The organism is Lachnobacterium bovis DSM 14045 (genome assembly GCF_900107245.1).
GTDB lineage: Bacteria > Bacillota > Clostridia > Lachnospirales > Lachnospiraceae > Roseburia > Roseburia bovis.
In genome coordinates this window covers 1-57,671 of the sequence record NZ_FNPG01000016.1, presented here as the reverse complement: position 1 = coordinate 57,671, position 57,671 = coordinate 1, and the positions used below count along the sequence as shown (strand labels likewise).

Annotated in this window: 45 protein-coding genes (1 of these 45 running past the window's edge); 6 read left to right on the top strand and 39 right to left on the bottom strand. The window is 31.5% G+C overall.

Annotation, left to right across the window (positions count from 1 at the left end):
- The 11 genes from BLV79_RS07255 to BLV79_RS07215 all read right to left on the bottom strand — a co-directional run.
- Nucleotides 1-620, bottom strand: partial view of a replication-associated recombination protein A gene (locus BLV79_RS07255; RefSeq protein WP_074717567.1) — the 5' end (the start) only. Its footprint begins 694 nt before the window's first position; 620 of the gene's 1,314 nt are visible here — the first part of the coding sequence; its start codon is at nucleotides 618-620; its stop codon lies beyond the left edge, outside the window.
- Between the two features lie 461 nt (nucleotides 621-1,081).
- Complete coding sequence (gene clpB / locus BLV79_RS07250; protein ID WP_074717565.1) at nucleotides 1,082-3,664, bottom strand: ATP-dependent chaperone ClpB; 2,583 nt, start codon at nucleotides 3,662-3,664, stop codon at nucleotides 1,082-1,084.
- A 262-nt stretch (nucleotides 3,665-3,926) separates the two neighbouring features.
- Nucleotides 3,927-4,082 carry a hypothetical protein gene (locus tag BLV79_RS12745; protein WP_159429334.1) on the bottom strand — a complete coding sequence of 52 codons (156 nt, stop codon included), beginning with the start codon at nucleotides 4,080-4,082 and terminating at the stop codon, nucleotides 3,927-3,929.
- Between the two features lie 4 nt (nucleotides 4,083-4,086).
- Complete coding sequence (locus BLV79_RS07245) at nucleotides 4,087-4,746, bottom strand: ABC transporter ATP-binding protein (protein ID WP_022749885.1); 660 nt, start codon at nucleotides 4,744-4,746, stop codon at nucleotides 4,087-4,089.
- Entirely contained in the window at nucleotides 4,743-5,819 is a 1,077-nt protein-coding gene (locus BLV79_RS07240) for a peptide ABC transporter permease (RefSeq protein ID WP_143470230.1), read from the bottom strand. The genes BLV79_RS07245 and BLV79_RS07240 overlap by 4 nt, the downstream gene beginning before the upstream one ends.
- A 133-nt stretch (nucleotides 5,820-5,952) precedes the next feature.
- The gene (locus BLV79_RS07235; RefSeq protein WP_074717561.1) at nucleotides 5,953-6,414 is read right to left on the bottom strand and encodes a hypothetical protein; all 462 of its coding nucleotides are present in this window, start codon (nucleotides 6,412-6,414) and stop codon (nucleotides 5,953-5,955) included.
- Nucleotides 6,415-6,650: 236 nt separating this feature from the next.
- Nucleotides 6,651-8,099, bottom strand: a complete 1,449-nt coding sequence (locus tag BLV79_RS07230; protein WP_074717559.1) for a tetratricopeptide repeat protein — start codon at nucleotides 8,097-8,099, stop codon at nucleotides 6,651-6,653.
- Between the two features lie 18 nt (nucleotides 8,100-8,117).
- Nucleotides 8,118-8,261 carry a hypothetical protein gene (locus BLV79_RS12885; RefSeq protein ID WP_173334742.1) on the bottom strand — a complete coding sequence of 48 codons (144 nt, stop codon included), beginning with the start codon at nucleotides 8,259-8,261 and terminating at the stop codon, nucleotides 8,118-8,120.
- A gap of 245 nt (nucleotides 8,262-8,506) precedes the next feature.
- Entirely contained in the window at nucleotides 8,507-9,907 is a 1,401-nt protein-coding gene (locus BLV79_RS07225; protein WP_074717557.1) for a FapA family protein, read from the bottom strand.
- A 204-nt stretch (nucleotides 9,908-10,111) separates the two neighbouring features.
- Complete coding sequence (locus BLV79_RS07220; protein WP_074717554.1) at nucleotides 10,112-12,760, bottom strand: valine--tRNA ligase; 2,649 nt, start codon at nucleotides 12,758-12,760, stop codon at nucleotides 10,112-10,114.
- Between the two features lie 502 nt (nucleotides 12,761-13,262).
- The gene (locus tag BLV79_RS07215; RefSeq protein ID WP_083354496.1) at nucleotides 13,263-14,879 is read right to left on the bottom strand and encodes a L,D-transpeptidase family protein; all 1,617 of its coding nucleotides are present in this window, start codon (nucleotides 14,877-14,879) and stop codon (nucleotides 13,263-13,265) included.
- Nucleotides 14,880-15,198: 319 nt separating this feature from the next.
- Between BLV79_RS07215 and BLV79_RS07210 the strand changes: the two genes are divergently transcribed.
- Entirely contained in the window at nucleotides 15,199-15,867 is a 669-nt protein-coding gene (locus BLV79_RS07210; RefSeq protein WP_083354495.1) for a phosphatase PAP2 family protein, read from the top strand.
- A 143-nt stretch (nucleotides 15,868-16,010) separates the two neighbouring features.
- Here BLV79_RS07210 and BLV79_RS07205 read toward each other — a convergent pair whose 3' ends face one another.
- The 5 genes from BLV79_RS07205 to BLV79_RS07185 all read right to left on the bottom strand — a co-directional run bounded on the left by BLV79_RS07205 (nucleotide 16,011) and on the right by BLV79_RS07185 (nucleotide 22,643).
- Nucleotides 16,011-16,955 (bottom strand): alpha/beta fold hydrolase, encoded by a 945-nt coding sequence (locus BLV79_RS07205; protein ID WP_083354494.1) that lies wholly within the window; start codon nucleotides 16,953-16,955, stop codon nucleotides 16,011-16,013.
- Nucleotides 16,956-16,976: 21 nt separating this feature from the next.
- Complete coding sequence (locus BLV79_RS07200; RefSeq protein WP_074717550.1) at nucleotides 16,977-17,927, bottom strand: hypothetical protein; 951 nt, start codon at nucleotides 17,925-17,927, stop codon at nucleotides 16,977-16,979.
- 88 nt (nucleotides 17,928-18,015) lie between these two features.
- Nucleotides 18,016-19,785 (bottom strand): single-stranded-DNA-specific exonuclease RecJ, encoded by a 1,770-nt coding sequence (recJ, locus tag BLV79_RS07195; RefSeq protein WP_074717548.1) that lies wholly within the window; start codon nucleotides 19,783-19,785, stop codon nucleotides 18,016-18,018.
- Nucleotides 19,786-19,858: 73 nt separating this feature from the next.
- Entirely contained in the window at nucleotides 19,859-21,049 is a 1,191-nt protein-coding gene (locus tag BLV79_RS07190; RefSeq protein ID WP_074717546.1) for a pyridoxal phosphate-dependent aminotransferase, read from the bottom strand.
- Between the two features lie 163 nt (nucleotides 21,050-21,212).
- Nucleotides 21,213-22,643: an MATE family efflux transporter gene (locus BLV79_RS07185; RefSeq protein ID WP_200795888.1), complete on the bottom strand. Its 1,431-nt coding sequence runs from the start codon at nucleotides 22,641-22,643 to the stop codon at nucleotides 21,213-21,215.
- A 149-nt stretch (nucleotides 22,644-22,792) separates the two neighbouring features.
- Here BLV79_RS07185 and BLV79_RS07180 point away from each other — a divergent pair, with 149 nt between their 5' ends.
- Nucleotides 22,793-23,302, top strand: coding sequence for a flavin reductase family protein (locus BLV79_RS07180; RefSeq protein ID WP_074717544.1), 510 nt, complete (start codon nucleotides 22,793-22,795; stop codon nucleotides 23,300-23,302).
- A 163-nt stretch (nucleotides 23,303-23,465) separates the two neighbouring features.
- On the opposite strand, the gene ilvN is transcribed toward BLV79_RS07180, so the two are convergent.
- From ilvN to thyA, 4 genes are all read right to left on the bottom strand, one after another.
- Nucleotides 23,466-23,987 carry an acetolactate synthase small subunit gene (gene ilvN, locus BLV79_RS07175; protein WP_074717542.1) on the bottom strand — a complete coding sequence of 174 codons (522 nt, stop codon included), beginning with the start codon at nucleotides 23,985-23,987 and terminating at the stop codon, nucleotides 23,466-23,468.
- A gap of 53 nt (nucleotides 23,988-24,040) precedes the next feature.
- Nucleotides 24,041-25,762 carry a biosynthetic-type acetolactate synthase large subunit gene (gene ilvB / locus BLV79_RS07170; protein ID WP_074717540.1) on the bottom strand — a complete coding sequence of 574 codons (1,722 nt, stop codon included), beginning with the start codon at nucleotides 25,760-25,762 and terminating at the stop codon, nucleotides 24,041-24,043.
- A gap of 282 nt (nucleotides 25,763-26,044) precedes the next feature.
- On the bottom strand, nucleotides 26,045-26,533 hold the full coding sequence (locus BLV79_RS07165) for a dihydrofolate reductase (protein WP_074717538.1): 489 nt from the start codon (nucleotides 26,531-26,533) through the stop codon (nucleotides 26,045-26,047).
- Between the two features lie 137 nt (nucleotides 26,534-26,670).
- Nucleotides 26,671-27,519: a thymidylate synthase gene (thyA, locus tag BLV79_RS07160; RefSeq protein ID WP_074717536.1), complete on the bottom strand. Its 849-nt coding sequence runs from the start codon at nucleotides 27,517-27,519 to the stop codon at nucleotides 26,671-26,673.
- A gap of 203 nt (nucleotides 27,520-27,722) precedes the next feature.
- Between thyA and BLV79_RS07155 the strand changes: the two genes are divergently transcribed.
- Nucleotides 27,723-27,974 (top strand): hypothetical protein, encoded by a 252-nt coding sequence (locus tag BLV79_RS07155; RefSeq protein WP_074717534.1) that lies wholly within the window; start codon nucleotides 27,723-27,725, stop codon nucleotides 27,972-27,974.
- Nucleotides 27,975-28,084: 110 nt separating this feature from the next.
- Here BLV79_RS07155 and BLV79_RS07150 read toward each other — a convergent pair whose 3' ends face one another.
- The 4 genes from BLV79_RS07150 to BLV79_RS07135 all read right to left on the bottom strand — a co-directional run bounded on the left by BLV79_RS07150 (nucleotide 28,085) and on the right by BLV79_RS07135 (nucleotide 32,381).
- Complete coding sequence (locus tag BLV79_RS07150) at nucleotides 28,085-28,315, bottom strand: hypothetical protein (RefSeq protein ID WP_074717532.1); 231 nt, start codon at nucleotides 28,313-28,315, stop codon at nucleotides 28,085-28,087.
- A gap of 76 nt (nucleotides 28,316-28,391) precedes the next feature.
- Nucleotides 28,392-29,111, bottom strand: coding sequence for a tRNA threonylcarbamoyladenosine dehydratase (locus BLV79_RS07145; protein WP_074717530.1), 720 nt, complete (start codon nucleotides 29,109-29,111; stop codon nucleotides 28,392-28,394).
- A gap of 137 nt (nucleotides 29,112-29,248) precedes the next feature.
- The gene (nrdD, locus tag BLV79_RS07140) at nucleotides 29,249-31,435 is read right to left on the bottom strand and encodes an anaerobic ribonucleoside-triphosphate reductase (protein WP_074717528.1); all 2,187 of its coding nucleotides are present in this window, start codon (nucleotides 31,433-31,435) and stop codon (nucleotides 29,249-29,251) included.
- 424 nt (nucleotides 31,436-31,859) lie between these two features.
- The gene (locus tag BLV79_RS07135; protein ID WP_074717527.1) at nucleotides 31,860-32,381 is read right to left on the bottom strand and encodes a MarR family winged helix-turn-helix transcriptional regulator; all 522 of its coding nucleotides are present in this window, start codon (nucleotides 32,379-32,381) and stop codon (nucleotides 31,860-31,862) included.
- 262 nt (nucleotides 32,382-32,643) lie between these two features.
- Here BLV79_RS07135 and BLV79_RS07130 point away from each other — a divergent pair, with 262 nt between their 5' ends.
- Together BLV79_RS07130 and BLV79_RS07125 are read left to right on the top strand one after the other, a co-directional pair.
- Complete coding sequence (locus BLV79_RS07130) at nucleotides 32,644-34,392, top strand: ABC transporter ATP-binding protein (protein ID WP_074717525.1); 1,749 nt, start codon at nucleotides 32,644-32,646, stop codon at nucleotides 34,390-34,392.
- Nucleotides 34,392-36,281, top strand: a complete 1,890-nt coding sequence (locus BLV79_RS07125; RefSeq protein WP_074717523.1) for an ABC transporter ATP-binding protein — start codon at nucleotides 34,392-34,394, stop codon at nucleotides 36,279-36,281. The genes BLV79_RS07130 and BLV79_RS07125 overlap by 1 nt, the downstream gene beginning before the upstream one ends.
- A gap of 206 nt (nucleotides 36,282-36,487) precedes the next feature.
- On the opposite strand, the gene BLV79_RS07120 is transcribed toward BLV79_RS07125, so the two are convergent.
- The 14 genes from BLV79_RS07120 to BLV79_RS07055 all read right to left on the bottom strand — a co-directional run bounded on the left by BLV79_RS07120 (nucleotide 36,488) and on the right by BLV79_RS07055 (nucleotide 56,280).
- Nucleotides 36,488-38,221: an ABC transporter ATP-binding protein gene (locus BLV79_RS07120; RefSeq protein ID WP_074717521.1), complete on the bottom strand. Its 1,734-nt coding sequence runs from the start codon at nucleotides 38,219-38,221 to the stop codon at nucleotides 36,488-36,490.
- Nucleotides 38,218-40,002, bottom strand: a complete 1,785-nt coding sequence (locus tag BLV79_RS07115; RefSeq protein WP_074717519.1) for an ABC transporter ATP-binding protein — start codon at nucleotides 40,000-40,002, stop codon at nucleotides 38,218-38,220. Before BLV79_RS07115 ends, BLV79_RS07120 begins: the two co-directional genes overlap by 4 nt.
- A gap of 177 nt (nucleotides 40,003-40,179) precedes the next feature.
- Nucleotides 40,180-41,475, bottom strand: a complete 1,296-nt coding sequence (gene eno, locus BLV79_RS07110; RefSeq protein WP_074717596.1) for a phosphopyruvate hydratase — start codon at nucleotides 41,473-41,475, stop codon at nucleotides 40,180-40,182.
- A gap of 181 nt (nucleotides 41,476-41,656) precedes the next feature.
- Nucleotides 41,657-46,240, bottom strand: a complete 4,584-nt coding sequence (gene essC / locus BLV79_RS07105) for a type VII secretion protein EssC (protein WP_074717517.1) — start codon at nucleotides 46,238-46,240, stop codon at nucleotides 41,657-41,659.
- A 62-nt stretch (nucleotides 46,241-46,302) separates the two neighbouring features.
- Entirely contained in the window at nucleotides 46,303-46,527 is a 225-nt protein-coding gene (locus tag BLV79_RS07100; protein WP_022747760.1) for a hypothetical protein, read from the bottom strand.
- Nucleotides 46,508-47,740 carry a type VII secretion protein EssB/YukC gene (locus BLV79_RS07095; RefSeq protein WP_074717515.1) on the bottom strand — a complete coding sequence of 411 codons (1,233 nt, stop codon included), beginning with the start codon at nucleotides 47,738-47,740 and terminating at the stop codon, nucleotides 46,508-46,510. Before BLV79_RS07095 ends, BLV79_RS07100 begins: the two co-directional genes overlap by 20 nt.
- Entirely contained in the window at nucleotides 47,725-48,165 is a 441-nt protein-coding gene (essA, locus tag BLV79_RS07090; protein ID WP_029067495.1) for a type VII secretion protein EssA, read from the bottom strand. Before essA ends, BLV79_RS07095 begins: the two co-directional genes overlap by 16 nt.
- Nucleotides 48,166-48,342: 177 nt before the next feature.
- Entirely contained in the window at nucleotides 48,343-50,643 is a 2,301-nt protein-coding gene (locus BLV79_RS07085) for a YhgE/Pip domain-containing protein (RefSeq protein WP_074717513.1), read from the bottom strand.
- 117 nt (nucleotides 50,644-50,760) lie between these two features.
- A complete protein-coding gene (locus BLV79_RS07080) occupies nucleotides 50,761-52,077 on the bottom strand; it encodes a hypothetical protein (protein WP_074717511.1) in 1,317 nt (438 codons plus the stop codon).
- Nucleotides 52,074-52,646 (bottom strand): hypothetical protein, encoded by a 573-nt coding sequence (locus tag BLV79_RS07075; protein WP_074717509.1) that lies wholly within the window; start codon nucleotides 52,644-52,646, stop codon nucleotides 52,074-52,076. Before BLV79_RS07075 ends, BLV79_RS07080 begins: the two co-directional genes overlap by 4 nt.
- Before the next feature lie 17 nt (nucleotides 52,647-52,663).
- A complete protein-coding gene (locus tag BLV79_RS07070) occupies nucleotides 52,664-54,994 on the bottom strand; it encodes a hypothetical protein (RefSeq protein WP_074717507.1) in 2,331 nt (776 codons plus the stop codon).
- Nucleotides 54,995-55,012: 18 nt separating this feature from the next.
- The gene (locus BLV79_RS07065; RefSeq protein ID WP_074717505.1) at nucleotides 55,013-55,288 is read right to left on the bottom strand and encodes a TIGR04197 family type VII secretion effector; all 276 of its coding nucleotides are present in this window, start codon (nucleotides 55,286-55,288) and stop codon (nucleotides 55,013-55,015) included.
- Nucleotides 55,289-55,304: 16 nt separating this feature from the next.
- Complete coding sequence (locus BLV79_RS07060) at nucleotides 55,305-55,688, bottom strand: hypothetical protein (protein WP_074717503.1); 384 nt, start codon at nucleotides 55,686-55,688, stop codon at nucleotides 55,305-55,307.
- A gap of 301 nt (nucleotides 55,689-55,989) precedes the next feature.
- Nucleotides 55,990-56,280 (bottom strand): WXG100 family type VII secretion target, encoded by a 291-nt coding sequence (locus BLV79_RS07055; protein WP_074717501.1) that lies wholly within the window; start codon nucleotides 56,278-56,280, stop codon nucleotides 55,990-55,992.
- 584 nt (nucleotides 56,281-56,864) lie between these two features.
- Between BLV79_RS07055 and BLV79_RS07050 the strand changes: the two genes are divergently transcribed.
- A complete protein-coding gene (locus BLV79_RS07050; protein ID WP_074717499.1) occupies nucleotides 56,865-57,422 on the top strand; it encodes a helix-turn-helix domain-containing protein in 558 nt (185 codons plus the stop codon).
- Here BLV79_RS07050 and BLV79_RS07045 read toward each other — a convergent pair.
- Nucleotides 57,405-57,671, bottom strand: a 267-nt coding sequence (locus BLV79_RS07045) for an integrase core domain-containing protein (protein WP_143470229.1), incomplete at its 5' end; no start/stop codon positions are given. The genes BLV79_RS07050 and BLV79_RS07045 overlap by 18 nt on opposite strands.

Sequence of the window (57,671 nt, the reverse complement as noted above, 5' to 3'; positions counted from 1 at the left end):
GATACACCTGAAAGGAATTCTAGAGCGTCATCATCAATCTTAGCATTGAATGCTCCTAATCCTTTTTCTTTGTCTGTTATTGCCCTTTTAAGTAAAATTTTAATATCTTCTGTTCCTAGTTTTTTTAGTTCGAAGATACTAGAACGTGATAACAAAGCTCTATTCACCTCAAAATAAGGATTCTCAGTTGTAGCTCCAATCAAAACAACTGTCCCATCTTCCACAAAAGGAAGCAAATAATCTTGTTGTGCTTTGTTAAAACGATGAATCTCGTCTATAAACAAAATTGTTTTTTTACCATACATTCCAAGATTATCTTTAGCCTTTTTTACGACATCTTCCATATCTTTCTTACCGGAAGATGTTGCATTAATCTGCATAAACTCAGCACTAGTTGTATTAGCTATAACTTTTGCCAAGGTTGTTTTACCAGTTCCTGGAGGGCCATATAAAATAATTGAGCTTAATTTATCAGCTTTAATAGCTCTATATAACAATTTATCACGGCCAATTATATGCTCTTGACCCACCACCTCATCTAAAGTCGTAGGACGTAATCTAGCTGCAAGCGGTACTTCTGTTTTACCATTCTGCTCACGCATGTAATCAAATAAATCCATATAAACTCATTCTTCTCCTTTTTAAGATAACTTCATAATTGTATAACAATTGTTTATGAATTATTTATGAATTATTCAGAATTCATTCTTGCATTTTACAATGCATTTTAAGCATATAACCATATATCAGCTAAATTTTTGACGGATTTAAACCGTAAAAATTCATTCCTGAATATAGCATACCCTATTTTGCTATACTTTACAATACTAAAGTTATCATTTCTACATAGTGTACTAAAAATCTAATATTTTTCTGACTATTAGTGTGCATTTTGATATATATCTTTCTTATAAGTATTATTAAATAATGTTATATCAAATTCATAATATAAAATCAAAATTTTAAATACCTACTAATAAAGAATTATAACACAAAAGGATGTATCTCCTACAAAAAAGATACATCCTTTATACTTTTGTTACATATATACTTTTGTTACATTCATGCCCTTGTTACATTACTAAACCCTGCCACAAAGTTCTCCATTTTCATCAACATCAATTATTATCTTATCTTGTGGTTTAACTTTATCTGCTAAAATAAGTTTGGCTGAAATTGTCTCAACATACTTCAAAATATATCTCTTAAGTGGACGTGCTCCATACATCGGATCATAACCGCCTTCTACGATATTGTTTCTTGCAGCTTGTGTCAATTCAACCGAGATTTCTTTAGAATACAATCTCTTATTTAAATCAGCCATAAGTAAATCAATAATATTATTGATATTTGCTTTAGAAAGTGGTTTAAACATAATAATTTCGTCAAGCCTATTCAAAAACTCTGGTCTAAAATGCATTCTTAATTCTTCTTTTACCTGCTTTTTGACGTCAGGAGTTATCTTGCCGTCTTCATCAATACCCGCAAGTATTTCCTGCGAACCAAGGTTACTTGTCATAATAATGATTGTATTTTTAAAATCAACCGTTCTGCCCTGAGAATCTGTAATTCTTCCGTCATCAAGCACCTGTAATAAGATGTTAAACACATCTGGGTGCGCCTTCTCTACTTCATCAAAAAGTACAACTGAATATGGTTTACGTCTAACAGCTTCTGTTAACTGACCTCCTTCATCATATCCTACGTATCCTGGAGGTGCTCCAATAAGTCTAGACACTGAATACTTCTCCATGTATTCACTCATATCTAGTCGTATCATGTTTTGTTCATCATCAAATAAAGCCTCTGCTAACGCTTTTGCAAGTTCTGTTTTACCTACACCTGTTGGTCCTAAGAAGAAAAATGAACCAATTGGTTTAGTAGGATCTTTGATTCCAGCTTTTGAACGAATTATCGCTTCTGTAACTTTCGTTACTCCTTCATCCTGACCAATTACTCTTTCATGTAAAACTTTATCTAAATGTAGTGTTTTGTTTCTTTCACTCTCTGTTAATTTTTCAACAGGAATATTTGTCCATCTAGAAATAATCTTTGCTATTTCTTCATCACTTACACTTTCATGAACTAATGATAAGTCTTTATTCTTTAACTTTTCTTCTTCTTCATCTAATTCTTTTTGAAGTTGTGGCAAAACACCATACTGTAATTCTGCAGCTTTATTCAAATCATAGTTTTGCTGTGCATTTGTGATTTCCTTTTTAGTACTCTCAAGTTTTTCTCTTAATTTATGAACTTTTTCTAATGAATTCTTTTCATTATACCACTGAGCCTTTTTTACATTAAACTGGTCTAGCAACTCTGCTAATTCCTTCTGCAAATTTGCTAATCTGTTAATGCTCAAACTGTCTTTTTCTTTTTTTAGAGCAGTTTCTTCAATTTGCAACTGCATAACTTTTCTATTAAGTTCATCTAACTCAGCTGGCATTGAATCTATCTCTGTTTTAATTAGAGCACAAGCTTCATCAACTAAATCAATTGCCTTATCTGGTAAAAATCTATCACTTATGTATCTGTTTGACAAAACTGCTGCAGATACCAAAGCTGAATCTGTTATTTTTACACCATGGAAAACTTCATATCTTTCTTTCAATCCACGCAAAATAGAAATCGTATCTTCCACAGTTGGCTCTGAAACCATTACAGGTTGGAAACGTCTTTCAAGAGCTGCATCTTTCTCAATGTATTCTCTATATTCATCTAAAGTTGTAGCACCAATACAGTGTAATTCACCTCTAGCAAGCATTGGTTTTAACAACTGGCCTGCATCCATCGCTCCATCCGTCTTACCTGCTCCAACTATTGTATGTAACTCATCTATGAAAAGTATAATCTCGCCTTCCGATGATTTTACATCTTCAAGTACAGCCTTTAGCCTTTCTTCAAACTCACCTCTGTATTTGGCACCAGCAATTAAAGAACCCATATCAAGTGAAAAAAGCTTTTTATTCTTAAGTCCTTCTGGTACATCACCTCTTGCAATTCTTTGTGCTAAGCCTTCGACTACTGCCGTCTTACCTACACCTGGTTCACCTATTAAAACAGGATTGTTTTTTGTTTTTCTGGAAAGAATTCTGATTACATTTCTAATCTCTGAATCTCTACCAATAACTGGATCTAACTTCTGGTCTTTGGCTCTTTCAACCATATCATATCCATATTTATCTAAAGTATCATATGTTGCCTCTGGGTTATCTGTTGTCACTCTATGGTTACCTCTTACACTCTCTAATGCTTTTAAAAATTTATCCTTAGTTATTTGATATTCTCTAAATATCTCTTTGATTGTACGGCTAGGTTTCTTAAGCATTGATAAAAACAAATGCTCTACAGAAACATACTCGTCCCCCATTCTCTTGGCTTCATCTTCTGCACTTATAAGTACCTTATTAAGATATTGTCCCATATAAACGTTGCCGCCCGAAACTTTAACTCTCTTTGATAAAGCATCCTTTGCTGCCTGTAAAAATGAGTCTTTATCTATTTCCATTTTTTCGATTAGCCTAGGGATGATTCCGTCATTTTGTTGCACTAGAGCAACAAGTAAATGCTCTTGTTCTATCTCTTGGTTACCATATTCATAAGCTAACTTCTCACAATCATTAATTGCTTCTACCGACTTTTGTGTAAACTTTTGAATATTCATAAAGCACCTTGCCTCCTAACTTAAAAACTAATCATAAAAAAATATTTCCTTTTCTTATTATTAATGTAGCACTATCTGTTAGCACTGTCAAGTGGTGAGTGCTAATTTGTTCAGATTATTTATTTTATATATCATTTTCTATTTAAGTGAAAAAATGGATGCAAGCTGTACAATAATACAACTTAGCATCCATCTATTTAAGACAATTTGAAAATATGTATTTATGTTACTGTTAACATACCTTTTCATTCTTAAAACTTCATTATTTTGGTAAAGCCAAAACAACTGCCGCTAAAACAAATAATCCACCTACTGCTATTAACGCTTTAGACCACTTTGTTTTTTTGATATTATTGGCTCCAAAACTAATAGCAAAAATTCCTAATAATAGTGAACCTATCATAACCCAAAATCCCATTTCATTATCTCCTTTCTAACTTAATGATTCTGTCATGGCGTTTAGCCACTTCTAAATCATGAGTAACTGTAATTATTGTAGTATTATACTTTTTATTCATTTTGAAAAGTAATTCTACTATTCTTTCTTTATTATCTTCATCCAAAGATGCTGTTGGCTCATCTGCTAAAATAATTTTTGGTTTCATAATCAGCCCTCTAGCAAGTACTGCTCTAGCTCTTTCTCCTCCAGAACAACCTAAAGGCTTCTTCTTTAGAATATTCTCTATTCTTATTGCTTTTGTGATTTTTTCAAAATCCTGTAACGTAAACTGTTTTTGCTCGTTATCAGCATAACACAATGGAAGTTTTATGTTTTCTTCAATTGACAATGTATCTATCAGCGCTGACTCTTGAAGCACAAAACCAATTTTATTATTTCTGAAACTCGCTAACTCTTTATCACACATTTCTTTACGTGATAAACCAAATATATTATATTCTCCACTAAAATCACCATCTAATAATCCAATGATGTTAAGCAAAGTACTTTTCCCAACACCTGATTCTCCAATAATTGCAATTTTTTCACCTTCATTAACCTCAAGTTTAAAATTTTCTAAACTCGATAATGATTCATTTTTAAATTTTTTTTCTTTAATCTCTAATTCTATTACTCTACTCATTGCATTACTCCCAACGATATAGGAATCTTTTTGATTCTTTTAACTATACACTCCACTATAATAACTCCAATTAAACTATCTACTAAAATCATTGCTAACACTCCTAGCCACTCATTACTAGCTAAGCCTAGAAAGCCATATGACACTACCAATGCATTCTTGCTTTTCCAAGCAATAACTCTACACATTGCCGAGTGAACCGAAACAACCAAGATATTCAATGTGAAAATTATAGCAAATGATTTATACAAAATCTTTTTCAATTCTTTATAACTCATTCCTACTAATAAATTAATTGTAAAATCTTTTTTCATTAATCTTACACACACTACTGCATTCCATATTGAAACTCCAATAATAATAGCAAGAAAAATAATTGTCAAAATTACAATCAATCTCATTCTATATAAATAATAGTCTTCAAAAAATTCGTTATTTTCCTTTTGACTATAGAAATTAACTTTTATCTTCCATTCATCATGAATTTCCTTGCTTAAATTAGAAACACTCTCCTTAGAACCATTAATAATTATGGTTTCAAGTATAGTATCAACTTTAAATGCTGAATTAGCTTTCATAAAGAATTCTTTATTAATAGGAATAATTATTGAGTAATTATAATAACTCATTGAATTAAGTGCATAATAATTTGCATGACACTCATTCTTTTTCAATATTCCCTGCACTTTAAGTGTAACTTTACGACCTAACGCTGGAATTTCAGTTTTTATCTCCGCACCTATCGGATAATTCTTACTAAGACCTGCACCAACAAAAACAGGTATTTTATCACTCTTTAATCTATAATCAAAATAAAGCTTTTTACCAACTTTTGACTTTAAACCATTTAAATCATAATATTCTTTATTCATATACACTAACGGAACATCCATTGATTTATCATTTGGGATAGTTATTAAATCCCCTTCATTATGCAATGCATATTTGAAATTTTTATCTATATAATCATAGACTCCATTTACTCTCTTTGGTTCAACTGATGTTACATCAACCCCCGCACTACTAGGATCAAGATTGGAGACAAAAATTCCATTCTTATTTAACCTACTCATTTCATCATAGCCACCCCTTGTTAAAAATAAAGAACGAACTGCTGTAAAAATCAAAAAATTTGCTGATAACAAGAAAAATATCAACGTTAGACTTAAAATCCACCTCTTTAAAAAGATCTTTTTTATAAAAAAACTAAAATTTTTCATATCTATGCACCTGACTTAAACTTATTAAAATGAATAACATGAAAAGACACAACAAATAATAACTTCCTCTCAAATCTAGCATAAAAACAAACTTCACCAAAACACAAACTAGAAATGTGCTTCCTAATATTCTCATACAGTCTTTCAAGTACCGTACAGTCATTTCTCTCATTGTATCTCCTACTAAAATTCTACAAAATATCTCAGTTTTTTTTCTAACCAAAAACTGATAATGAAACACTACTACCAAAAGAGAAAGAAGTAACTCTATCAATACCTTATGTGATATAATCTGCTCTGCAATTTCTCTCTGCGCTAGATTTAAATGTAAATTTTTCATATAGCAAATGAAAGTTTCAGTAAAAAAAACTGCTATATATGCACACCCTAATTCAACTATATCAACTTTTCGAAATAAAGATTTAGTTACTTCTTTTTTATTCTTCATATTCTTTTTTTTAAACCCTTCATAACTATTACCTCCTAATATAGTTTTCCTTTATTTTTCCCTACACTTTAGATTTTAATCATTTATATTAGAAAGTCAATATTTTAGTTTGAATTTTTTATACATTCCCCAACTCTTGACAAAGAGCTTATAAAAAAGGACTTCTTTGACTAGCGCCAAACAAAGTCCTTCATTTCAATAATATACTTTTATATAAATATCTATAAATCACAAACCTATTGTGTTACAGGTTGTTGTTGCTGTGCGTTTGGATCCGCTTGCTGTTGCTGTGCATTTGGATCTGCTGCTGGCTGTGGAGCCGCTGGATGAGTCATAAGGAAGTTCTTAGCAGTTGTAGCTTTCTTAGTTGCTGGGAATGAATCTACAATATACTGATAATATTTTTGTGCAGATGCAATATCTCCTGCTTTTGCATAAGCTTGTGCAAGATAAAATGCTGCATCTCCTGCTTTATATGCCTGATCCTTATTTACTACTTTTAATAAACTTGTAATTGCTCCCTGATAATCACTCTTCTTGTATGAAGCAGTTCCTTGTGCAAAAAGTGTATTCATATAAGAGTCACTAATCTGAGCATTTATTGTATTATATGTATTTACGGCGTTTTCTGACAAATATTTAGTATCAATTGATGCTAATAAATCACCCGAACCCACATAATCTTTTCCTATATACATAACATATGCATTTAATAATGCCTCGTATGTGTTCTTTGTGTTCTGCATCTGATCAGCAGTCGAACCATCTGTTTTTAACTTGCCTTCTAACTCTTTTACTTTAGCTTTTAAAGAAGTTATTTCCCCTTCTTTCATCGAAACCGTCTCATTTGATGATTTTAATTTCTGATTAGCCTCTGTATTAGCATTTTTTTGCGCATTTGGTAAAAGTAAAAATGCTGCTGCTAATGTTCCAATAAATAATCCCATAATTAAATATAATATAGAACTACCTACTGAATAATACTGAAATCTCTTTGGACGAATGATTTCATCATTTCCTTCCATGTAAGAAATTGTATCATTTGATTGTTTCTTAACTCTAGGTCTTTTCTTAAGTTCTTTAATAACTAATTTAATATATCTTGATATTAAAGGATTATCTGTATCGATTTTTTGAGCCTCACGTAAAACTTTCTTAGCTTGATCGAATTTTCCTTCCTTGATATATACAAGCGCAAGTAACTGGAATGACTTTATCATCTTATAATCCATTGTAATTAGCTTTTTAAGCTGAATGGCAGCCATATCATAATTACCTTCCACGCATAAACTGTAAGCCTGATTATATTTTTTAATTGTGTGATTGATTGTCTCTAATCTACCTTGATTCTCTTGAATTTCTTCTAAATATTTATTGGCAAGGTTATCTTCGCTCTGATAATTCTTACTGATTACCCATTCACATAAAGCATCTACAAACTCACCTAATTCAAAATAAACCAAGCCCAACAAATTTCTAGCATTAATATTATATTTGTTAAATTTCAAACTATTTCTTAAACTTACAACTGCTCCAGATAAATCTCTTGCGTTTGCCTTTTCTAAAGCATCGTTGTAGTAGACATTTGATAAATTCTTTACTTTATAAAAAATCTTAAGATCTGCACCGCAATTTGGACAAACCTTTGCATTTTCGACTTCTTTTCTGCATTTATAACAAATCATGTCTTTACCTCTTTTTCTTTATTTATTATCTTTGGCTTCCAACAAAATATCTGTAATAATGTCAGCAACATCTGTTAAATCATGATTCTGTATTGCATCCTCAACTTCATCTACTTCTAAGCTTGGTTGAAAGTTTTTTAATTCTTCTTCTAATTTAATCATTTTATCCTCCGAATATTCTATGATAGTATCAAAAACCACCTGATTTATATTTAAAAATATATTCTTTTATGAGTCTATTTATATTAAGTAATTCTTAAATTACAACACACAAATAATGGCTCAAAAAAAAGCCACTATATTTATTATAATATAGTGGCGCAATTATTCCAAATATTTTTTTATGAAATTTTAAGATTTCATACAAATTCTTAGATATATCCAAATTGAGTAAAAATGTTTTATCTCTACAACGGATACATAACTAGATTGTTCTCTTCATTTATCACAAAATTAACTCCGTTTTGTTCATCTTTTACAACAATCACCAGACTATCTATTGAAACTGTTGAACCAGGATAAACTTTTTTAGTGATTTTAATATCCGCTCCTTTTGCTTTTTCGAGGAGTTTGTGAACGTATTCTACTTTTTCTTTAGAGACATTTAAATCAGCAGTTTTAGCGATTTTTGCTCTTACTAAAGCTACTCGACGTTCATCTTTTTTTACATCTATATTTTTTTCTTTACCAAGTTCATCAAATTGTTTTATTCCTTCGGTAAGCTTGTCAACTATTGACTGAACTTCTTGCAATTCATTCTCTGCATTATTAACTCGCTTTAGCAATTCGATTCCCATACCAACTTGCACAGCTGTCTTTTTATAACTGTCATTTCCTAGACAGTTGGCTGTTATTCCTTTAATAGCTTCTATTCTTCCGCCTATTATACTTCCTTTCTTTCCATTAAGTTTAATCTCATCTTCACAATATACATTGCAATCTAAAAAAGAATCCGCTTCTATAAATCCACAAGCTTCTACATTGACATACTCAAAAAATTTAGCATATATGCAACCTTTAGCCATTACTTTTCCTCTTTTTTTCCCGAGTACACCACCTCTTAAAACAATATCCGTATTAGCTTCTATCGAACTTGCTTCAACTACACCATCGACTGTAACACTTCCCTGTGCCTTAATACTGACACCTGTTGTTACGTTTCCATGAACTATAACATCACCATTAAAATCTATATTTCCTGTAGATAAATCTGCATTTCCATACACCTCATACACTGGAACAATATTTATTCTTCCATTCTTCATGTCTATCTTTCCATCCATCTGTGAAGTGTATACTAAATTATCTTCCGATCTGTTAAATCCTTTTCCTTTAAGTGGAGGTAATGGTCTTCCTCTTTTTGCTTTTCTTAATTTACCTTTTACAGACATGCCGTTACTGCCCTGGATTGGTTCATGATACATTGCAACTACCTGGCCTTCTTCTACTATTTCTACTAGATGAATACTCCAATAATCAACGGAACCATCCGGTCTAATAGTTGGGCGTCTATTCAAATCTGTATTAAAATTATATTCAAAATAACCGTCAATACCATCGACGGCTTCTTCACCTTCTGCTATAAGATGTTCATAACCACAGGATTGATCTTTTACAATCTGTTCTAACAAATCTGTTTTTAAACCACTTTTCACACCTGCTCTATCTATTGCTGCATATATTTCTTCTAAGGTATATGGTTCGTCATCTTCTTCAAGCATTGGAAGCATCATAAAAGCTTCCATTTCATTATATGAAACTCTTATTACTGGTTTTTTTCTATCTTTTTTTGCTTTTACATCTGCCATATGCTTTTTTGCTCCCCACTATCTATTGGTTATCAGTTGCTTTAAGTATATCCACAGCACCTTACTTATTTTTTCGGACAAAATTATAGAATAGTAAAGCTTAATTCATAAACTCAATAAAAAAGACGGAGACAATCATTTTTTAAGATTTATCATCTATGATTAATTATCTCCGTCTTAAAATTATTTATTTTTTACAAATACTTATTTCATCTGTGAAAGACGTTCTTCAACCTGGGCCATCATCTGCTCATATTTAGCTAATTTGTCTCTTTCCTCTTGAACTTTCTCAGGTTTTGCATTGTTAACAAATTTTTCATTTGAAAGCATACCTTTTGAACGTTTAAGCTCTTTAGCTAATTTTTCTTTTTCTTTATTAAGTCTTTCTTTTTCTTTTTCAAAATCAACTAAATCTTCAAGTGGTAAGTATACTGTAGCATCTGGAATAACAACTGATACCGCATCTTCTGCAACACCTTCTTTGTTGTTTTGAACTACGATTTCACTTGCAAATGCAAGATTAACGTATACTTCTTTATTATCTTCGAAGATTTTTTCTACAGCTTCATTTTCAGAAACAACAATGATTTTTGCCTTTCTTGATGGTGGAACTTCCATCTGAGTTCTTACATTTCTAATTCCTTTTACAAGATCTTTGCAACGTTCGATTGCTTCTTCTTCAGCAGGGAAATTATACTCTTCATTGTATTCAGGCCATTTTGAAAGCATGATTGTTTCTTCTTCCGACTGAATTGTACAGAATATTTCTTCTGTAATAAATGGCATATATGGATGTAATAATTTAAGTGAATCAATTAATACTTTCTTTAATGTCCATAATGCAGCATTTGCAGATACTTTGTCTTCATCTTTTTTGTATGTACGAACTTTTGCAATTTCGATATACCAATCACAGAATTCTTCCCAAATAAAGTCATGTACTTTCTGAACTGCGATACCTAATTCAAATTTATCTAAGTTCTCTGTAACGTCCTTAGCTAATGTATTGAATTTAGATAAAATCCATTTGTCAGCACTTCTTAAATCTTCTTTCTTAGGAGTTGTAATTTCAAATCCATCAAGGTTCATCATAATAAATCTTGATGCATTCCAAACTTTATTAGCAAAGTTTCTTGAAGCTTCAACTCTTTCCCAATAGAATCTCATATCATTTCCAGGAGCATTTCCTGTAATTAATGTAAGTCTAAGAGCATCTGCACCATACTTGCTAATTACTTCAAGAGGATCAATACCGTTTCCTAAAGACTTAGACATCTTTCTACCTTGAGAATCTCTTACTAAGCCGTGGAATAAAACAGTCTTAAATGGCGCTTCTTTCATCTGTGCATATCCAGAGAAAATCATTCTGATTACCCAGAAGAAAATAATATCATAACCTGTTACTAATACATCGTTTGGATAGAAGTAATCTAAATCTTCTGTATTATCTGGCCAACCTAATGTTGAGAATGGCCATAATGCAGATGAGAACCAAGTATCTAGTGTATCTGGATCTTGTACCATATGTTTCTTTCCACATTTTGGACAAACTGTAACTTCTTCTTCAGATACAACCATCTCTCCACAATCTTCACAGTAATATGCTGGAATCTGATGTCCCCACCATAACTGTCTTGAAATACACCAATCTCTGATATTATCTGTCCAGTTGAAATATGTTTTATCCATACGTTTTGGAAGTAAATCTATTTCTCCGTTTTTTACACCTTCAACTGCTGGTTTAATTAATTCATCCATTTTAACAAACCACTGTTTTTTAATCATTGGCTCTACTGTAGTACCACATCTATCATGTGTTCCTACGTTATGTGAATGTGGAACAACTTTAACAAGTAATCCCATTTCTTCTAAATCTTTTACTAATGCTTTTCTACATTCGTAACGATCCATTCCTGCATATTTGCCTGCTTTAGCATTCATTGTAGCATCGTCATTAATTACAACGATTTCTTCTAAGTTATGACGTTTACCAACTTCGAAATCGTTAGGGTCATGAGCTGGTGTAATCTTAACGCAACCTGTTCCAAACTCTTTATCTACGTATGAATCTGCGATAACTGGAATTTCTCTATCTGTACATGGGAGCTGTAATGTTTTACCAATGATATCTTTATATCTTTCATCATTAGGATTTACTGCAACTGCTGTATCACCAAAAAGTGTCTCTGGACGAGTTGTAGCGATTTCTACGAATCTTCCTTCTTCACCTACTACAGGATAATTAATGTGCCAGAAAAATCCATCTTGTTCTTCATGTTCAACTTCTGCATCAGAAATAGATGTTTTACAAACTGGACACCAGTTAACGATTCTTGATCCTTTGTAAATATATCCGTTTTCAAATAATTTAACGAAAACATGTTTAACGGCTTTAGAACAACCTTCGTCCATTGTGAAACGTTCTCTTTCCCAATCTGCTGAAGAGCCCATTTTCTTAAGCTGTTTAATGATTCTTCCGCCGTATTCTTTTCGCCATTCCCAACATTTTTCAAGGAATTCTTCTCTTGTTAAATCGTTTTTATCAATGCCTTGATCTTTTAATGCCTTGATAACTTTAACTTCTGTTGCAATTGAAGCGTGATCAGTTCCTGGTTGCCATAATGCATTGTAACCTTGCATTCTTTTATATCTAATTAAAATATCCTGCATAGTGTTATCAAGTGCGTGACCCATATGCAACTGTCCTGTAATATTTGGTGGGGGCATAACAATTGTAAATGGTTTCTTGCTTCTATCTACTTCTGCATGGAAATATCCATTATCTTCCCACTTTTTGTAAAGACGATCCTCAATATCATTTGGATCATATGTCTTGTTAAGTTCTTTACTCATATCGTTCCTCTCTTTCGTATTGTAAAAATATATGAATTATCTTAAGAATAATAATAAAAAAAGCCCTCTATACAATTTCTCGTATAAAGGGCGAATTATCGCGGTACCACCTTTGTTACATCAAATATCAAATTTAAAAAAACTACAAAATAGATTTCAAAAAAATCAAAATCATTTATTTGATGCATCTCTTAATCTTATAACGTAGATCACTCGTAAAATCTTACTATCAATTCAGATTCTCGGTTCAAAAGCTACCTTCCATAAGCTATACTTAAGCATCTCTCAGCCGGTGAATGCTATTCTCTATAAAGTCATCACTTATGTACTCCTCTTTATCATTACCTTTTATATATTCGTCATTTTTAATATCGTTAATTTATATGTTACCGTTGTAATTGATTTTTGTCAACTAATTTTTATTATTTGGTTGAATTAATACACTGGCCTGTTTTGCAGATTATTCTTCAGCATATTATGTTCATAACAACATAATCTCAAATTAGTGTGGTTGTTTTAAGCCAGCTAATGTGGTCTCAGCTGCCTGTAATGTAGCATAATTAGTTACTGATCCTTTTGCCTGTGCTGGTAAAGCTTCGTATTTAGCTCTTGCAGCTACAATTGCTGGTTCTGACTGCAATGTAACTTGTCCAATCGCATTAATTGAATTAATTACATCATTTACTTTTGCCTGATCTGCTGCTGATAAACCTCTTTCAGTTCCAGGAAGTTCATATACTAAAACAGGAAATCCTTTTGAAACATATCCAAACACTGTTTGTGCTGAACTTAAAGGTAAGTTAACACATCCGTGCGAACCACTTGTTTTATAAATAACTCCACCGAACTTATTTCTCCATGTAGCATCATGCATACCGATATTACCATTAAATGGCATCCAATAGTTTACGTGAGATTCATAGTTATCACCTTTTAAAACAGCATCTCGTGTAGCATATGTAACACCGAATACACCTGCTGGTGTGCCATTTCCTTTTGAAATGTTACCAGTTACAATATCTGACTCAAATACTTTTGCACCATCTTTTATTACAAACAATCTCTGAGCAGTTAAATTAATCTCAACATAAGAATTACCATAATCATTTCCATCATGGCTTGCTGCCTTTACCGAATATGTTAAATCTCTTGTTACATTTTTTCCTGATAAAATATCTTCTTTTAACTGTTTTAGCTCTGCAGTTTTATCAACTTTCCAACCATAATGACTGTTACCAATTGTAACTGTTGGACCATATGAAGTTCTAAGCTGTTTTGCTTTTCCAAAAGTAGTGTATTTCTTGTAAAGTTCGTTAACATAATTAGTTAACTTTGTATTATCTACTGATGGATTTTCATCTTCATCTACTGTAAGCCAATCTTTAAAAACATTTAAATCAATAACCTCTTCCTGACTTCCTGATTTTAATGTAACCTTAGATTTAGCACATTTGTTTAATTTTTCGACAGAAGTTTTTAATTTTTTGTCTTCTTTTCTGATTTTTGGTTCTTTGTAAACCTTTGCTTTTTCTAGGTCAATTGAATCTGCTGTTTTCTTAACTGTTTCTTCAACTTCTTTTAAAAGCTTATCACTTTCAATAGTGTTACCATTTTCTTCTGCTAATACTGTAAATCCTTTTCCTGGTACGTACTCAGAAATTCTGGCATCTACTGGTTCTTTTTGGTTTTCTTTTTTCATACAAACCAAAGACTCTAATGATTTTTCTAGCTTGTCTTTATCATAACTTATTAAAGTTGCTGTAGATAACTTATCTCCTGTAAACAACTTAGCGACCCATGTAAAACCATTTTGTTTTTCAAGCAATTTTTTAACGCCGTCATCCCAATCCTGTTTTAAATCAAATTGTTTACCCTTGATTTTTTCTTCCTTTTTTTCACGAGTAACTAATGTTAATTCATAGTTGTCAATATTTGACATCATCATTTTTTTAACTTTTTCTTCTGAATAGCCCGCAACATTCCTTCCGTTAATGGTTGTTCCTGGGCAAAAATGTTTTGAAAAATAAATTCCACCGCCTATATAAACAATCAATAGAAACGCGATTCCACCGATTAAACTATATAGGATTTTTTTGTTTTCCTTAATTTTGTTAAACATACAAATCCTCTCTTTTCCTGTTCGCTATTTATTGTTATTTTTTTAATTTCATGTTAAACACAAGCAATTTCTATTATACAAATAGGAATTTAAAAGTCAAGAAATGTAAAAATATTACATTTCTTTTACATTTTCCATTTCTATATTGAAAATATTGGAAAATTTTAGTAATATTTTTGTTTTGTGAAGAATAAAAATTATAATAATTTTATTTTTTTTTATATTTTTTTTATATAAAAAAAATATTGTTTATTTAAAGAGTTTTTATGTTATAATAATATGAAACTATATAAAATATAATTTTATGAAGGATGATTCAATGACAACAGTTAAACATTATGCACAAATTGGATATGCTAAAGTTAAACATTTATTGATTTTACTTTATTTTATACCATATTTGGTATGTTTTAATTTTATTGAAGCCAATATAACTACCCACTTTCACATCATTCATACACCTATTGATGATATGATTCCATTTTGCGAATATTTCGTAATTCCATATATTTTATGGTTTTTTTATGTTGGATGGGGAGTTACTTTTTTTGCGCTTACCGATAAAAAAATACATTATAATCTTTGCGGATTTTTATTTACTGGCATGACTATTTTTTTGATTTGCTCTGTGATTTATCCGAACGGACAGTTTTTAAGACCTGTTTATTTCGCTCATCATAATATTTTTACAGCATTATGCCAAGCGATTTACTCGTCTGATACACCAACCAATATTTTACCAAGTATTCACGTTTACAATACAATTGGTATACATTTTGCTATAATCAGAAGTGATAAATTTAAAAATAAACGAATGTTTTGTTTTTGTTCAGGATTACTTGCAACAAGTATCATTCTTTCAACAATGTTTATAAAACAGCATTCAACAATAGATGTATTTCTAGCTTGTTTGCTTGCTTATGTTGTTAATAGATTTACATTTAAAATCACTTCAAGTGAGTTGTTTTATTATAGGAAAAGACTATAAGCATCATAGAAAAATAAAAAAACTACAAGAATAAATGACATCTCACATAGAGAAGTTCCAAAACGTCATAGGGAAAATACAAAACCCTATGACGTTTTTAGTAAATAGCATTCCGAGATGGAACTAGAAAGACTTATAAATACTTAATTATTAATACGTGCCTGTATCCAATTTAAAATATCTTTGTAAACGACATCTTTATCTGTTTCTTTTAAAATTTCATGACGATCATTTTTATATAATTTCATTGTTACATCTTTATGATTTGTCAAATTAAACATATCATATATTTTTCGAACACCTTTTCCAAAATCACCAACCGGATCGTCTTCTCCTGAAACAAAGAAAAATGGAATATTCTTTGGAACTCTATCTACATTTTCAAGCTTACAACTAAATAAAACAGCTTCAAATAAGCCTAAGTATCCGTTCGCTGTAAATTTGAAAGTACATAATGGATCTGAATAATATTTTTTTACAACTTCTTCATCTTTTGTTAACCAACTATTTGAAAGATCCACGCCAGTTTTATCAAATTTTTGATAAGGCTTTCCGAAAGACATTTTTTCAAGCATCTTACTTCTATGATGACTTCCTTTGAATTTTTCAATAACCTTTGTAAGTTTAATGCCAGAAAGTGTCGTCCTAGGTGCAACAAAACCTGTTCCCATTATTATTACTCCGTCAACGTTTCTATTGTACAAGGCAATATATTTTCTTAACATGTAAGATCCCATACTATGACCTAGCATAAAATATGGAACATTTTTATATTCTTCCTGAATTTTATTTCTTAAATTATGGATATCTGCAATCAAAACATTACTTGGACGTTCTTCATCAAAAAAACCATATTCTTTTTCAGAATCGACTGATTTTCCATGTCCAAGCTGATCATGTCCAACTACAATGAATCCGTTTTGTGTCAAAAACTCCGCGAATTCACTATATCTATCAATATACTCTAGCATTCCGTGTATTAATTGGATAACCCCGATATATCTACCATCTTCCGGTTTCCAAACCACACAATTTATTTTTGTTTTTCCATTATTAGATAATAATGTGAATTCATTTCTAATACTCACTTCTAAAACCCTCACTTAATACTAATTTTCGTCATCTTCATATGAGTTATATTCTGCATTAAAAAAAGGTTTCACTACGTCAAACAATTCATCTGATGAATTTTTTTGGTATATAACCTCAAAATTAATGTCCTCCATTTGAATCAGACTTCTCTCTTGAGTTTTTACAATTTCCTCATCATTTTTTTTATTGATGCTTAACGCTTCTTTTAACGATGCTAAATATTCTATAATCTCATTAAACTTGATGCTTTCTAAACGCTGAGTTGCGTATACATTATTAAGCGCAACTTCTTTGGCATCCTCTCCACTTTCAGTAACATTTTTAACAGTCTTTTGAAGTAATTTTTCAATGCTATCAAGTTTATTATTTATCTCTTCAAGCATAGTCTTAACCTGACTTGCCGAATCAGCATATTTTAAAGATAATTGACGAACTTTTTCAACATTATCTAAGATATTCTCACCTAATTTACCATTACGTCTAGCTGAAATTGCAAGACTTAGAGTTTCTACCTCCATCTCTTTTCCCACATTTATCATGTGATTTAATTCTTCAATGCAAATCTGATTATCTTCCTCAATATCATAGTTTTTTGCTGAAAAAACATCAGATACATCTTTATAACTATCGCTATATTTTGCAATCTTTTCGCAACTATATCCTTGCTTCTTCATTGCATCCACCAACTCATTAATTCTCATGCGCTCGTATTTGATTGCACCTGTAAAATCATCTATTTTTTTGATATTTTTCTGATGACTTTCTATGTTAGTGTTTGCCTTATCTATATTATCTTTAGAATTATTTTTTATCTGTAAAATATCTGCACTCATCTGTTCTCTAGATAACTGCATTTCTTCCATGTTGGCACCCCATGTATCTCGTGCTTCAACTAAATTTGTAATTGCATTATAATACTTGCTTGCTTCTTCTTGTGATAATTTTTTCCCCTCTTTACCTCCAAACATTAAATCATACCTCCATTAATTATTTTCAAAATTGTGCTAATTATCTTACGCAATACGAACTTTTGTCAACAAGTAATTATATCTAGAATTAATGAAAATACTGCATCTGAAATTGTAAACTCTCACTATTATTATAAACGTTTATTGTCGGATAATAAACCATTGAAATCAGAATTTTGTTATTTTTTCCAAAAAAAGCATTATTTACTTCTTCCTCACCAAATTTGTCTATTAAAAATTCCTGGAATTCATTTATGTCCCCAAAGTAAATCGTTGTGATTTCTTTTCCACTTTCGGAAATCAAAAATAGTTTTAGTACATTTTTATTTTTTCCCATAATTATCATACGTTTGATTCTAAGATTCTTATCAACAAACATTGGCTTTTCGTTAGCTTTTCCAAAAGGAGCTAATACATCTAGTTGTCTTACCAAATCCATAGTAACGTAGTCTACAGGCATATAAAAATCTACATGAACTTTTTCGGTTAATTTTTCTTTTTCTAAAGGGGAAATCTCATTTATTTTTTTTCTAAATTCTTCAATTTTTGATTCTTCCATTGACAAACCCGCTGCCATAGGGTGTCCACCAAATTTTGTAAATAGTTCGCGACATTTACACATTTCATCAAACATCGAATATTCCTCAATTGAACGGCCTGAACCTTTAGCAAATTCTTCTCCTTTAGTTAACACAAAAACTGGTTTATATTGACTTTCTCTGACTCTTCCAGCAATGATTCCAACAATACTTTCCGGAACATTTGGCAAATATAACACAAGTACTGTATCATTTTCATATTCTTTAGAACTTGCTATTTCTAAGGCTTCTTCTGTTCCCTTGACAGTAAGTTCTTTTCTTTCTTCGTTTAAAGCCACTAATTCTTCCGCAATTGTTTTTGCTTGCAAGGCATTATCCGATAAAAACAATTCAAGTGCACGAATCGCTGTTTCTAAACGCCCACTAGCATTTATACATGGTCCTAATACAAATCCAAAATGAAATGCATTAATTTGCTCTATATCTATACCGCAGGCTGCAATAAGTGCCTTCATTCCAATATTCTTTGTGTTTTTAATTCGCTTTAGGCCTTCTTTTACAATTATTCTATTTTCACCTATCAAATCCATTACATCTCCGACAGTTGCAAAAGCTGCCATTTCAATCAACTCATCTGATTCTTCTTTTGACAATCCCATTTTTTCATATAAAACACAAATCACTTTCCATGCTACTGCTGCACCACATAGCTTTTTGTTAGGATACTTGCAATCTTCTTGATGTGGATTAACTATAGCATCAGCTTCACTTCGTAAACTTATTTTCTGATTATCTTCTATTTTGTAAGGAATCTCATGATGATCTGTTACAAGTACCGTCATTTTTAACTCTTTTGCATGAGCAATTTCGTCAATAGCTGCAATTCCATTATCACAAGTAATAATAGTATCTACACCGTCTTCATACGCACTATTAATCAAATTCATATTCAAACCATATCCATCTTTTTTTCTATCTGGAATTCTAACTGAAACCTTATTTGAAAATTTCCCAAGACCTACTTTTAAAATATAAGATGACATAACACCATCAATATCATAATCACCGATTATTCTAATTGTCTTATTTTCTTTAAATTTTTCAATCAATATATCCGTCAGCTTTTCAACATCCTTTAATAAATGAGGATCATAAAAATCGCTACTATCACCTGTTAAATATTTTCTAATTTCTTCATCACCAATAACTTCTCTGTTACGCATAACTCTGATAATTACCGGATCTACATTAAATTTTTTTGCCAATCCAAAAAAATCAGCTTTTTTGTTATATACAAACCATTGACTATTTGCTTTCATTTATTATTATTTCTCCTATAAAATTTCCTAAGGCTAACGAAACTCGGCAACAAGTTACCGAGCTTCGTGGTTTTTATTTATATGATTCAATTAATTTCTTAAAAGCAGTAAAGGATCTACTTATCATGTCTTCATCAACGCAATAAGAAACTCTAACCCAACCTGGGCAGCCAAATCCAGTTGCACCAACTACTAATAAATTTAAATCTTTTGCTCTTCTACAAAATTCTTCTTCATCATCGCCTAAAATTTTCACGAAAAGATAAAATGCACCTTGTGGCTTATGGCATTTATAGCCCAATTCCATCAAACCTTGGTACAATAAATCTCTGTTTTTCTTGTAAATATTGATATCACCAGTATTACCAACGCACTTAGCTATTACTTTTTGGAACATACTTGGTGCGCATACAAATCCTAGTGATCTTCCTGCTCCGCAAATCGCAGCATATACCTTTTTACTTTCAACCACCTCATCTGGTACAAGAATGTAACCAATTCTTTCGCCAGGAAGAGATAATGATTTAGAATATGAATAACAAACAATTGTGTTATTATAATATTTTGTTACATATGGAACTTCAATTCCGTCATAAGCTATTTCACGATATGGTTCATCTGACAAAATAAAAATATCCGTTCCCAATTCATCTGATTTTATTTTTAATAATTCAGCTAGTCTTTTTATTGTTTCTTCTGTATAAACAGTTCCTGATGGATTGTTTGGCGAATTTATGATGATTCCTTTTGTATTTTTATTAATTTTCTTCTCTAATTCATCAAACTTAATCTGGAAGTGTTCTTCATCTGCTGAAACAACAACTAATTTAGCCCCTGCACCTTCTACAAAAACTTTATATTCTGGGAAAAAAGGTGCAATTACAATAAATTCATCATTTTCTGAAGCTGTTAATGCATTAAAACAAATGCTAAGCGAAGCAGCTGCTCCAACAGTCATATAAAAATTATCACTTTTAAAATTGGTCTGATATGTTTTATTAAGATAATCCGCTATAGCTTGACGTGTTTCCTCATCACCTTGTGCTGATGTATATCCGTGAAGTTCTATCGAACTTTTTGTCATTGTAAGTTCTCTTATTGTTTCATTTACTATTGAAGGGGCCTCAACAGTTGGATTTCCGATTGAAAAATCATATACATTCTCTGCTCCAACTGTTTTAGCCTGTTCTTTTCCATACTCAAATAATTCCCTTATTACTGATCTTTTACTTCCTAATTCATACATTTTTTCATTAAATAACATATAACTAAATCTCCTTACATAAAATTAATTGTATTTTGAACTTTTTGATTTTATTTCTGCATTTTGGATTTCTGCTTTTTAACCTATTCATTTTGCACTCTTTATCGCTTTATTTATTATAATACATTTTTAGAGCCAATTTACATATAAATTTTTTAATGTATTATTTTTCTACTTTTTTCGACTCGATATATTGCCTATCTAATTCCACTTCTTCATCTTCTCTTGGAAGTTTAGCTAAAAACACTATCGTAAACGGCAAGCAAATCAATGTAGTCAAAATATCTGAAATCATCTGAGAGCACTCTACTCCAGTAATTCCTAAAAACTTTGGCAAAATAATAATCGTAGGTATGTAACATAAACCAGTTCGAAGTGAGGCAGTAAATGATGCAATTTTACTCTTTCCTATACTTTGAAAAAGCATATTTGTAACAATTCCCATTGGTTGTACAATTATTGCAACGCACTGATACATAAGTGCAATTCTTCCAATTCTTACAACACTATCGTCATCTCTAAAGGCTCTAACAATTTCTCCTGGAAAAAACATTCCAACTATTGCCATAATTCCTAACACTGTTTCTCCAATGATAAATGTAAACCAAAACGCTTTTCGAATTCTTGTATATTTTTTTGCTCCATAATTAAAAGCTGAAACCGGCTGAAATCCTTGTCCGATTCCAACCATTGTTGAGCCAATAAACATCGCAACACGACCAACTATCGCCATCGCAGCTATAGCCGAGTCGCCATATGGCATTGCGCAAATGTTAAGTGCCATAGTAGAAATACTATTCAATGATTGACGAATCAAACTTGGTAATCCGTTTTTTATAATTCTAAAAAATCTAACTACATTCCACTCAAGATTTAAAAACTTTATCTCGGTTATTGTCTTTTTTGAGAAAAACATATAGTATAGTATTCCTAAACTTATGTATTGTGAGATAGCAGTCGAAAGTCCCGCACCATTGATTCCCATATTTAAACCAAACATTAATATTGGATCAAAAAACATATTTATTACACCGCCTGATACAAGACCTATCATTGCAAAAAAAGCTTTTCCTTCATATCTCATGATATTATTTAATACACACGAAAGAGTTAATGCTGGCCCTGAAATCAATATATAAAAACCATAACTTCTTGCATAGGGAAGAATCGTTTCAGTACTTCCAAGTGCTCTCATAAGTTGATCTATATAAATCAGGCCCAAAATCATAGGTATCACGCTTATTACCATTGCTGAGAAAAAACCTAATGCCGCAATTTTATTTGCTTCTTTCTTTTTTCCCATACCAAGTTGAACACTAATATTGCTACCGCTACCATGACCAAACATGAATCCAACTGCCTGGAAAATAGCCTGAACACTAAGTAATATTCCGGTTGATGCGCTTGCGCTTGTTCCGATTTTTCCAACAAAAAAAGCGTCCACCAGATTATAAATCATTGTAATCATCATGCTTATTACTGTTGGAATCGCTAATTTAGGAACTAATTCTTTAATTGGCGTTAAAATTAATTTTTCATATTGAAATATTTCTTTTTCATCCATTATTCTAATATTTTCATCAGTTTTTTCCATGTTAATAACCTCTCTTATTTCTTCAATACAGTAGACATATTATAACACAAAAATTATTTTTATAAAAACTACTTAGTATTTCTCACGTGCTTTATTATTTTGCCGATATATGTTAAGATTTAATAAAAACAATAAGTGAGGGAATATTTATGCATACTTTTCAACCTTTTTCAATTAACGAGATAGATGATTTAAATCCTTTCAATAAAATTGGTAAGGAATGGGCTCTTGTTACAGCAGGTAGCAAACACGAAGCTAACTGTATGACTGTAAGTTGGGGCGGTCTTGGAGTAATGTGGGGTAAAAATGCCGCATTCATTTTCATCAGAGATTCACGTTATACTAAAGAATTTATAGACAACGGCGATGTTTTTTCAATTGCCTTTTTCGATGAAAGTTATAGAGATGCTCTTAACTATTGTGGCTCTCATTCAGGTAGGGATGTTAATAAATTTGATGAAGCTAATTTAACACTTTCTTCAAAACACGGAATCCCATTCCCAGATGAAGCTAATTTAGTTTTAATCTGTAAAAAAATGGCAGCTGTTCCAATTACTGAGGAACAATTATGCGATAAGGGATTAAAAAAGAAATTCTATTCTGACAACGATATGCACACAATGTATATTGGAGAAATTCTAGAAACAATGGCTAGATAAAAGATTTAAAACATAGCAAGGTAGGATTATCCTCTTGACTATAAATCATGGCGTACACAAACGGATGCGTTCTATACATATCACACAAAACGCATCCAAGTTGTCCGCCTATTTTTTTGTTGTACTTATTTTTCACACTGTCATTACTTGTGACTGTAGCATATTATTTACATGCTGTACTTATTGATTCTATTGCAACAGCCCCGCCTCTAACAACTTCAATTCTGTGAAATTTTTTCTTTAAAAGCGCAATCAATTCGTTATTTTTATGAGTTGTTAGCTTGCATTCTATCATTACACTATCTTTTCCAATATCTACAACATCCGCCGAAAAAACTCTTGCAATATTAAAAGCTTCTTGTTTATCAATTGAATTTAGTTCAAAGACTTTAACAAACATCACTTCTTTCATATGAATTGCTAAATCTGTCAAATCTACAACTTTTATAACTTCAACCATTCTATTCAATTGTTTTTTTATCTGCTCAAACGTCACATCATCACTTTTTACGCAAATTGTCATTCTCGATACAGTTTCATCTTCTGTTGTTCCTACTGTAAGCGATTGCAAGTTGTATGCTTTTCCTGAAAATAAACCTGAAACCTTGGCTAATACACCAACCTGGTTTTCAACATGTAATGATATCCATCTATCTTTTAGGGTTCTATCTATAATTTTGTTCATTTCCCCCACTCCTATCTTCGTTCTTACTTTAGCTTTTTGTCAACATATCTGGTCTAATTTATAATCATATCATTGACTGGTTTTCCTGGCTTAACCATTGGTAAAACCAATTCATCCGATGCAATAATAAACTCTATAATTGTTGGCATTTTTTTATTACTTTTTGCTTCTTCAAAAGCTGCATCTATTTCGCTCTCATTTTCTACACGAATACCTTTAATTCCGTAACTTTCTGCCAACCTTACAAAATCAGGTGTATATGGTGGACATTTTTCATTTGGGCCCTTACAATTTTTTGGACAAGTTACACGTCTTCTCAAACAAGTTGCTGCATAACGTTTTCCATAGAATAACTGCTGCATTTGTCTAACCATTCCAAGATATTGATTATTGAAAAGACAAATAATAACAGGGGATTGCTGAACTACTGCTGTTGCAAGTTCCTGAATATTCATTTGAAATCCACCGTCACCCGTAATACAAACTACTTCTCTCCTAGGTGCCGCAATCTTAGCTCCAATCGCTGCTGGTAGCCCAAATCCCATAGTTCCAAGGCCTCCCGAAGTTATCAGTTTATTCTTATAATCCATATCCAGATATTGTGTTGCCCACATTTGATGCTGACCTACGTCTGTTACATAAATTGCATCCTCAAAATTAGCATTAATATGTTCCATTATAATTTGAGGAGTCATTCCCTTGTCTCGTTTCATTTCAAGAGGATATTCTTTTTCCCACTCAAATATTTCTTTTTTCCACTGCTCAGTATCCATTTTTTCAGCCCACTCGTTTAGCTTAACAAGTGCACGTTTAGCATCGGATACTATAGGAACATCCACAACAACGTTTCTTGAGATAGAAGCAGTATCTATATCTACATGAACAATCTTAGCTTTAGGCGCAAATTCACTTAAATCACCTGTTATTCTATCATTAAAACGTGTTCCTATTGAAAAAAGAACATCACATTCACTTATAGCTAAATTTACAGCATACTTTCCATGCAATCCTCCGTTTCCTATATATAGAGGATGACCTGTTGGCAATACACCTTTTGCCATAATTGTAGTTGCAACTGGAATATTCATTTTTTCAACAAAACTTTTAAATTCATTTTGAGCACCTGATAATATTACCCCGCCACCTGCTAAAATTAGTGGTTTTTTTGCATTTTTCAATAACTTATACGCCTTTTTTAACTGGCCAACGTGAACTGAATTATTTGGTTTATATCCTCGAATATCAACTTTTTCCGGATATTCTGGATTACCTGATTTATTTTGTATATCTTTGGGAATATCAATTAGAACTGGACCTGGCTTGCCTGTTCTTGCAATATGAAATGCCATTTTAATTATTCTACCTAAAGATTGTCTGTCCTTTACAGTTATACTATACTTAGTTACGCTTCTTGCCATGCCCACTATATCAACTTCCTGAAAAGCATCATTACCAATAAGATTGCATGATACCTGACCAGTAAAACATACTAGCGGAACATTATCATAATAAGCATCTGCTAAACCTGTAACTATATTTGTAGCACCTGGTCCACTAGTTACTAATACTACTCCAGTTTTGCCACTTGCCTTAGCATAGCCTTCTGCTTCAAAAATTAAACCTTGTTCATGACGTGGTAGAACTACTTTTATTTTATCTTGTTTATATAATTCATCAAATAAATCCGTGACCATGCCACCTGGATAACCGAAAACTGTATCCACTTTCTCCTCATTTAATGCTTTGACAAATAATTTTCTGCCTGCGATATCCATTTTTTTCCCTTCTTTCTCATAACACTTTTTATAATTATTCTATAATTATGTTTTAACCCTTAACTCCACTTTTATTTATTATAATTATATTTCGTACATTTTTATAATTTTATCTATATTTACAATGAAGAATTATTTAATTTTACCGAAGGGAAAAAATAGATGATTTTATCCTTCTATTATAACTTCTTCCCTTGGTAAAAATTTTTTATATCCTCTTTTAAATAATTAAATAATTTTTAAAAATATCCTTTTTAATAATCTTAAATATTGATTATAAAATTATTTTCTTTTATACATATTAAAATGATAAATTACATTAAAATATGTTTGCTCTTCGCTATCTGCCACTAACTCCCACTCATCTAATTCATCTAAATTAGGGAAATACGCATCAGCGTCATATGCATAATCAATTTTTGTAACATGAGCGATTTTACACATGTCGAGCATCTGTTTATATATTTTTTCACCACCGATAACAAAAATATCTTCATCATCGTATTTTTTTAATTCTTCTTTTAATTCATCCATTGAGTTGACCACGATAGCGCCATGACCATCATAGTTTTCATCATGAGTTAAAACAATATTAGTTCTTCCTTTTAGAGGTACTTGACCAGGGAAACTCTCTAATGTTTTTCTCCCCATAACAACAACTTTTCCTATTGTTGTTTCTCTAAAGAATTTCTGATCTGCTGGTATTCTTACTAATAAATCATTGTTTTTTCCAATTCCCCAATTTTTATCAACTGCAACTATTAAATTCATTTTTTTACCTCCATATAATGTCTATATCTTTCTCTCTCATATTACTCAAAGCTTACAAAAATTTTTTGCCTAGCTATCAGCACAACCACAAGTGCCATTACATTTGTATTTGCTATTACAACTGTAAGTGCCCTTTTTTATATAGCAACTGGAATATCTTTAATCTGCGGACCAGTTTCATAATCAATTAATTTCACATCATCTCTTGTAAACTGATAAAAATCCTTTATTTCTGGATTAAGCCAGAATTTTGGTGCTGGATATTGTGGACGCTCAATTAATTCTTTAACTAATGGAATGTGTCTATCATATATATGTGCATCAGCAATAACATGAACTAGCTCTCCTACTCTCATGTCACACACTTGTGCTAACATATGAACAAGTACTGCATATTGACAAACATTCCAATTATTTGCTGTCAAAATATCCTGTGATCTTTGATTCAAAATTGCATTTAATGTCAACTTATCGTCACCTTTTTTCTGAGTAACGTTGAACGTCATACTATATGCACAAGGATAAAGATTCATTTCATGTAGATCTTGATGTACATAAATGTTAGTTAGAATTCTTCTACTAAATGGATTATTTTTCAAATCATAGATAACTCTATCTACCTGATCCATCATGCCTTCTTTATATTGGTGTTTAACACCAAGTTGATATCCATATGCCTTACCAATTGAACCGTTTTCATCAGCCCATTCATCCCATACAGTACTCTTTAAATCATGAATGTTGTTAGATTTTCTCTGCCAAATCCATAACATTTCTTCTGTACATGTTTTAATGGCTGTTTTTCTTAATGTAATAGCTGGAAACTCTTTTGATAAATCGTAACGACTTACTACGCCAAATTTTTTAATAGTATATGCACTAGTTCCATCTGGCCAATGTGGTCTTACTTTTTCACCTTCAGTACTAACTCCATTTTCTAAAATATCTTTGCACATTGCAACAAAAGTTTGATCTGCTAAGCTCATAGAATCCTCCATCTTCTTTATTTACTAAATGTAATTTTACTTTATATTAATATATTATTCAAGTTGGTCCTTGAAATAGTTTTTTGTTTTTACCATAAGTATTTTTATTGTAAATGTTTTTTTCGCCGTAAATGATGTTGCTTTTTCCCTACAAAAAAGGTAATATTAAAATAGAACGTATATTTTGTAAAAAGGAGAATCATATGAGTCAAGCTAAAGTTGATTTACATAAAAAAGAAAAAAGAAATCGTGCTAAAGTAGTTGCTCGTAATAAATTGCGTAAAAAGCTTTTTTTAGTATGTACAACTATCATCGGAATCGCACTCATCGCTTTAATTGCCAGAGTTAGTATCAAAAATTATATTGACTCTAGACCCGCAAAATCATTTACTGTTAATTCAGAAAGCGTTGATAATTATTTAAGTACACTTTCAGTTGATGATTCAACTAATTAATATTTTTAATTTTTTAAAATTTTTTTATATTGTCTTTTAAAAAAGGACAAGCACTTATCTATCTACCTTAACATAAGTGTTTGCCCTTTTTTGTTAAAATCATATGGCCTCTATTTATTTTTTTTAGTTTTCTTCTTATCTGACTGTAAAAAAACTAATGCCAAAACAATATCTAAAAGCATTACAATTAATGCAACTAATGTTAATATCACAAACAATGTATCAGTTAGGATACTTTTAATATCACAAACATACATTCCGAAATACCAAATCCCTAGTGTAACAAACATAGCAACTATGCTGACTATCCACCTTCTTGAGCCGTATTTTTTCTCTTTCATATTCATTTCTCCTATTTATGTTTATTCTTCTACATTATAATATTATTTATTTATTTTGGCAAATTAGATTTATATATTATTTTATCAAATCTTTTACAACTTCAGAAGCAATTATTAGTCCAACAACCGAAGGAATAAACGCTATTGAACCAGGTGTAGCTCTTTTAGTTGTTTTCTCTGAAGAATTCTCTAAATAAGTTGATAGTGGTGATATCGCTTTTTCTTTTGAATATACAACTTTTAGATTTTCTATTCCACGTTTTTTTAATTCGCGCCTCATGACTTTTGCTAAAGGACATACCGAAGTTTTGCTGATATCAGCCACCTCAAAAGCAGTAGGATCTAGTTTATTTCCGGCTCCCATACTACTAATAATTGGCACACCTTTACCTCTAGCTTCTTCTATTAATGTCAATTTGGCCGTAACAGTATCTACCGCGTCAACAACATAATCATATTCTGTAAAATCAAATTCATCTCTTGTTTCGGGCAAATAAAAACAATTATGAATCTCTACTTTACATTCTGGATTAATATCTAGGATACGCTCTCTCATTACTTCTGTCTTATAACGTCCAATCGTTTTATGAGTAGCGATTATTTGTCGATTGATATTACTTAAACTTACAGTATCATTATCAATCAAATCTATAGCACCAACACCACTTCTTGCCAATGCTTCGACTACATAACCACCTACACCACCAATTCCAAAAACAGCTACTCTAGCTTTATTAAGCTTTTCTAAAGCTTCGTCACCTATTATCATTCTAGTTCTAATAAATTGTTCTGACATTAATAATTTTCTCCTACTTTAGTTTTTACATAGCATCAGGGATCTATAATTCTTATTATAAATCCCTGAATTATGCACATCATAAAATATTGTATGCAAATACAGATACTTATTACGAATATCTTATTGCAAATATTTTATAAGTGAAGTACTCTTTCTTTGATTTCCTGTGTTCTTCCCTGATTCCAGAACTGTGTTCCAATATATCCACATGTACGTCTGGCTACACTCATTTTACTCTGGTCTCTGTTTCCACAATTTGGACACTGCCATATCAATTTTCCTGAACTTTCTTCTTCAATGATTTCAATCTGTCCGTCATAACCACATTCCATACAATAATCACTCTTAGTGTTTAATTCTGCATACATAATGTTATCATAAATGAATTGCATTACTGATAATACTGCTTCAATATTATTCTGCATGTTTGGAACTTCTACATAACTTACAGCTCCACCTGGTGATAACTCCTGGAATTTAGATTCAAATTTAAGTTTATCAAATGCATTAATCTTCTCAGTAACATGTACATGATAACTGTTAGTAATGTAATTCTTATCTGTAACGCCTTCAATTACACCAAATCTATTTTGTAAGCATTTAGAGAATTTGTATGTTGTTGACTCTAATGGTGTTCCATATAAACTAAAGTCAATATTCTCTTTTTCTCTCCACTCTTTACAAGCTGCATTTAATTTTTCCATTACTTTAAGAGCAAATGGTGTTCCGTTCTCTTCATCTGTATGAGAAACGCCTTTCATGTAACGTGTACATTCGCAAAGTCCTGCATAGCCTAAAGAAATCGTTGAATATCCACCATATAATAATTTATCAATAACTTCTCCACGTTTTAATCTAGCTAGTGCACCATTCTGCCATAAAATTGGAGCGACATCTGAAGGTGTACCTAATAATCTCTTATGTCTACACATAAGCGCTCTGTAACATAAATCAAGTCTTTCGTCTAATATTTTCCAGAATTTATCTTCGTCACCTTCTGAAGAGCAAGCAACATCAACTAAGTTAATAGTTACTACACCCTGGTTAAAACGTCCATAATATTTAGGTTTGTTAGTTTCAGGATCAATGTATGGAGTTAAGAAACTTCTACATCCCATACATGGATAACAATCACCATCACCGTTTTTATTTACTTTAAGCTCTTTCATTTTCTTTTCAGAAATATAATCAGGTACCATTCTCTTAGCTGTACATTCTGCTGCCAATTTAGTTAAATACCAATATTTAGAACCTTCTCTAATATTATCTTCTTCGAGAACGTAGATAAGTTTAGGGAATGCAGGTGTAATATAAACACCCTTTTCATTCTTAACACCTTTAATTCTTTGTTTAAGCATCTCTTCTGTAATTGCTGCAAGATCATCTCTTGTCTGACCTTCTGGAACTTCGTTAAGATACATAAATACTGTTACGAATGGTGCCTGACCATTAGTTGTCATAAGAGTTATAACCTGATACTGAATTGTCTGAACACCACGGTTGATTTCTTCCTTAACTCTCATCTCTGTAACTTTTTTGATTTTATCTTCATCTAATTCAAGTCCTGCTGCTTCGAATTCAGCTCGAACCTGTTTACGGAATTTCTGACGGCTCACTTCAACAAATGGTGCTAAATGGGCAAGCGAAATACTTTGTCCGCCGTACTGTGAACTTGCAATTTGAGCAATTGCCTGAGTTGCAATGTTACATGCTGTCGAAAAACTTCTTGGCTTATCTATCATAGTCTCACTGATTGCTGTTCCATTTTGAAGCATATCCTCTAAATTAACTAAACAGCAATTGTGCATATGTTGTGCAAAATAATCTGCATCATGGAAATGAATGATTCCTTGTTCATGTGCCTCTACAATATCTTCTGGTAATAAAAATCTCTTTGTGATATCTTTACTTACTTCACCAGCCATGTAATCACGCTGAACACTGTTAACTGTAGGGTTTTTATTAGAATTCTCTTGTTTTACTTCTTCATTATTGCATTCAAGCAAACTCAAAATCTGTTGATCAGTTGAATTTGATTTACGAACTAATGCTCTTTTATAACGATACGTAATGTAATTTCTAGCGACATTAAATGCTCTGCGATTCATTAACTGATTTTCTACCATATCTTGTATTTCTTCAACACTCGCAGATCTTTTCATATTTTCACAAGCTATCTCTACATTTTTTGCTATATCCTTAATCTGTTCATCATCAATCTTTTCATAGTCAATGACAGAATCATTTGCCTTTCTAATTGCTGCAATTATTTTTTTGTTGTCAAATGCTTCTTCAACACCACTACGTTTGATAATCTTCATATTATTTTCCTCTCTTGTTTCCTCATGATATTTTATTTTGCCTTAAAACTTACTTCCATAAAAATAGATATAAGAGAAACTAGTAAAGTAAATCTTTAAAGTTGAATCTTATATCTAAAAAACTAATTACCTTTTCATACATACAAAGGATATTATACGTCATTTGAAATACCATTTTCAAGAGTTCTAGTACCCTTTTAAAATTTTCGTTTTATTTGATGTTTCTAGGCTTTTTTTACTATTGTCAATAGTTATTTTTGTACAAATACCGGTATTTTAATATTAAATTTATCTTTTAAAAATCAGACGCAAGAAAATATTAGGTCTCACATCTTTCAATTCAATTATACTACATATAGTGTTAGTGTCAAGTGGTAATTACAATATTTTGTGGTTGAGCTTTTTTGAATATTCAAGCATCTTCTTAATTTATTTCATCTTGACATAATATTTCTAAGTTTGACACACATTTTTCTAGCAGTTTATTAAAAAGAATAATTTCTTCATCTGACATTCCATTCAGCATGTTGTTTTCTATTTTTCTTAAACTATTTAAAGCCTTCTCATCATGACGTTTGCCATGTTCTGTTACAATGATTTTTTTTAGTCTACCGTCATTTTCTACACTTTCTCGACGTATCATATTGTATTTTTCTAAACACTTTAAAATATTAGTAGCCGTCGCACCTGTGATATTAAATTCTTTTTCAACATCCTTTTGGAATAAATCCCTGTCACTATTGTCAATCAAAAAACCAATTGTTGCACCCTGTACTGGTGTAAGTTCCTGATCATCGGAAGAATCTTTCCACGAGCTAGCCCAAATTTTTTTTACTGCAATATTAATTTTTCTGAATTTTCCAAGTAAAAATCCTGGCTTATAATCCTTTATTACGTTTGTATTTTTTTTATCTAAAGAATTGCTTAATTTTGTATTTTTTTTCATAATGAATCACTCCCTAAAATGATTTTAAATTTCTTAAAAGCATTTATATTTCTTAAGAAAATTTCTGTTGACATCTGTTTTAAAAAAGTCTATCATAATATATTGTTAGCACACTAACTATTTTTTTTCAAGTAGTAATTGTGCTAATTTTTTCCGATACAGTAATGTATGTATCGTTTTTTTTTCGATATTCATTAATGAAACATATTAATATCTTCATTTGTGTGTATCAAAATATAAAAGAAAGAAGGTAAGGACAAAAATGCTAAAAACTTTAGGTGCCGAAATTAAGGAATTTAAAAAAGATTCTATACTTACGCCTGTCTTTATGCTTGGTGAAGTACTTACAGAAACTCTGATTCCTTTTTTAATGGCAAAAATAATAGACACCGGTATTAATAAACATGACTTTTCATATATTTATAAAGTCGGTCTTTTGATGTTGGTAGTTGCACTATGTAGTTTGACATTCGGATGTTTAGGCGCAACATATGGCGCTAAAGCTTCAATGGGGTTTGGTAGAAATTTAAGACGTGCTATGTTTAGAAATATTCAAAAATTTTCATTTAGCAACATTGATAAATATAATACAGCCGGACTTGTTACACGTTTGACAACTGATGTTACGAACGTGCAAAATGCATACCAAATGATACTCCGTTTATGTATGAGAGCACCAGCAAGTATGATTTGCTCCATGGTTGCATGTTTTATTATCAACCCAAGGCTCGCATTAATTTATTTGATTGCAGTAATTATTCTTGGTACAATTCTTCTATTTTTGACAAAATGTGCCATGAAATACTTTAGAGCAGCCTTCAAAAAATATGATGCGCTTAACGAAAGCGTTGAAGAAAACATTTCTGCTATCAGAGTTGTAAAGGCTTATGTCCGAGGCGACTACGAAAGAAAACGTTTTAATAAAGCCAACCATACAATCTACAATATGCTTGTAAAAGCTGAAAACATTATTATTTGGAACTCACCTTTTATGCAATTGACAGTTTACACTTGTATTATTTTAATCAGCTGGCTTGGTGCAAATATGATAGTCGGTGGTTCTCTTACAACAGGTGAACTAAGTAGCTTATTAACATACTGCATGAATATTCTTATGAGTTTAATGATGTTATCTTTTGTCTTCGTAATGGTTTCTATGAGTGTAGCCAGTGCCCAGCGTATTGCCGAAGTAATCGAAGAAAAAAGTGCATTAACTAATCCTGAGAATCCTATTTATGAAATTAAAGATGGTTCTATCAAATTTGAAAATGTAAACTTTAAATATAATGAAACAGCCGAAACTCCTGTTCTTTCTAATATAAATCTGGAAATAAAATCTGGTGAAACTATTGGTATCATCGGTGGAACCGGAAGTAGTAAATCTTCTCTTGTTAACCTTATCAGCCGACTTTATGATGTTTCAAACGGAGCTGTTTATGTTGGTGGAGAAAATGTAAAAGATTACGATTTAGATACACTTAGAAATAAAGTATCAGTTGTTCTCCAAAAAAATGTGTTATTTAGTGGAACTATTCTTGATAACTTACGTTGGGGTAATCCAAACGCAACTGAAGAAGAATGTATCAAAGCATGTCAGTTAGCATGTGCCGATGAATTTATTGAACGTTTCCCTAAAAAATATAATACATATATAGAACAGGGTGGTTCTAACGTTTCCGGTGGACAAAAACAAAGATTATGTATCGCAAGAGCATTGCTTAAAAAACCAAACATTCTAATTTTGGATGATAGTACAAGTGCAGTAGATACAGCTACTGATGCCAAAATCAGAAAAGGATTTAAAGAGGCAATTCCTGGAACTACTAAACTTATCATTGCCCAGCGAATTTCTTCAGTTCAGGATGCTGACAGAATCATCGTTTTAAATGATGGTGTTGTCGATGCATTTGATACACATGAAAATCTACTTAAAACCAATGAAATTTACAAAGAAGTATATGAGTCTCAAACTCAAGGTGGCGGAGATTTTGATGAAGGGAGGAATAACTAATGCCAAGACAAATGCCCAGACCTGATCAAAAAATCAAAAACCCTGGCAAGCTTTTCCATAGATTATTTTGCTTTATCGGAAAGAGCTACGGTATTCAATTAATTTTTGTTTTGATTTTTATAATTATTAGTGTAATTGCCAACATAAACGGAACTGCATTTATAAAGGATCTCGTTGACGTTTATATAACACCTTTGACTAAAACTGCAAATCCTGATTTTGGACCATTGAAATCAGCAATACTACGTATTGCCATCGTATATATGATTGGTGTTTTTTCAACTTACATGTTTTCAAAAATCATGATTTATGTTGCACAGGGTACTCTTAGAAAAATGAGAACTAAATTGTTTTCTCACATGCAGTCATTACCAATTAAGTATTTTGATACTCACGCTCATGGTGATATCATGTCTGTTTATACAAATGACATAGATACTCTTCGACAAATGATAAGTCAGAGTATTCCTCAGCTTATTAACAGTTTATTAACCGTTTTATTAATCGCTGTTCAGATGATTATACTCAGTATTCCATTATCACTTATCACTTTTGTAATGATTGGAATTACTATTTACGTTTCTAAAACTTTTGCTGGTTTGTCAGGAAAATACTTCCTTGCTCAGCAAAAAGACATCGGAAAACTAAATGGTTTTGTTGAAGAAATGATGAATGGTCAAAAAGTTGTAAAAGTATTTACTCACGAAGAACAAAACATAAAGGATTTTGATGTTTTAAATGACAAATTATTTGAAAGTGCTTATAGTGCTAACCGTTTTGCAAACTTCCTTGGACCTGTTAATGCCCAAATTGGTAACACAAGTTATGTAATCTGCGTAATAGTTGGTGCCATGCTTGCTTTAAATGGTCATATTGGTCTTTCAATTGGATCACTTGTAACATTCCTTGCTTTTAACAAAAGCTTTAGCATGCCAATCAATCAGATCAGTCAACAGCTTAATGCTATAGTTATGGCCCTTGCAGGCTGCGAAAGAATTTTTGCTCTTTTGGATGAAAAACCTGAAACAGATAATGGCTACGTTACTCTTGTTAATTCAGTTGAAGACGAAAATGGTAACATTAAAGAAACTGATACTCATACAGGACATTGGGCATGGAAACATGTTCACCAGGCTGATGGCTCAGTTGACTATATTCCACTTCGTGGCGACGTTGTTTTTGATGATGTTGATTTTGGATACAATGAAGAAAAAATCGTATTACACAACGTTGATTTATACGCAACACCTGGTCAAAAAATTGCTTTTGTAGGTTCAACCGGTGCCGGAAAAACTACAATTACCAACCTGATTAATCGTTTCTACGATATTTCAGATGGTAAAATCAGATACGATGGCATCAACATTAATAAAATTAAAAAAGCAGATTTGAGGCATTCTCTTGGAATTGTTTTACAAGATACACATCTTTTTACAGGAACTGTTATGGAAAACATTCGTTTTGGTAAACTAGATGCAACTGATGAAGAGGTTTATGCTGCTGCAAAACTTGCAAACGCTGATACATTTATTCATCAACTACCTGATGGCTACAATACACTTTTAACCGGAGATGGTGGTAACTTAAGCCAGGGCCAGCGTCAATTACTAGCTATTGCAAGAGCTGCTATTGCTGATCCACCTGTACTTATTCTTGATGAAGCAACAAGTTCCATCGATACACGAACTGAAAAAATTGTCCAAGATGGAATGGATAAACTTATGAAGGGTAGAACAACATTTGTAATTGCTCACCGCTTATCTACGGTAAAAAACAGTGATTGTATCATTGTCCTTGAGCAGGGACGTGTAATAGAACGTGGTAATCACGACGACTTAATTAACAAAAAAGGTAAATATTATCAGTTATATACTGGTATGACTAATTAATGATACCAGTATGGATGTTGGTTGTTGACATGTATATGATAATATAAATATTAGATTTACATATCAATATGAATTTAAGCTATAAATAGCATTCAAGTATAAAAATAACTCAAGCTTTGCACTTACTAAAGTGCTGGGCTTGAGTTATTCTAATTTATAAAACTTTTTAAAATGGAAAGCACGGTCTGACAAGAGTTGCATGCAACTTAGGCGCTCATACTTTGTTTATCACCTGTTTGGATTGAAACCATCTGGCTAAACATTCCTTTACTTTTCATAAGTTCACTTGGTGTACCTTGTTCTGCAACTGTTCCATTTGCAAGAACTACTATTTTATTTGCCGCTGCAACTGTACGCATTCTATGTGCAATAACCATGACAGTCTTATCTTTTATCAATCTAGATAATGCACTCTGAACTTTAGTTTCATTTTCGACATCAAGTGATGCTGTAGCTTCATCTAACAATATAATTGGTGCATCCTTCAAAAATGCTCTAGCTATCGATATTCTTTGGCGTTCTCCACCCGATAATTCGCTTCCATTTTCGCCAATTATTGTGTTATATCCATTTGGAAGATTTTCAACGAATTCTTCACAATTCGCCAATCTGGCAGCTCTGTAAACTTCCTCATCTGTTGCATCTTTTTTTCCAACACGAATATTCTCTAGAACAGTATTATTAAACAATGTAACGTCCTGGAAGACTATTGAAAAGACGCTTAAGAGAGTTTCTGGCTCAACTTTGCTAACATCAACTCCACCTATTGTCACCTTACCCTGATCAACATCCCAAAATCTTGCTGCTAATCTTGATACTGTAGTTTTACCTCCACCGGATGGACCTACAAGTGCTGTAACTTCACCTTGTTTTGCTGTAAAGGAAACATCAGAAAGAACATCTTTGCCATCTTCATAAGAGAATCCAACATGATTAAATTTAATATCATATCCTTTTGGATTAAAATTACTAGTACCATTCTGCTCTCTTGTATTAAAAATTCTATTCATTCTATCAACACTAACCTGAAGTCCGTTTAAAGCAGCGAGGTTAACTAATGTTGCAATCATTGGTTCATACAATCTTGAAGCAACCAACAAAAAGCAAACAAATTGAATCATATTAAGCTCACCTTTGATTAACATGCTACTACCAACAAGAGCTACTGTAGCGATACCAAACTTCAAAAGAATTTGAGCACTTACAACAAATATTGCTGAACCTAATTCATTTCCAATTGCTTTTCTTTCTACGTCATCTATTTTTTTATCAAGTTCACTTAAATAATCTTTTTCTGCATTATTACTTTTTAAATCTCGTGAAGCTTCAATAAACTCCTGGATTCCTTCACTTAAATCAACTTTAGCATCTACGTGTTTTTTCACAAAATATTTCTGAACTTTTTTGGATGTAAAGACAATAACAATTGCAACAGGAATTGGCCATACAGCAGCAATAGCCATTTTCCACTGGTAGAAAAATAAACATATGCTAACCAAAACTGTACATATTATACTTCCATAAAACTGAGGTATCTGGTGAGAACTTGAATGTTCAAGCACCTCTGTATCAGCCAATATTGTGCTAGATAAATCTGCTAAATCTTTTCTTTCAAAAAAAGATAATGGTAATTTTCTTAATTTTTCAGCTAAAGAAATTCTTCTTTTTGATGATTCTTTATACGTTGACACATATGAAGAGTTATACTGCCAGTAATTTCCAAAAATCATAAATATCAAACATGCGATTATACCAACAACATAAACTCCGATACGATTTTGTAAACTAACACCATTAATATAATCATTTGTAAAAGTATAAATAAGTCCGACCGGTGCCATTAATCCAAACGCCTGAATAATAACTGCCAAAATTCCGACTAACATATCCTTTGCACCTTGTTCCGATAACGCATATTGTTTTTTTAATAATTTTATCATACAGCTTCACCAACCTTCCAATTCGTAGCACATTGATATTCTTTCCACATATTAGCATACAGGCCTTTTTTAGCTAATAACTCGTCATGTTTTCCGCTTTCAACTACTTTTCCATGATTAAATACATAGATTCTGTCAGCATTACATACCGTTGAAAGTCTATGTGCAATCATAATAACTGTACTTTTTTTGGTAAGTTCTGCAAATGCTTTTTGAACAAGCACCTCATTTTCTGGATCTGCAAAAGCTGTTGCTTCATCAAGTATAACTACAGGTGCATTCTTTAACATCGTTCTTGCTATAGCTATACGTTGTTGTTCTCCTCCTGAAAGATAAGTCCCTTCACTTCCTAAAATAGTATTAATACCATTTGGAAGTCTTTTGATTATTTCATCACACTGTGCTTTATGAAGCGCATCATATAATTCACTTTCTGTTGCATTTGGTTTTGCAATTCTTAGATTATCTGCAATTGATCTCTTTAGAAGCTTACTATTTTGGAATACATAAGAAACTGTATTCATAAGTTTGTCTTTTTCAATGTTTCTAACTTCTACTCCACCAATCTTGACACTACCTTCATCTGAATCAAAGAATCTTGAAATCAGCTCAGCCGCTGTCGTCTTACCACTTCCTGAAGGACCAACCAATGCTATCATCTCATCTTTATTTGCTTTTAAGCTCAAATGATTAAGTGCAGGTTTTGCACCTTCTTTATATTTAAATTTAACATTATCAAGTTCTACTGATGCGTCTCTTGGAATCTCTTTTATAGATGATTCAACTAATGGTTCAATCTTAAAAATAGAATTAATTCTTGCAAGAGTGTCATTTATTTTTAATGCGTTTTCAGATATAAACATGATTCGCTGCATTGAAGTCGTAATGACTGGCGAAACAATTACATAAAATAGAAAATCAATAAGGATTCCCATTTTCATGCCTTGTCTACTTGTTAAAAGCAAAACAAGACCTATCAAAAATGCAAACGTTGAATTAATAGCTGTTTCATAAAGAATCATTTGCCATCTGCATCTCATACTGTAATCAATACAGAATTTTCCATAATCATCAATGGATTTTTTGAATCTGTGAAAAGAAAAAACAGTCTGACCAAAAGTCTTTACAACAGGAATTCCACGCACATATTCAACTGATTCATTACTCATACTCTCAAGAGCATCCTGATATTTTCTCATAGATTCAGCCATACCAGATCCAAACATTCCACCCATTGCAATGAAACCTAAAAACAATGGTACAAGAGTAGCTATTCCAAAACGAAAGTCATAAGTAAAAAACATTATAATCAATACTATTGGAACTGTTATTGCTTGTACTATATCTGGCAAATTATGTGCAAGAAAGATTTCTGTGTTTCCTGTTTCATCAGAAACAATTCTTCTAATTTTTCCTGATCCAATTTCATCTGAAAATCCTATAGGTAACTTTGCGATATGATATAAAAGAGCTTTTTTCATATTTTTCGCCACACGAAATGCTGAAAGATGTGAACATGCAAGTGCACAAAAATAAATTGCCATATAGCCTATCGAAAAAGCAACTGCCATCCATCCATAGCTGACAATATGAGTTGCTTTAGAAAAATCAGGATATACGTTAATAACTTCTTTTATTATTTTTCCCAAATAAACAAATGGTATAACCACCACTATTCCGGCTATAATAGAAAACACTATTGAAAAATAAGTCAATATTTTATATTTTCCGGCATAACTCATAAGTTCCGAAAAAGCTGATTGCTTTTTTTCTTTTTCCATTTTTATCCTCTTTTCTTTATTAACCAAACATTTTAAAAAATTTTTATGTCTCTTCCTGCACATATTATATATTGTGGTCTGTGATGATATTATTTCATTGAATGCATCCAATGTCTTGTGGTCTACGAAATACTATTTCTCATTGAATGCATCCAATGTCTTGTATTCTATAAAATACTATTTCACGTTAAACGCATCCATACCTGGGTATACAGCTGCATCTCCTAACTGCTCTTCAATACGCAAAAGTTGATTGTATTTTGCAACACGTTCTGTACGTGATGGAGCACCTGTCTTAATCTGACAAGTATTTAATGCTACTGCCAAATCTGCAATTGTTGTATCTTCTGTTTCACCAGAACGATGAGATGAAATTGCTGTGTATCCTGCTTTGTGTGCCATTTTTATAGCTTCTAATGTTTCTGAAACTGAACCAATCTGATTTAATTTAATAAGAATAGAATTACCGCAACCGTTTTTAATTCCTTTTGAAAGACGTTGTGTATTTGTTACGAACAAATCATCACCTACAAGTTGAACTTTATCACCAAGTTCTGTTGTTAACTTCTTCCAACCTTCCCAATCTTCTTCATCAAGAGCATCCTCGATAGAAATGATTGGATATTTCTCTACTAATTTCTTCCAGTGCTCAATTAATTGTTCTGAAGTATAAATTGTTCCAGCTTTTGGAAGTTTATACTCACCTACTTTACCAGTTTTCCACTCAGAAGACGCTGCATCCATTGCGATTCTAAAATCAGCACCTGGCTCGTAACCTGCTTTTTTTACAGCCTCAAGAATTGTTTCAATAGCTTCTTCATCTGAAGAAAGTGCAGGTGCAAAACCGCCTTCATCACCTACTGATGTTGCAAGTCCTCTATCTTTAAGAATTGCTGCAAGTGCATGGAATACTTCTGCACACCATCTTAAAGCTTCTTTAAACGAACTTGCACCAACTGGCATAATCATGAATTCCTGAACATCTAATCCTGATGAAAGTGCATGGCAACCACCGTTTACAATATTCATCATTGGAACAGGAAGTCTGTTTCCGTTTATTCCACCAAGGAATCTATAAAGAGGGATATCAAGTGATGTTGCTGCTGCTCTACAACATGCAATTGATGTTGCTAAAATTGCATTTGCACCGAAGACCGATTTATCTTTAGTTCCATCTGCTTTAATCATAGCTGCATCAATCGCATAAATATCTGATGCATCCATACCACAAATTGCTTCTGCTATTGGACCATTAATATTTTCAACAGCTTTTGTAACGCCTTTTCCTAAATATCTGTCTTTATCTCCATCTCTTAATTCTAATGCTTCAAATTCACCTGTTGAAGCACCTGAAGGAGCCATACCTCTTCCAACAGTTCCATCAACTAATGTAACCTCACACTCAACTGTTGGATTTCCTCTTGAATCAAGAATCTCTCTACCTATAACTTTTTCAATTTCTAAATAGTTCATAACATACATCCTTTCGATTGATTATTTTGACCCTCCTCATTTTTTTCTAGCTAGGAAAAATGTAACAATGAAAAGGGTCTTAAATGATTTACACTAAAGTTAGTTATCTTTAACTATAAATAGAATATCATAACATCTTTTTTTATTCAAGAGGATTTTTTATTTTTTGTTAGATAGGTTTCTAATCAGCCTGAGGTATTCTAGCTTTTCCTTGTATACTATTGCACATTACAAAACCGTCGGATATATCTATTTTTTCAGATACTTTAACAGGGAATATTGTTAGGTAACCTTGACTACCTACAAGTACTCCTGCTCCAGATCCTTTGACAGCTCGTGAAAAGATATCCGTAGTTTTTAATTTAGTAGAATTAACAGAAACGATATATTTTACACCAACTGAAATAGATTTTTCCATTCTTCCTGCAACTATATCTAAATCACTTCCTGCAAATTCAGCAAAATCATCAAGGTCGTCAATGATTACGTAAATTGGATCAAATTCATCTATTGCCTCTTCGAAAGAATCTCCTTTATCTACTTTTTCCTGTATTATTTTACTTCTATCGTTTGTGATACGCTTGATTCTATCTGCAAAGTTTTCAAACTCTTCTGTATTTTTTATATATTTTGATTCCTTAAAAAATTGATATAAGTCTTTTTTCCTTGAGTCAAAAATATATAAATTTTCAGTATTTACTTTTCCAATTAGCTGCTTAATCAAAACTTTCAAGGCATTAGTTTTACCGCATGCACCATCTCCCATTACCATAAATGGATTATCTTTGTGCGTTATTTCAATTGGTTGAACATCTTCTTCTCTTAAACCGATGAAGAGACGGTTGTTCATATTAAGGCTGCGTGTTCCTTCTGATTCTTCTGGTATTGATGTTGCTTCTGTTTTTGTTACTTTTGGCATCTCTTCTTTTTGTTTAAGAATTGGATTAATATACTCTGAAATAAATTCATCATACATTAAGTCCTCTGGTAAAATTGGAATATGAGGTGCTTCGATGTTTGGATTTGCTTTTCGAATCTCATCAATTTTAATACGCAGTTTTTTACCGTAATCAACATCATCTGTAAAATCAACAGGAGTATACATCTGCATTACTTCTACTTTCTCGCCGATTTTAACCATAGCTCTACCCTTTATTTCTGGTAAAACATATTTACTTCTACCTATAAAAGCTTTTGCCTCATTTATATCAAAATTAAATCCTGCAATCTTATTTTTAAAGTTATTTAATGTTGCGTATCTGATAGCGTTTTCCCTGTTTGCAGCAATTATTGTATAAATACCTAAACCTACACCATCTCTTGTAAGTTTTGTGAAATAATCCTCCATCTCGAAACCCATTTCTTTTATAACATCATAATTATCAATTAAAATAACAATTGCTTTTAACTGCTTTTGTCCCTTTTCTCTTGCATTTTCATTGTAAACAACAAAATTTTGAACTACAGCCTTGGCCAATGCTTTTTTACGAATTTTCATTTCTTCAAGCATAAGTTCCCTAAACTTATTGAATTTTTCAGTTTCGTCAATCATTATGTGTTCTGCGACATGTGGTAATCTTTTTAATGCTATAAGTGAGTTGTTACCAAAATCAAGAATATACATATTTAGGTTTTCCACGCTGTTTTGTATAGCAAGCTGTAAAGCAACATTAGTAAGCATCACTGATTTTCCGTAGCCACTAGATGTTACATTTACGACATTTCCTTCTTTGGCTAAATCAAGCTTATATTCTTCTTGTGTTTGTTTTTCTGGAATATCGACCACACCGTAAGATATTTCTAAATTTGCGACATCTCGCTCTGTCAATTCTGACAGATCTTTTGTTGCTTCTTCCTCTTCCTTGGAAATACCTGCTGCTTCTGCTTCAAACTCACATATCAATGGATTTACAATCTTATCAGTTAGTGATGGCAACCATGGACGTCGAACAATAAGATTTGATTTTAATGTTTCCTTAGTCAAATCATCTATTGCAGCCATATCAATTTTTTCTCTCATATAATTCAACTGTGCTTCATACGTATCGTGGATACATTCAACAATTACTTCTAATTGTGTTTTATTTGCTCTTTGTTCTTCTATGCTACCACGAAGATCCTGATTTAATAACTGTCCCTGACCAAATTCATTAATTATATAAACTCTGTTATCTACACTAACTTCCTTATCAACCATCGGCATATACTTTGCTCCAGACCATGCCGATTGAAACATCTCATAAATTTCATTATTACCAACTTGCAAAATAGCACGACCTGTTTGTGTTATGTTTGCTGCATCAGCTGTATGAAGCACCTCATTACTGTCTGATTCATTTTGTACTTTAAGACAAAGTTTAAATTTACTGTTACTCCAAATTTGCTCATCAACTACGCCACTAGGTTTTTGGGTAGCAAGAATAAGATGAACTCCAAGGCTTCGGCCTACACGCGCCGTTGAAACAAGCTCTTTCATAAACTCCGGCTGTTCTTTTTTTAACTCCGCAAACTCATCACTTATAATAAATAAATGTGGAATTGGCTCTTTTGCCTTGCCCTGTTTAAATAAATCATTATAAGCATTAATATGATTTACTTCATGTTCTCTAAAAATACTCTCTCTTCGTTTTAATTCGCTTTTAATAGAATAGAGAGCTCTCATACTTTCACTACCATCAAGATTCGTAATTGTTCCCATAAGATGTGGAAGATTCTTAAATAAATTTGCCATTCCACCTCCCTTATAGTCAATCAATAAGAATCCAACCTCATAAGGATGAAAATTAATAGCTAATGATAAAATATATGATTGAACAATTTCAGACTTACCTGAACCTGTAGTACCTGCAACAAGGCCATGTGGACCATGCGCTTTTTCATGAAGATTTAGCTCTACAATATCATCTTCTCCACGAACACCGAGAGGAACTGATAAAGTTTTTGAGGAATTATTCTTTTCCCAACGATTTGCAATTCCTAGTTCTTCCGGCGTTTTTACTCCATACATATCAAGAAAAGTTATACTTTCAGGAATATTATTTGTAATTCCTTGTTCATGAACTAACACGCCAAGATTTCTTGCGAGCATTTCGTAATTTATATCTGTTGTTTCATATAATTGAATCTCACGATTTTTATACTCCTTCTCTTCAATAAGAAGAGTTGCATCATTTGAATTTTCAAGCAAGACAACTGTTCCTATATTTTCTGGTAAATTTGCCTGCTGATTGCTAGTATAAATTAAAGTAAATCCTAATTCTTTTCCCAAATCTCCACCCAAATATTCCATAATAGAATGATCCATAATTAAACTTGGCTCATCTATTATAAAAATATAATGAGGTAAAAATTTAGATTCTTTCTTACTTTCTTCTAGCTTTTGTTTTCGCTCTTTAAGGATTTGTTGCATGCTAGTCATAACCTGATCTCGCTGCCTTTCACCCTTAATCAGCCCTGTACTATTTATGCTGTGAATAGTAAAATGCTTAAACCAACGCATCCAACTAAAATCCTTGTCATAGCGTTCATCATAAATTGCAATAAACTCAACATCATGATAACTTTGTTCAAATGCTAATTGTGTCACATAATTTTTTAGCTGCTCATGGATTATACTTTTTTCACCCACAAGTCCTAGATGAGCATTTCTTATATTTATAATCTGTGGTTTATCCATTTTCGAAAACTTAAATTTCAACTTCTTTCCATCTTCAACAAACTCATCAGAATTCAGCGCTAATTCATCAATATTGTTTTCGATTTTAAACGTAGTATCTCCGTAATAATGTCCAATAGAAATAGTTAAAAAATCATCATCGATAGATGTTCTTTCATAAATTCTGTTACTATAATCATTAACCATTTCCTCGATTTTATCTAAAGTTGGATAATTATACTCGTATGCATCTTTTTCCTTTTGCCACTGAGCATAAATTTCTTTTCTCTTCTTTAGGAGATACTCTGCGAAAATCTTTTGTCTTGTCTTTTCAGTTTCCTTATTATCCTTCTTATCTTGAAAAAATCTGACGACCGAGAAAATAGATGTCATAACCGTTGCCATTCCTGAAACAATCATATAGATACCACGATTAATCATTATTCCCATTGCAATTGTTACTGCAAGCATTCCTAAAGGTGGAAGAATAATCTGTAATAAACTATTTCTGTTTTTATAGTTGTTAGGAAGCGGTGTGGTAACACGAATCGTTTCCTCTTTTATCCTTTTTACAATTCTTGGCGATCTCTTATAAATCGGAAACTGGGCTGTTCTATTCGAATTGATGTCAGTCTCTAATAAAGCTGATTTATAATTTTGCCCAAAAACTTTAATATAATCCTTTCCAATTACGAGCTTTATTTTAGACTCTGGCAAAAGAATAATACTTCCATTCTCTAACTTATACTCACCTGGCTTAATTCTAACCTGATCCAAGTAAATTTTTTGCTCACTGTCACAATGCTCACTATCACACTGCTCACTGTCACATTGCTCACTGTCACATTGCTCACTGTTACACTGCTCACTGTTACACTGCTCACTGTCACAATGCTCAACAAAAAGCTTACCTTCATCAAGCAAAATCTTATATCCACATTCAGGAATATAAATATCCGAGTTAAGGTTTCCACTTATAAAAACCTTCTCTTCTCTTGTATATGCTTTATATTCTTCTGTAAAAAAAAGTTGACCTTCTTCTATCTTTTCATCATCATTGACAGGATACTCTTCATATCTATTATTCTTGTCAACGTATATATATTTCATAAAAAATAATCCTCTCCAAAATTAATATGTTTTTAGTTTTATTTATTTAATTCATTCCTAGTCTATTTTAGTTCTAAAATATCTCCCGAGAAAATGTCTCCTTGCTTAAATGTAAGTTTTTTATTTACATATTCTTGATTACGAACAGAATAAACCATCATCTGATTTATATCATAAAAAAACAATTGATTTTCTTTTAAAACTTTTAAGACCTCGATGATTCTCTGATTTTTTTTAACCATGATGTCGAATTTTTTTTCTAAAATTTTAATTGTTAGGCGAAGCATCTTCTAAGACCTCCCCATTACCTTGATTTGCAACACTGTTGTCACCTGATGCATTATCCTGATTCGAAGAATTCTTCTTGTCTGAATCATTAGAATCTTTTTTATCATTTGCTTTATATTTTTCAGATATCTCTTTTATTTTTCCATCAAGATCTTTTAGTTTACTGCTCTTTTCATCTCCACTTAGTTTGGTATCATCCTCAACCTTGGCCTTTTCTTTTAAATAAGCATATAAAAGCAATTCCTCATCTGACATTTGCATTGCAAGGTCCTTTGCATCATTTATTTGCAAACGGCCAATCTGAATCCAATATTCTAAATATTTATTATTGCTATTTAAAGTTATATTCTTTTTAATATTCTTCTTTTGTTTAGAAGATAAATTTTCACTTTGTAAATACGCTAAGGCAAGAACGTATTTATGATTTTTATCAAGTTTATTAACTGACACTTTCTTAAGAGACTCAATTAATTTAACGTCATCATTTTGAATATATGCATTATCAGCCTTAATAATTGCATCTTTATATGGTTGTTCTACAAAATGAACTCTTCCTCCATAAATTCCTAAACCAAGCGTACAAATTGCAAGAACACAAGTCATAACTCTCATAACAGTATTCTTTGTTTTATTAACTGTAATCTTTGTTTTACTTTCATTATTAAGATATTCTGTTTTTAAATGATCTAAATATTCTTGAATTTCTTCAGGAGTTTTTAAAGAATAGATTTTTTCAGATATTGTATTCTTAGAAAATAAATCTTCTCCACCTTCGATATAATCTTTGAAACTATATTTTCCTATAAGGGCACAACAAACTACCGCCTTATATTCTCTTAAGAAATTTTCTTCAATCACTTCTTCTTTGATATCTGTAGTTTCTCTGACATCACGATTTTTTACTTTTAAAGTTCCGTCATTGTTAAAAAACAAATTAGCAGGCTCTAAATAAAATAAAAGTTTTTTATAATCATCTAATAAGTTACCCACTTTTATTAAAATATTTATAATAATATCATATTTTTCTGAACGAATCTTTTTCAAAGAAGTCAAACGAGTCAAATCAAACTTTTGAATTAAATCCTCATCATCTTCTTGGATAGTTACATCTACAAAATTACGATTTTTTACTGTAATTCGTGCATAATCGTAGATGGAATTTGCGTTCATTTTAGATTTTTTAATTTGTTCTGTTTCTATTTTTCGTTCCATTTTTCTTGTCCCATCTTATATAATTTTTCTTTCAATTTTCTTCTTCTCTTTTGGCAATAAACAATCATCAAATATAAAAAAACAATTATACATATTCCACTTATTGGTATAAAATAAGAAGTTTTTATTGATGTATTACTTTCTTCTTGTTTTGAATATAATTGATTTTCTGAAAGAAATAATTGCCCCACTTTAACATCTTCCTTATTTCCATGCATTTTGGCACAAAAAACTTTTTGGTTCAATTCTTTAATTGCCTTTCTATCGCCATTATTTTTTTGTCTCTTTGTTTTTTCAAACTGCTCAGAAAATAATGGCAGATTGTTCATATCAGTAAGAGAAGAATATTCCTTTACATTATGACTGTTCGGATTAGTAACTTCTAAATCTAAACCTGATTTTGAATTTACGTCTGTTTCTTCCAACTGCTTCTCCTCATGCTTTCTATGTTTATTTGTATATTTTTCAGTATAAATAAAACTATACCTTACTATGTGAATAGCACTATTTTTTCTATTCGAATAGGAACTAATTTATCTATAAAATTAGGGATTTTAGGCTAATATAACCCAGCATGGTCACTTCCACGCTGAGTTACATATTTAGAATATCTCTTCTTCCTGCTCTTTATGCATTGCTATTTTTACAACATATGTTACAAAGCCAATACATAACAGTACCAGAATGATATATAAAATATTTTTCATGTTAATGTAAGAATTTTTATCATTTACGGTGTCTCTTGTGATATTTGATATTATTCCGCTTCCTTTTGATAATGATTTTTTATCTTTTCTAAGTTTTGCCGGACTTGTGATAAACTTGTAAGTGTTTGTTGCTTCAAGTTCACCTAGTCTGGTGTATGGAAGCTTCTGTGTAATTCCCATCAAGATATCACTGTTTTCTTTGATTGAAGAATCCTTTACTCCTATTGCCCCGTTTAAAAGTGATTCAACATTGGCATTTGATGTATCATTTGCCTGATGAATTGATTCTTGCATCTTAAAAATATTATTCTGTGAATCCATTGTCAAATCAGATATATACTTTTGATTTGCAAGGAAGTTTTCTTCGTAAGTTTTCTGTATCTCCTGATTCTTGCTACGTGCTAAATCAAATGATGTTCCTAACTTCTCAGTATCTATATACGAACCTAAATTGAATTTATTAACATCTGCTACAAAACTTCGCAGTCCTTCATTCATTCCAATTTGTGTCTTAGAACTATCGCTTATGACTGTGTTTAATAGATTGTTCTTTATATTAGACTTTAAGCCTTCTCTGTCAAATTTTTCTATCACACCATTTGCATTTTGTTGTCCTGTGCTTTGATTCTTCGTTTGTTTTGTTAACAATTCGTCCGTACTTTTTAGGCAATCCCTTACTGTAGTTTTTGCACCATTAACATCAATACTATCATCAAAGTTCTGTGGTAAAGCATCACTTACTGCTTTTGTTACAGCATCTTTTGAAGCACTCTTATTAAGAAGCGCCGAATTGACACTTTCATTAATCTGTGCTGTAACACCTGCTTTGTTTACAACTGCAACATCTGGATTATTTCTTAGTTGATCTACAGCTGCAACTTTAGAAGCATTTTCTGGATTGGATTTGTAACTATTGTATTTTTCAATAAGCTCTTTATCTCCACTCTCAGTTATCATCTTCTCTAAATCTTTACTATAACTGTTTACATCATTTGTCAATGATGAATCATATGCATTTGTTTTAGCATCATCAACTAATAGATTTCCATCCTTGTAACTAATTGTTACCTTTCCACCTTCTTTTGATAAAGTATCAAAAACTACATCTGATGTATGTTTTCTTACATCCTCAAGATGTCCGTTATAGTTACTTACTATATCAGCATACTGGTTGTTACAGGCTGCAATATTAGCATTTGCTTTAATTAAGTTACTATAATAACTTTTTTCAAATTTCTCTAAGTTAGCATTATACTCATCAACCTGCTTCAATACTGTTTCAAGCTGTGCATCATAATTGACAGGCTTATTATTTTGGTGTTCTGGAACTGGTGGCAAAAAAGGATTTGGTGCTACGTTTGAAGACGCCGGTATCGGATTTCCTTTAGGTTCACCTGTCCATTTGTTTACTAATTCATTTCCACTTTCTTTAAGTTTATCTAAATCTTTTTGACCTAAACTTATGTAGTATGTATAATTAGTATTTATGTCATCAATTGCTGTATCACAACTCTTTGTATCAATCTGAGGCATTGGATTCATTGCACTCTCTGGTAAATCTGGAGTCTGTACCAATGTTGTTAAATCAGTTGGGGTTATAGCAAGTAATGCCTGTTTATCTTTTTGATCATTACCCATTACCACACTTGCGCCATCTTGAGTATTATGAAATTCATTTAAAATGCTACTTATGTACATATAACTCATACCTGCATTTAACTTCTTCTCAAAATTGATGACATCATAAACCACATCAACCTGTGAGGTTTTAGTTATCTTTGAACTTATTTTATACTGTAAATCAACTGGCTTCGGTGTTGAATTTATACTTACAACTGATTGTGAAAATGTAGATGGTATTATGATATACGCACCATAGTTTCCATTTTTCACTCCGTCCTTGGCCATTTCAAGACTCACTGACTCGAAATTCTTTGGCATTCCACTAATTAGTTTATCTGCGTAATTGATTGTTTTGCCGCCTTGAACTACTGCTTCATCTGCATTAACTAAGGCTATCTTTTTGGTGTTAAATCCTTTTTCTTTTATCTCTTTTGTGATAGTTACAGGACTTTTTAGTGCTCTAGCTTTTTGATTTATGTTAAATCCCTGTGCTCCAAAAAGATATCCTATAGTTCCGCAGAAAAGTGCAACACATACACCTATAATGCATGATAATATTTTATCTCTTCTCATCCCTAATTCTCCTATTTTTAATCTGTTTTGCCCTTCAAACCTTCACCTCCTAGGGCATGGGATGGAAGAATTATTTAAAATCAAATGCACTATATTAAGTTTGGATAAGAGTTTCCTTTAGTTTTGTTTGTCATCCGCTAGATGAGCTTCATTATAAGCTTTCATCTTTTGGCAATAATCAGCTACTCCTGTTATCTCGCCAACCTTGTCATCCTTTACACCTGCAAAGCTTAATGGCTTTCCCTCTGGTGTAAATAGTTGCAAGACCTGATCATCATTCTCTAAGTCATGATCAAACAAAGTGATTTTCTTTCCTTTTACACCAACATATTTCTTAAGTTCAGGATATTTTTTGAATAAGTTGGTCATGTTTGGGGTTAAACCTGATGAATAAAATTCTATTTTGGATTTACAAAATGGATTGCTGTAATCTGTTCCGACGCTCAGATTCACCCCATTTGCAGTGCTTATTTTATCCATGATTGAAGCATTCTTATAATAATCTTCGCTATAATCTTCACTTACTATACCATCTCTATATTTCCAAATATTAGGATATTTTTTCATATTTTCATACGGATTATTTCTAGCAGCAATCTTATTATAAATAAAATTGTATTTGACATCATTTGGATTTAATTTGCTATTGTTTGTGCCAACTTTTTGAAATACATTTCTCATATTTTCTGCATAATAGAAAAGAGTCTTTATTATATCCCTTTGGTCTAAAGATATATACAATCCTCCATACGTAACTTGCGTATAAAATTTATTTTCTATCCAACTATTTGCTTTTGCAGTATCATAACTATACCCATGCATACTTGGTATATTATCTTCAACTGTACTGTCTTTAAAAAAATAAGCTGGATAATATAATCCTACTTTAGTCGAATTAACCTTTCCTGCTGTAATATATGGTTTCCCATTTGCACTATACACAACAACATTTTCTTTAATATCATCATCTGTCCAAAAGCAGTCTCCACAATACTTGTTTAATAATGATTTTAAATCTATTTTTTGGGTAATTTTCTTTTTATCTAAATTAAAAATATCATATTCATATTTTTTTATTATTTTACTTCTTTGAGAAGCGAATGATTCTGGATATTTTAAAACATATTTTCCTTGTGTTTCATAAGAATAACTGCCAATCTCATTTTTTGAAATCAAATCGAAGCTTCTGTCTTTTTTGTCATCTATAAGTATATAATTTCCATCTTTTGTTTTTTTTACATTAACCTTATTAAAATCACAAGATAAAACCTTATGATTTTTTACTGTACTTTTTTTAACTTCATCTTTGTATTCAAAATATGCAAATAATTTATAACTATTAGCACAAATCAAATAAGTTATCATGAAAATAACAACAGTAAAAACTAATAAAATAATATTTTTCTTTAAAAATCTGGTTAATTTTTTTTTCATTTCTTGCTTGTCTCCTTTACTTTTTTGAAATCAAAATTTACAAATAATCCAGGTTCCTTAACCTCATAGTTTTCAGTATTGTCATCCGGATTATGTACTTTTATATAAGTTATATAAGAGACATCATATGCATCTATTGATATTCCATTTTCAGATACATAGCATTGATATAAGTTTTTATTATTTATCACTTCATCAACTGAAGCAATATAACCTTCTCCCACTTTTTTATTGAATTTTTTTTTATAGATATTATACTTTGTAAAATAAATATTTTTTTTAAATTTACAAGCCGGTACAAAATCACATTGGTATCTGCCTGAAACCTTTTTTGCAACTTCACCTTTTTGAATTCTATTTTCAAAAGCTTCAGTAAGTGATTCATTATCTTTCTTTTTACTTATAACATTGTCCTTTTCTGCCAATGACAATTGCTTATCAATTGCAATCAATTTTTTCTCACCTTTATTATATACTTTATAATACGAATCTATGACGCATGCAGCGATAACTAGCTCAACTGATATTACGCATACGTATTTTAGTATTGTATATTTTGAAATTTTCATTTTTTATCCTTCCTTTACTAATACTTTAGCTCACTTTCCGCATATGACTCTGTCAGATCTATTCCCGTATCCACGTTTATATAATTTTTTGTATAAGGATTTTTTCTTATATATTCTTCAAAACGTTTAGAATCATCTATAAACCTTCTTTTTGCTGATGTACTATGACATTCTATGCTCTTACCCATAAAAAAATCATACAAATTTTGCTCTTTAAGCTCCTTAATAAACATTTCTCGTTCTTTTTTAGGATCACATTTTAATTTCTGCTTTGTTCCATCTATTTCTTTGCTGTCTCTATATTCTATATTCAGTAATGATTCAAGTCCTCCTTTCTTCCATTTATCTAACGTAATTCTTGATATTGGACTAAATCCTGGTTCCGTATAATAAGAATAAACCACTTTAGACTTAACATGCTTTCCAGCTTCATCTGTCCCGTTTTCATAATAACAATATGAACTAAATCTTTTTGCATATTCTTTATCAACAGACTCATCATAGTCTTTTTCCATTTTAATATAATCTTTATTAAGTTGATTAGCTTGTGCTAAAGCTGTTCCCGCATTCAAAATAGAATGCACACCAGTTTGACCGTATTCTGGCACTTTATCTTGTCCTGATATGCAATTATAATTAGTTGAAGCTATCTGATCGACACTATATAAAGTATCATACAATATTCCCGCTCCAGGAATTATTTGTAGACCAGAAAATGTAACTGTCTTTACCAATTGTGCTTTATGTTGTTTTATTCTTTTATTATCTTCCTCTTGAATATCTGAAATTTTTTTGTAACTGTCTGTTCCCGACATTTTTTGAAATTGTGCAACATTTAAGCATAAAACTGTCTTATATTCCTTTTCATATAATTTATCTTTCAAATTATACTTACGTATCTCAAATCCCTCAGTATAGTTTTTAGAATCCTTTACTGGCTTATCGAGTATTACCATTCCATTCTTTGAATTCAAATCCTTCACAGCTGCTACTGCTGAAACTGTTTCCATTATTTCTTGATATGAAGAATACATACTCTGGGCATTTTTCATATTTTCATTTTTATATTTATTCTTGGGATCATGTGCAGCATTATAGCAATTAACTGTTTGATTACTATACATTTTTGCCTGAGCTAATTCTCCACTTAAAATCACATTATCCCACTGAGACCTATAGCTTCCAAATGCCTTATTATTTTCTTCTAATATTTTAGCCGCAGTTTTATAGCTTTTATCTTTTATTGATTGTTCATAACTTTCTAGTGCGAAATCTCTTCTTGCAACCTCATCCATATACGGACTAGTCCTTCCATCTGGGTTTTTTTTTGCACTATATTCTTCTCCTGGACTTAAAGCATATATACTAGTGTTCTTTACATTCTGTAATTCACAAAATGCTTTTTTATCTTTATGATACAGTACATTAATATATGTTGCTAAGAATGCCTTTGTGTTACCATCAACTATATCCGGATCTTCTAAAAATAGTTTTTTTAAAGATTCTTTATCTCCCTTTATTATATATAAAATTTTTTTACTAGTATTAGGATTTTGATATAAAAAGTAAATATCTCGCATACTTAATCCATATTCTTTTAATTTTTGGATTCTGTTCTTTGATATTCCTAACTTTTCAATATTTGATTCATATGCAATTGATAACGTTGCTTTTACCTTCTCATCTTCTGCTAGTTCATTTCTAAATGACGAAACCTGCTTTGGAGAATATTGTCCATTTGTAAATGACCCCATTATTTCGTCTAACAATCCATTAGCTTTATCTCTATATGTTTTTCCTTGCGTGAAAAAATTAGATGTGTTTTTTTCAATATCTTGATATTCTTGTATGTAATGGTTACATATATTTACTATTTCATTATAATTTTTTATATTATAACCATAATTTCTTATATCATTTCTTAATTGTGTACTTCTTTGTGCTGCAGCCTCACTATTATCATTAGCACAGCTATTTAAATTTTTCTGAGTATTCTCAAGACGGCTTTTATTTGTCTCTATTGTTGTTTCAGCAGTAGCTACTTGATTTTGTAAATTTCCTACATCAATCTTGTTAATATCTACATTGTTTATAGTCTTTTTTAACATTTGGCAATCATTTAAATCAAAATTTACTGCTGTTCCCATTGCACCAATTACTAATATATAATCTGACATTACTGCTTTTAAATTGTCAAAGCTTTTGCTCTCTATTGTTTTATCTGTTGTAAAACTATCTATATCTTTTTCTTTTGCTTTAATAGTACTCCATACTTCTTGGTATCTATCTATTGCACTACCGCATTCTTTTACTAACATATCTCGATCCAGCATTCCGTTTTGTGCCATTATCATAACCTCCTACTTCTATTTTGTATTTTCTTTCTTCATTGCTTTATCATGTTCTATATGTGCCTGTAATAGTTTCGTAATGTTATCTGCATCTGCTGTGATGGCTTTTTTTAATTTTTCATTCAAATTTTCCATCTCTTGATATGAAGTCTGCAAGTTATGATTAGCTGTTAACGTAGTTACATTATCTACTGGAGATAAATCTTTTTTTGCTAGTTTATCACAGCTTTGCTTTATTTTCTTGGCACAGTCCTTTATAAAGTTTTCATTTATATTATATTTGCCTGACATTTCTTTATTCTCCTATTTATATAGCTGATAGTCTTGTTCTAATATCTTTTTCTTCCTCTTCAAGTTTTTCTCTATCACTATAAATCAATCTTTTATAGTTTGACAAATACTCATCTCTTTGTTTTTGCATATTTAAAATATTATTCCTGATATTTTCCACGCATTGAGATATCTTCGGTTCCTTTAAATTACATGTTTCTTCTGCAATTTTATTTATTTCTCTTAAACCTTCAAAATATTCTTCAGAATACCTTTCATTTTCTTTCTCTATCTCATAAAGATTTTTTTCTAAGTCTTCACGCATCCTTTGATTTTTCCTAAGTTCTGACACAAGCCTATCTTCTTTTTTTCTACGCTCTTCCTTCTTCAAAAAATCTTTATCATATTTACTTGCTTCCATTCGTGTCTCCTTATTACCTTAACAAGCTTCTTTACAAAAAATCCCTATGCCACACATACTAACTGCACCTTGTCATTCCTTTATGTTGCAGTTTTCTGCGAGCATAGGGATTTTTCTTAATCTTTTTTACCTGATTTAATCAAGTTATCAGACTAGCTTATAAAATCCTACTCAGACTATTTATCTGTTAAATAATTATATTTCACATAATCATATATTTATCTGGTTTTACATTTTCTCTTTTATACTATTACTTCTTTGCTAATCCAATCGCTTGTTCTGATTCTTTGGTATTTAAAATCTAGTTACGATTCTTTGAACCAATTGTTGTATCAAATTCTTGATATGCTTCTGCATTTTTTATAACTCCATCTCCGATGTCTGTTATTAACTGTCTCATTGCTTCGAAGCTTGGAGCCATTTCTCTTACTCTCTGCTGGAATCCTTCATATCCTTGTCCTTGCCAAATTCCTGGTAACTGTTCATTTACTACTTGATTTAAAAAGTTCTGTAAATTAGTTACTTCTTCTGATTTTGCCTTGATATTTGTTCCAAATCCCTTAACTTCTTCGAAGTCCATTTTTAATGCCATATTAACATCCTCCTATTGTGCTACTTAATATTTAAGTTAATTCTTCATGCTTACGTAAACACAATCGCAAAAGTAAATCAAACTAAACTCTTTTCTCTTTAAAAAAGCGATTTTCATATTTTTTCAACATAATCTCTTACTTTTACTCAAATATCTTTTAATGCTCTTTTTATTTTTCTTATAGCATTAACTATTCCAAACAATGATATTTGAGTTATGTTAAAAATATAAAGTAATCTTTGCTAATGCGACCAAGTCGATCAACACTATTATTATAGCACTCAGTTACCCAAAAAAAAGCGTTTTAGGAAACTTTTTTGTTTTTATTTTTTTAGTTTCATTTTTTTGCTAATTTTATTGAGTTTTTCGTTGTTTTTATTTTTTTAGTTTTCTGTTTTTTTCGTAGCTGTTTGGTTTAGTTTCTTTTGTGTTTATTGTTTTGTCCTTCAAACCTTCACCTCCTAGGGCATGGGATAGAAGACTTATTTAAAATCAAATGCACTATATTAAGTTTGGATAACTATAACCGACACCGACTGTACAAAGTTAGACCAAAAATCTAACGATTGGAGGTCGGTATTTTTATGGCTAAGTACAGTTACGAGTTTAAGAAAAAAATTGTTGATGCCTATTTAAGAGGTGAAGGAGGCTACAAGTATCTTTCATCCGTCTATGGTCCACATAAAGAAAATATACAAAAATGGGTCAATAACTACCAGTCCTTTGGTGATGAAGGCTTAATGCGTTCTCGTCAACAAGCAAAGTATTCTTTCGAAAAGAAACTTTCTGTGGTAGAATTTTATCTATCAAATGAGGTTTCATATCAGGAGTTGGCCATTCAAGAAGGTATAAGCAATCCTAGTATGATTGCTGCATGGGTTAATCGCTTTAGCATTTCTGGTCCTGATGCGCTGAGACCGCATAAGAAAGGTAGGAAGAAAGCATTGGATAAACATCAGAAAAATATAAATGTTCAACCTTGTGAAGAAACAGTTGTTGACACAAGTATTGAACATGTAAAAGAATTAGAAGATGAATTGCTTAAGTTAAGAATAGAGAATGCATTTTTAAAAGAACTGAAATTGTCAATAACAGTTTACACTTTTTTCTCAAGGATGTTTGAACTATGCTGCTTCATGTAACGATAAATAATATTGTTGTCGTTTAACTATCGGAGGTAATCCGCCATTGGCAGAACATATTCTCCGGTTATTCCAATAGCTGATAAAGTATCTCCAGATAAGTGTTTTTAATTCTTCAATCGTCATGATAGTGGTATCGTAACGTCCATAAAGCAGTTCTTCTTTAAATCTCGCCCACATGCTTTCACATCTGGCATTATCGTGACATCTGCCACCGGCACTGTTCATGCTCTGGACAATACCATATTT

Coding starts and splice junctions, on each gene's coding strand:
- clpB (WP_074717565.1), bottom strand. CDS start 3,664: ATGAATATTCAAAAGTTTACACAAAAGTCGGTAGAAGCAATTAATGAT.
- BLV79_RS12745 (WP_159429334.1), bottom strand. CDS start 4,082: ATGGGATTTTGGGTTATGATAGGTTCACTATTATTAGGAATTTTTGCT.
- BLV79_RS07245 (WP_022749885.1), bottom strand. CDS start 4,746: ATGAGTAGAGTAATAGAATTAGAGATTAAAGAAAAAAAATTTAAAAAT.
- BLV79_RS07240 (WP_143470230.1), bottom strand. CDS start 5,819: ATGAGTAGGTTAAATAAGAATGGAATTTTTGTCTCCAATCTTGATCCT.
- BLV79_RS07235 (WP_074717561.1), bottom strand. CDS start 6,414: ATGAAGAATAAAAAAGAAGTAACTAAATCTTTATTTCGAAAAGTTGAT.
- BLV79_RS07230 (WP_074717559.1), bottom strand. CDS start 8,099: ATGATTTGTTATAAATGCAGAAAAGAAGTCGAAAATGCAAAGGTTTGT.
- BLV79_RS12885 (WP_173334742.1), bottom strand. CDS start 8,261: ATGATTAAATTAGAAGAAGAATTAAAAAACTTTCAACCAAGCTTAGAA.
- BLV79_RS07225 (WP_074717557.1), bottom strand. CDS start 9,907: ATGGCAGATGTAAAAGCAAAAAAAGATAGAAAAAAACCAGTAATAAGA.
- BLV79_RS07220 (WP_074717554.1), bottom strand. CDS start 12,760: ATGAGTAAAGAACTTAACAAGACATATGATCCAAATGATATTGAGGAT.
- BLV79_RS07215 (WP_083354496.1), bottom strand. CDS start 14,879: ATGTTTAACAAAATTAAGGAAAACAAAAAAATCCTATATAGTTTAATC.
- BLV79_RS07210 (WP_083354495.1), top strand. CDS start 15,199: ATGACAACAGTTAAACATTATGCACAAATTGGATATGCTAAAGTTAAA.
- BLV79_RS07200 (WP_074717550.1), bottom strand. CDS start 17,927: ATGTTTGGAGGTAAAGAGGGGAAAAAATTATCACAAGAAGAAGCAAGC.
- recJ (WP_074717548.1), bottom strand. CDS start 19,785: ATGAAAGCAAATAGTCAATGGTTTGTATATAACAAAAAAGCTGATTTT.
- BLV79_RS07190 (WP_074717546.1), bottom strand. CDS start 21,049: ATGTTATTTAATGAAAAAATGTATGAATTAGGAAGTAAAAGATCAGTA.
- BLV79_RS07185 (WP_200795888.1), bottom strand. CDS start 22,643: ATGGAAAAAACTGATGAAAATATTAGAATAATGGATGAAAAAGAAATA.
- BLV79_RS07180 (WP_074717544.1), top strand. CDS start 22,793: ATGCATACTTTTCAACCTTTTTCAATTAACGAGATAGATGATTTAAAT.
- ilvN (WP_074717542.1), bottom strand. CDS start 23,987: ATGAACAAAATTATAGATAGAACCCTAAAAGATAGATGGATATCATTA.
- ilvB (WP_074717540.1), bottom strand. CDS start 25,762: ATGGATATCGCAGGCAGAAAATTATTTGTCAAAGCATTAAATGAGGAG.
- BLV79_RS07165 (WP_074717538.1), bottom strand. CDS start 26,533: ATGAATTTAATAGTTGCAGTTGATAAAAATTGGGGAATTGGAAAAAAC.
- thyA (WP_074717536.1), bottom strand. CDS start 27,519: ATGAGCTTAGCAGATCAAACTTTTGTTGCAATGTGCAAAGATATTTTA.
- BLV79_RS07155 (WP_074717534.1), top strand. CDS start 27,723: ATGAGTCAAGCTAAAGTTGATTTACATAAAAAAGAAAAAAGAAATCGT.
- BLV79_RS07150 (WP_074717532.1), bottom strand. CDS start 28,315: ATGAAAGAGAAAAAATACGGCTCAAGAAGGTGGATAGTCAGCATAGTT.
- BLV79_RS07145 (WP_074717530.1), bottom strand. CDS start 29,111: ATGTCAGAACAATTTATTAGAACTAGAATGATAATAGGTGACGAAGCT.
- nrdD (WP_074717528.1), bottom strand. CDS start 31,435: ATGAAGATTATCAAACGTAGTGGTGTTGAAGAAGCATTTGACAACAAA.
- BLV79_RS07135 (WP_074717527.1), bottom strand. CDS start 32,381: ATGAAAAAAAATACAAAATTAAGCAATTCTTTAGATAAAAAAAATACA.
- BLV79_RS07130 (WP_074717525.1), top strand. CDS start 32,644: ATGCTAAAAACTTTAGGTGCCGAAATTAAGGAATTTAAAAAAGATTCT.
- BLV79_RS07125 (WP_074717523.1), top strand. CDS start 34,392: ATGCCAAGACAAATGCCCAGACCTGATCAAAAAATCAAAAACCCTGGC.
- BLV79_RS07120 (WP_074717521.1), bottom strand. CDS start 38,221: ATGATAAAATTATTAAAAAAACAATATGCGTTATCGGAACAAGGTGCA.
- BLV79_RS07115 (WP_074717519.1), bottom strand. CDS start 40,002: ATGGAAAAAGAAAAAAAGCAATCAGCTTTTTCGGAACTTATGAGTTAT.
- eno (WP_074717596.1), bottom strand. CDS start 41,475: ATGAACTATTTAGAAATTGAAAAAGTTATAGGTAGAGAGATTCTTGAT.
- essC (WP_074717517.1), bottom strand. CDS start 46,240: ATGAAATATATATACGTTGACAAGAATAATAGATATGAAGAGTATCCT.
- BLV79_RS07100 (WP_022747760.1), bottom strand. CDS start 46,527: ATGCTTCGCCTAACAATTAAAATTTTAGAAAAAAAATTCGACATCATG.
- BLV79_RS07095 (WP_074717515.1), bottom strand. CDS start 47,740: ATGGAACGAAAAATAGAAACAGAACAAATTAAAAAATCTAAAATGAAC.
- BLV79_RS07085 (WP_074717513.1), bottom strand. CDS start 50,643: ATGAGAAGAGATAAAATATTATCATGCATTATAGGTGTATGTGTTGCA.
- BLV79_RS07080 (WP_074717511.1), bottom strand. CDS start 52,077: ATGAAAAAAAAATTAACCAGATTTTTAAAGAAAAATATTATTTTATTA.
- BLV79_RS07075 (WP_074717509.1), bottom strand. CDS start 52,646: ATGAAAATTTCAAAATATACAATACTAAAATACGTATGCGTAATATCA.
- BLV79_RS07070 (WP_074717507.1), bottom strand. CDS start 54,994: ATGGCACAAAACGGAATGCTGGATCGAGATATGTTAGTAAAAGAATGC.
- BLV79_RS07065 (WP_074717505.1), bottom strand. CDS start 55,288: ATGTCAGGCAAATATAATATAAATGAAAACTTTATAAAGGACTGTGCC.
- BLV79_RS07060 (WP_074717503.1), bottom strand. CDS start 55,688: ATGGAAGCAAGTAAATATGATAAAGATTTTTTGAAGAAGGAAGAGCGT.
- BLV79_RS07055 (WP_074717501.1), bottom strand. CDS start 56,280: ATGGCATTAAAAATGGACTTCGAAGAAGTTAAGGGATTTGGAACAAAT.
- BLV79_RS07050 (WP_074717499.1), top strand. CDS start 56,865: ATGGCTAAGTACAGTTACGAGTTTAAGAAAAAAATTGTTGATGCCTAT.